33 protein-coding genes are annotated in these 44,428 nt (G+C 52.3%); 16 read left to right on the forward strand and 17 right to left on the reverse strand.

Translation table 11 applies throughout. The features are described 5' to 3' along the window. The first annotated feature begins 151 nt into the window (after positions 1 to 151). The 4 genes from KOR42_RS20485 (at position 152) to KOR42_RS20500 (ending at position 6,392) form a co-directional block, all read left to right on the forward strand. Positions 152 to 1,609 carry a mechanosensitive ion channel family protein gene (locus tag KOR42_RS20485; RefSeq protein WP_146511704.1) on the forward strand — a complete coding sequence of 486 codons (1,458 nt, stop codon included), beginning with the start codon at positions 152 to 154 and terminating at the stop codon, positions 1,607 to 1,609. A 148-nt stretch (positions 1,610 to 1,757) separates the two neighbouring features. Further along, positions 1,758 to 4,193: an arylsulfatase gene (locus KOR42_RS20490; protein ID WP_231741033.1), complete on the forward strand. Its 2,436-nt coding sequence runs from the start codon at positions 1,758 to 1,760 to the stop codon at positions 4,191 to 4,193. A 59-nt stretch (positions 4,194 to 4,252) separates the two neighbouring features. Beyond that, positions 4,253 to 5,605 carry a GDSL-type esterase/lipase family protein gene (locus KOR42_RS20495; protein ID WP_146511705.1) on the forward strand — a complete coding sequence of 451 codons (1,353 nt, stop codon included), beginning with the start codon at positions 4,253 to 4,255 and terminating at the stop codon, positions 5,603 to 5,605. 424 nt (positions 5,606 to 6,029) lie between these two features. Continuing rightward, positions 6,030 to 6,392 (forward strand): SpoIIAA family protein, encoded by a 363-nt coding sequence (locus tag KOR42_RS20500; protein ID WP_146511706.1) that lies wholly within the window; start codon positions 6,030 to 6,032, stop codon positions 6,390 to 6,392. Positions 6,393 to 6,569: 177 nt separating this feature from the next. On the opposite strand, the gene KOR42_RS20505 is transcribed toward KOR42_RS20500, so the two are convergent. Beyond that, positions 6,570 to 8,783: a cation:dicarboxylate symporter family transporter gene (locus KOR42_RS20505; RefSeq protein ID WP_146511707.1), complete on the reverse strand. Its 2,214-nt coding sequence runs from the start codon at positions 8,781 to 8,783 to the stop codon at positions 6,570 to 6,572. Positions 8,784 to 9,164: 381 nt separating this feature from the next. On the opposite strand from KOR42_RS20505, the gene KOR42_RS20510 reads away from it, so the two are divergent. From KOR42_RS20510 to KOR42_RS20525, 4 genes are all read left to right on the forward strand, one after another. Further along, entirely contained in the window at positions 9,165 to 10,652 is a 1,488-nt protein-coding gene (locus KOR42_RS20510; RefSeq protein ID WP_146511708.1) for a sulfatase, read from the forward strand. Positions 10,653 to 11,066: 414 nt separating this feature from the next. Then, on the forward strand, positions 11,067 to 12,569 hold the full coding sequence (locus KOR42_RS20515; RefSeq protein WP_146511709.1) for a P-loop NTPase family protein: 1,503 nt from the start codon (positions 11,067 to 11,069) through the stop codon (positions 12,567 to 12,569). A 34-nt stretch (positions 12,570 to 12,603) separates the two neighbouring features. Then, positions 12,604 to 13,353 (forward strand): ATP-binding cassette domain-containing protein, encoded by a 750-nt coding sequence (locus tag KOR42_RS20520; protein WP_146511710.1) that lies wholly within the window; start codon positions 12,604 to 12,606, stop codon positions 13,351 to 13,353. After that, on the forward strand, positions 13,350 to 14,864 hold the full coding sequence (locus tag KOR42_RS20525; protein WP_146511711.1) for a glycine betaine ABC transporter substrate-binding protein: 1,515 nt from the start codon (positions 13,350 to 13,352) through the stop codon (positions 14,862 to 14,864). Before KOR42_RS20520 ends, KOR42_RS20525 begins: the two co-directional genes overlap by 4 nt. Positions 14,865 to 14,958: 94 nt before the next feature. On the opposite strand, the gene KOR42_RS20530 is transcribed toward KOR42_RS20525, so the two are convergent. Together KOR42_RS20530 and KOR42_RS20535 are read right to left on the reverse strand one after the other, a co-directional pair. Then, complete coding sequence (locus tag KOR42_RS20530) at positions 14,959 to 15,510, reverse strand: hypothetical protein (RefSeq protein ID WP_146511712.1); 552 nt, start codon at positions 15,508 to 15,510, stop codon at positions 14,959 to 14,961. Between the two features lie 259 nt (positions 15,511 to 15,769). Further along, positions 15,770 to 17,209, reverse strand: coding sequence for a sulfatase-like hydrolase/transferase (locus KOR42_RS20535; RefSeq protein WP_146511713.1), 1,440 nt, complete (start codon positions 17,207 to 17,209; stop codon positions 15,770 to 15,772). Positions 17,210 to 17,440: 231 nt separating this feature from the next. On the opposite strand from KOR42_RS20535, the gene KOR42_RS20540 reads away from it, so the two are divergent. The 4 genes from KOR42_RS20540 (at position 17,441) to KOR42_RS20555 (ending at position 24,100) form a co-directional block, all read left to right on the forward strand. Next, complete coding sequence (locus tag KOR42_RS20540; RefSeq protein WP_146511714.1) at positions 17,441 to 17,821, forward strand: DUF2237 family protein; 381 nt, start codon at positions 17,441 to 17,443, stop codon at positions 17,819 to 17,821. 177 nt (positions 17,822 to 17,998) lie between these two features. Further along, positions 17,999 to 21,646 carry a hypothetical protein gene (locus KOR42_RS20545; protein ID WP_146511715.1) on the forward strand — a complete coding sequence of 1,216 codons (3,648 nt, stop codon included), beginning with the start codon at positions 17,999 to 18,001 and terminating at the stop codon, positions 21,644 to 21,646. Between the two features lie 80 nt (positions 21,647 to 21,726). Continuing rightward, positions 21,727 to 22,410: a PspA/IM30 family protein gene (locus tag KOR42_RS20550; protein ID WP_146511716.1), complete on the forward strand. Its 684-nt coding sequence runs from the start codon at positions 21,727 to 21,729 to the stop codon at positions 22,408 to 22,410. 997 nt (positions 22,411 to 23,407) lie between these two features. Further along, on the forward strand, positions 23,408 to 24,100 hold the full coding sequence (locus tag KOR42_RS20555) for a hypothetical protein (RefSeq protein ID WP_146511717.1): 693 nt from the start codon (positions 23,408 to 23,410) through the stop codon (positions 24,098 to 24,100). Between the two features lie 96 nt (positions 24,101 to 24,196). Here the strand turns inward: KOR42_RS20555 and KOR42_RS20560 are convergent, their stop codons facing one another. The 4 genes from KOR42_RS20560 to KOR42_RS20575 form a co-directional block, all read right to left on the reverse strand. Next, positions 24,197 to 26,716, reverse strand: coding sequence for a DNA internalization-related competence protein ComEC/Rec2 (locus KOR42_RS20560; RefSeq protein WP_146511718.1), 2,520 nt, complete (start codon positions 26,714 to 26,716; stop codon positions 24,197 to 24,199). 9 nt (positions 26,717 to 26,725) lie between these two features. Then, positions 26,726 to 26,911 carry a hypothetical protein gene (locus KOR42_RS20565; protein ID WP_146511719.1) on the reverse strand — a complete coding sequence of 62 codons (186 nt, stop codon included), beginning with the start codon at positions 26,909 to 26,911 and terminating at the stop codon, positions 26,726 to 26,728. Beyond that, positions 26,908 to 27,687: an SIR2 family NAD-dependent protein deacylase gene (locus tag KOR42_RS20570; protein ID WP_146511720.1), complete on the reverse strand. Its 780-nt coding sequence runs from the start codon at positions 27,685 to 27,687 to the stop codon at positions 26,908 to 26,910. Before KOR42_RS20570 ends, KOR42_RS20565 begins: the two co-directional genes overlap by 4 nt. Positions 27,688 to 27,760: 73 nt before the next feature. Continuing rightward, positions 27,761 to 28,858: a leucine-rich repeat domain-containing protein gene (locus KOR42_RS20575; protein ID WP_197441396.1), complete on the reverse strand. Its 1,098-nt coding sequence runs from the start codon at positions 28,856 to 28,858 to the stop codon at positions 27,761 to 27,763. A 185-nt stretch (positions 28,859 to 29,043) separates the two neighbouring features. On the opposite strand from KOR42_RS20575, the gene KOR42_RS20580 reads away from it, so the two are divergent. After that, positions 29,044 to 29,469 (forward strand): acyl-CoA thioesterase, encoded by a 426-nt coding sequence (locus tag KOR42_RS20580; RefSeq protein WP_197441397.1) that lies wholly within the window; start codon positions 29,044 to 29,046, stop codon positions 29,467 to 29,469. Here the strand turns inward: KOR42_RS20580 and truD are convergent. Then, a complete protein-coding gene (gene truD / locus KOR42_RS20585; RefSeq protein WP_146511723.1) occupies positions 29,444 to 30,667 on the reverse strand; it encodes a tRNA pseudouridine(13) synthase TruD in 1,224 nt (407 codons plus the stop codon). The genes KOR42_RS20580 and truD overlap by 26 nt on opposite strands. 153 nt (positions 30,668 to 30,820) lie before the next feature. Between truD and KOR42_RS26895 the strand changes: the two genes are divergently transcribed. Further along, positions 30,821 to 30,991 carry a hypothetical protein gene (locus KOR42_RS26895; RefSeq protein WP_197441399.1) on the forward strand — a complete coding sequence of 57 codons (171 nt, stop codon included), beginning with the start codon at positions 30,821 to 30,823 and terminating at the stop codon, positions 30,989 to 30,991. A gap of 335 nt (positions 30,992 to 31,326) precedes the next feature. On the opposite strand, the gene KOR42_RS20590 is transcribed toward KOR42_RS26895, so the two are convergent. Next, on the reverse strand, positions 31,327 to 31,758 hold the full coding sequence (locus KOR42_RS20590; RefSeq protein WP_231741034.1) for a GNAT family acetyltransferase: 432 nt from the start codon (positions 31,756 to 31,758) through the stop codon (positions 31,327 to 31,329). Between the two features lie 320 nt (positions 31,759 to 32,078). Between KOR42_RS20590 and KOR42_RS20595 the strand changes: the two genes are divergently transcribed. Together KOR42_RS20595 and KOR42_RS20600 are read left to right on the forward strand one after the other, a co-directional pair. Continuing rightward, positions 32,079 to 32,837, forward strand: a complete 759-nt coding sequence (locus KOR42_RS20595; protein WP_146511724.1) for a PEP-CTERM sorting domain-containing protein — start codon at positions 32,079 to 32,081, stop codon at positions 32,835 to 32,837. A 325-nt stretch (positions 32,838 to 33,162) separates the two neighbouring features. Further along, the gene (locus KOR42_RS20600; RefSeq protein ID WP_146511725.1) at positions 33,163 to 34,104 is read left to right on the forward strand and encodes a prolyl oligopeptidase family serine peptidase; all 942 of its coding nucleotides are present in this window, start codon (positions 33,163 to 33,165) and stop codon (positions 34,102 to 34,104) included. A 112-nt stretch (positions 34,105 to 34,216) separates the two neighbouring features. On the opposite strand, the gene hisB is transcribed toward KOR42_RS20600, so the two are convergent. From hisB to KOR42_RS27465, 8 genes are all read right to left on the reverse strand, one after another. After that, complete coding sequence (gene hisB, locus KOR42_RS20605; RefSeq protein ID WP_146511726.1) at positions 34,217 to 34,807, reverse strand: imidazoleglycerol-phosphate dehydratase HisB; 591 nt, start codon at positions 34,805 to 34,807, stop codon at positions 34,217 to 34,219. A gap of 58 nt (positions 34,808 to 34,865) precedes the next feature. Further along, positions 34,866 to 35,825: a rhomboid family intramembrane serine protease gene (locus KOR42_RS20610; RefSeq protein ID WP_146511727.1), complete on the reverse strand. Its 960-nt coding sequence runs from the start codon at positions 35,823 to 35,825 to the stop codon at positions 34,866 to 34,868. Between the two features lie 299 nt (positions 35,826 to 36,124). After that, a complete protein-coding gene (locus KOR42_RS20615; RefSeq protein ID WP_146511728.1) occupies positions 36,125 to 37,735 on the reverse strand; it encodes a sulfite reductase subunit alpha in 1,611 nt (536 codons plus the stop codon). 73 nt (positions 37,736 to 37,808) lie between these two features. After that, positions 37,809 to 39,656 (reverse strand): NirA family protein, encoded by a 1,848-nt coding sequence (locus KOR42_RS20620; protein WP_146511729.1) that lies wholly within the window; start codon positions 39,654 to 39,656, stop codon positions 37,809 to 37,811. Positions 39,657 to 39,714: 58 nt separating this feature from the next. Further along, entirely contained in the window at positions 39,715 to 41,895 is a 2,181-nt protein-coding gene (locus KOR42_RS20625; RefSeq protein ID WP_231741036.1) for a molybdopterin oxidoreductase family protein, read from the reverse strand. A 62-nt stretch (positions 41,896 to 41,957) separates the two neighbouring features. After that, positions 41,958 to 43,085: a dimethyl sulfoxide reductase anchor subunit family protein gene (locus tag KOR42_RS27455; RefSeq protein ID WP_231741037.1), complete on the reverse strand. Its 1,128-nt coding sequence runs from the start codon at positions 43,083 to 43,085 to the stop codon at positions 41,958 to 41,960. Continuing rightward, entirely contained in the window at positions 43,037 to 43,702 is a 666-nt protein-coding gene (locus tag KOR42_RS27460) for a 4Fe-4S dicluster domain-containing protein (protein WP_231741038.1), read from the reverse strand. Before KOR42_RS27460 ends, KOR42_RS27455 begins: the two co-directional genes overlap by 49 nt. Positions 43,703 to 44,221: 519 nt before the next feature. Continuing rightward, positions 44,222 to 44,428, reverse strand: a 207-nt coding sequence (locus tag KOR42_RS27465; RefSeq protein WP_231741039.1) for a hypothetical protein, incomplete at its 5' end; no start/stop codon positions are given.

Raw genomic sequence — 44,428 nt, forward strand, 5'->3', positions numbered from 1 at the left:
CAAATCGAGGGAAGCCATGATCTATGTGGCTTCCATTGGTCGCATGCTCCGCCGCTTAGCTCCTTCACCCAACCAAGCTCCGTTCAAATACCGACTTACAGCATGAAGAGGATTCCGGATAGGCTCTTAGACACTTACTTGGAGGAAGAGAATGTTATTAAAACTCGTACAGGGACGATCCGACCGTCAGGAGTTTCCCCGTTTACTTTTCGCCACACTCTTTCTATTCGGAACACTTTTTTTCATTCCCGCTACGATCCAGGCTCAGGAACAGGCAGCCGATGCTGAGCCTCCCGCAGCAGCTGAGAAGACCGATGAAGAAGCCCCGAAGCCGACGACAACCGCAAACCCCGACATCTCGATCGAAAGTCTTGAATTACTGGTCAAGCCGTTAACGAAAGACGAACTAATCGTTGAAGCGGACGGTTGGAGAGATCTCCTCAAAGAGAAAGTCTCCGAGATCGCTCAACTTCGAATCAAAATTATTGAATCGAAAGAAGAAGAGGCTGCCAAAGAGGAAGAAGCTGCTGATGCAGAAATCCCTGCAACAAACGCGGAAGCGAATTCCGACGCAGAAGAGGCCACCGAAACTGAAGGCCCGACAGCTGGGGAAACTCTCGCAGCGTTTCAGGATGAGAAGACTCACCTCGTCGATCGACTGAATATCGTTCTTGACGAGTTGGAGTTGAAAGGAGGGGATGTGGAATCATTCCGTCAGTATGTGCAGGCACAATCGGGAGTGGCAGTCGACGTGACTGACACTGCGACGACGATGGCGATGATTCAATCCTGGCTGGTTTCCGACCAAGGCGGGAAGCGCTGGATGTGGAACATCATCAAGTTTCTGGCGATCCTGATTTCTTTCTACTTTGGAGCATCGATCGTTTCAAGTTTGGTTCGTTCAGCAGTTTCCCGCGTCAAAGGGACGTCGCAATTGCTGGTCAACTTCGCTGGCAAGTTTGTGAAACAACTGTTGATGATCGTCGGTTTGATGATCAGTCTGGCTGCTCTGGAAGTTAACATCGCTCCACTCCTGGCAGCAGTGGGTGCAGCTGGTTTCGTGGTCGGTCTTGCATTGCAGGGCACATTGAGCAACTTCGCGAGCGGTTTGCTCATTCTTGGATACCGCCCATTCGACACAGGCAACGTTATTGAAGCAGCTGGGATCTCAGGAATTGTCGATTCGGTATCTCTGTTCTCGACTCACATTCGAACCTTTGACAACAAGCTCATGATCGTCCCGAACAATGAAATCTGGGGCGGGACAATTACCAATGCAACGGCCAGCCCGACTCGACGAGTCGATATGGTCTTCGGCATTGGCTACGACGACGACATTCATCAGGCGAAGACGATTCTGGAAGAACTCGTCAACGAACACGACCTCGTTCTGAAAGATCCAGCGCCGGTTGTCAAACTGAACGAACTGGCCGACTCGTCCTTGAACTTCATTGTCCGTCCCTGGACGAAAACCGGAGACTACTGGACCGTTTATTGGGACCTGACAACCTCAGTGAAAGAGCGATTCGATCAGGCTGGAATCTCGATTCCTTACCCACAACGAGACGTTCACGTCTACCAGGAAAAAGAGAAGTCGGAAACCGCGTGACGGACCAGCGATCAGACAGCCAGTTCGATTCTCCTTCGAACTGGCTCTCTTAAACTTTTCGCGAATAGACAGGCAAGCGGCCGTTGCGAAGTACGCCCACTCACAACGACAATGTGAGGACCAACTCTCTTCAGATGGAGAAATGAAGATGATGCCCCTCTCACGCGGCGACACGATTTTCCGGACAAGAACCTCCGTCTTAACGCTTGTCAGTGTTGCGTTGCTTCAACCTTCTCTTTTCGCCCAGTCAGATGGCGTCGAAGAAACACGGGCGGCGGAGTCGACGACTCATGATTACCCCGAACGAGTCCTTCCATTTTCGCCAACTCCTATCGAAAGTATCACGCGTCCGCGGCTTCAAGATTCCAAGATGAAATGGCCGGAGGAAGTGAAGCATCTTCCGGATGATGCCCCGAACATCCTGATTATTCTGATTGACGACATTGGATTCGGCGTCGCGGAGACATTCGGCGGGGAAGTTCACACTCCAACTCTGACAAAGCTCGCGAATGAAGGGATTCGCTACAACTCCTTTCACACCACTTCGATCTGTTCTCCCACCCGTGCAGCCCTTCTGACAGGGCGAAATCACACGCGGGTTGGTTCGGGGACGATTGCTGAACGGGCCGTTGCGTTCGACGGATACACAGGCGTGATTCCCAAGACTGCCGCAACAATTGCAGAAGTCTTAAAAGCCTACGGATACAGCACCTCTGCATTTGGAAAATGGCACAACACTCCAGCTGTCGAAACGACCAGCATGGGTCCGAAAGATCGTTGGCCGAACGGTTATGGCTTCGAGCACTTTTACGGTTTTCTGGGAGGAGAAACTTCTCAGTGGGAACCGCGACTTACCGAAAACTACGACCACATCGAACCTCCAGAGGATGATCCGGAATACCATCTGACGACCGACCTCGTCGACCGGGCTCTTTCATGGCTTGATGATCATCAGTCCTTCTCGCCGGACAAACCCTTCTTGATGTATTGGGCTCCCGGTGCGGTTCACGGCCCCCATCATATCTTTCAGGAATGGGCTGATAAGTACGCAGGGAAGTTCGACGACGGATGGGACGCCTATCGCGAGCGAGTTTATCGCCGCCAACTGGAAATGGGGATCATCCCGTCGAACACTCAATTGACCGAGCGTGACGAAACACTTGCCGCATGGGACAGCCTTCCGGAATCCGAAAAACCCTTTCAACTGCGGCTCATGGAACTCTTCGCTGGCTTTGTCGAGCACACCGACTTTGAAGTCGGGCGATTGGTGACTGGACTGGAAGAGCGAGGGCTCCGCGACAACACATTGATCTTCTTCATTGTCGGGGACAACGGCTCGAGCGCTGAAGGGCAGGGCGGATCGATTAGCGAACTCCTCGCTCAGAACAACATCCCCAATACGATCGAGCAACAGTTGTCGGCACTCGAAGAGTTGGGCGGAATCGACGTGCTGGGATCGCCCAAGACGGAGAACATGTACCATGCTGGTTGGGCATGGGCTGGGGGAACTCCGTTCAAAGGGACGAAGCTTCTCGGCGCATATTTCGGAGGAACCCGCAACCCGCTGGTCGTTTCCTGGCCCAAACGAATTTCTCCTTCGAAAGAGATTCGCCAACAGTTCCATCACGTGATCGATATTGCTCCGACGATTTACGAATTGCTCGACATCACTCCTCCCGAAATCGTCAATGGATATGAACAGATTTCTATGGACGGAATCAGCCTCGCCTACACCTTTGACACCCCCGACGCCGTCGGTCGCAAGAAGGTCCAATACTTCGACAACAACGGAAGTCGGGCGATTTACTCCGATGGGTGGATGGCCTGCACATTCGGTCCGTTCATTCCGTGGGATACCGCACAATCCGCCAGGACTCTCCCTGAATGGGACTCCGCCCAAGACGAGTGGGAACTCTACGATCTTCGCAACGACTTTTCTCAGGCAAACAATCTGGCGGAAGAACAACCGTCGCGACTGGCAGCGCTCAAACAGGAGTTCAAGAGAGTTGCTGAGGAGAACCAGGGCTTTCCGATCGGAGCAGGAAACTGGTTGCGATTCCACCCGGAAGACCGAATTAAAACATCCTATTCCACATGGACATTCTCAAACACCACTCGACGCATGCCGGAATTCACCGCACCTGGAATCGGGCGAGTGAGCACAAAGGTGACTGTCGATGCGACGATTCCTTCGTCTGCGAATGGAGTCCTATATGCCGTCGGCGGAGCCGGTGGGGGACTCACTATTTATCTGGACGAGGGACATTTAGTTTATGAGTACAACATGTTATTAATTGATCGGTTCCGATTTCGAAGTGCCGATCCGTTGACTGAAGGCACTCATCAAATTGTAGTCTCGACTCAGATTTCAGAGCCAGGTGGCGAGGGAACGGTCGAACTCTTTGTCGACAACGAATCGATCGGAACGCTGTCACTTGACCAGACTGTGCCAGTCGCTTTTAGTGCAACAGAAACCTTTGACGTCGGAATCGATCTGGGATCACCTGTGTCGACAACCTATGCGGATCGGCGACCTTTTCCATTCGATGGAACAATTGACAAGGTCACTGTAGAACTTAAGTGATCCCATTGTTGGAAACTTTGATCCTGCGAAGACCGTACTCAGAAAGCATGCCCGCTCACATGAACTTTTCTCGAACACTGATTGTGCTGATCGCACTTGTGATCACGTTTGACAATGAACAGCTTCCGGCTTTTCAACGGACTGGAGAAACAGTTTCCGTTGAACTTCCGGAAACCGATGACGGACTTCCCGGTGCTGGGCCGATTCGTCGTTATGACTGGTTTCGCAATCTATGGAAGAATCGGCGCAGCCAGTGGGCGAAAACGCAACAGGAAGATCGAAACGCCGTCGTCTTTCTTGGCGATTCAATCACTCAGGGTTGGGGCGACAAACTGAACAAGAGTTTTGGTGAAATGAAAGTCGCCAATCGCGGGATTTCAGGGGACACAACACGGGGAATGCTGATTCGCCTCGACGAGGATGTCCTTTCTCTCGATCCAGCAGGCGTCGTCATGCTGATGGGGACGAATGATCTGGAAGAAGGCGCTGACCCGAAAACCGTCGATGGCAATATCGAGTTGATCCTCGAATCGCTACACGCCCATCGAAGCGACGTGCCCATCATTCTGTCGCTTGTGTTTCCGAGTTCCGAAACGAAGAAGCGTCCGTCCAGCAAAATTCAGGAATTGAATCAACTGATCCGCAAGGTCGCGCGCAACTTCGAACAAGTCACCGTTCTCGACACCTGGACATTGTTCGCGAATTCTGACGGAGACGCGAAAGTGGAAGAGTTTCCAGACCTGCTCCACCCAAACGGATTGGGCTACGAAAAGTGGCGACTGGCACTGATTCCGCTGCTTGAAACGAACGGACTTCTCGAAGTTCCCGAAGATGATTTCGAACTGGAACCTGGATTCAAACTTCTCTTCAACGGAAATGACTTGTCAGGTTGGGGGTTCCTGCCGACTCCGCCTGCGAATCCCAATCGAAAACGGAATCCAAATGCGCCACATCGTCCGGAAGTTGCAGAAGCTGTCAGCTTTGATGGTCTCACCGAGAGTTCCGACGGACGGTATCTCGCGAAAGATGGCCGATTGATCGTGACAACACCGATTGAAGGACGCCGAATTCAACAGCTCTGGACTCACCAATCCTTCCCGAACGACTTCACTCTCAAGCTTGAGTTTCGTGCGACTCCAAACGCGGATAGCGGAGTCTTCGTGAGGCAACCACAATTGCAATGTCGTGACTATTCATTGGCAGGACCCTACAAGTCACTCCAGAAATACCGCCAGCAGGACTGGAATGAACTCGTCGTCGAGGTCAAAGGCAACGTTGCCCGCTGTACTTGCAACGGAGAAGTTCTTGAAGAAGCGTTTGAGCTTCCAGCTACGGGACCAATCGGGCTCGAAGGAGATCGTGGACAGATTGAGTACCGACGAATCCGAATCAAGCATGCTGACGCAAACTGAGTCAGGTCCCCAACCTCTTCAATTCCTCTGAGTGACACCAAAAGAAGATGTCGCTCAGTGGAACTTAAGGGGGCGATTCACTTTCTTGAGAAAGCATTTTTGCCATTTCTGATGTTGGTCACTTGATGCTCAACAATGATCTGGCGATGATTCACCTAGACGGAAATCCACCGACGTTTTGCTCTCCGTGACGTGAGTCGCCTGTTCATTCTCAGCGGTCACACTATTCAGAACTCGCTGAGTTAATCTGTGCGGTTGCAATGGAATGCTGGCCCACTCTCGAAACGACGAGTCAGAGCGCCAGAGGCAGCGTCTCACAACTGAATTAGGTCTTTCAGGTCGACTGAGAGACTGCTGGTTGATGCGATACACGATCTGTGACAACAAAACAGGTAACTATTCTCTTTGGCGTACGGAGCGACACATGATTGAGATGATCGAAGAAGGCAGCGGCAAAGTCCTCGCATTCAAGCTTTCAGGAAAGCTTCACGACGAGGACTACAAGACATTCGTTCCCGCAGTGGACGAAGCAATCGCAGAAAATGGCAAGACGCGAATCCTGGTTCAGTTTCACGATTTCAAAGGTTGGGACACCCACGCACTCTGGGATGACATCAAGTTCGCAACGACCCACTGCACCAAGATTGAGCGAATTGCGCTCGTTGGAGAAAAGTCCTGGGAAAAGTGGATGGCGGGCGTCTGCAAACCATTCACAATGGCAAAGATTCAATACTTTGACGTGAGCAACAAGGATGAAGCCGTAAGCTGGATCGAAGAAGGTCTTTGAGAGCGGCTCGTTCCTGAACCGCTTGAGGCCATTCCTTCAGCGCTGATTGACTTCGCACTGATTGACTCTGTCTGGAATCAGCCGCCTTCGAATCGATATGAGCATGCTGGATCAGCTTGATGGTCCAGCATGTTTTTTTATGTCTCAGCACAGCCTCTTCGACTGACGACCTCTGAGTCAATCGACCCAATGCAGCACATCTCGAAGAATGCACCACCGGGGAGTTCGGTCTTTGGCACCGCCTCCTTCAATCCAGTATCGCTCGAGGCGGTCGAGTGTCCCGTCTAACCTTTCGATATCGAGCCATCGATTCAGAGAGTTTATCCAATCGATGTCGTCCCGCTGAACAGCAAAGCCAACCGGTCGCTGAATCGCCGGTCGAGGTATGACTGTTGTGTATTCCGGATACAGGACAGTCCACGCTGCTCCTTGTTCTGCTGCAATCATCAGACCGTCGACATCTTCGAGTCGCCCATGAAAAAAGTCCTGATAAGAATCGACAGCGACGATCTCTGCATTCGGAATGAAGTGCTTTGCTGGTGCCAAAAGATCCGGTGAAACCACTCCGAGCCGAAGTTCTTTGTAGCTACCCGCGTCTTCCCACGAGATCCACTCGTCACGGCGATGATCCTTCAGAACGACGGAAATCGTCGCGGTTTGATACGGCTCTGTGAATCCAACTCTCAACAGCCGCGCCGGTTTCATGATCAATCCACCGATCGCAACATCCACTTCATGGGAATCGAGTTGTTCTTCGATCGTCGATTCAGTGAAGGGAACAAATTCAATTCGCAGATTCAATTGCTTCGCGAGTTGATGCAACAGTTCAACATCGTACCCGACCAATTTTCCCTGTGAGTTGAAAAACGAGAAGGGGAGATGATCTTGCACATACCCGACTCGTAAGAGCTTCTCTTCACGAATTCGCTTGAGTGCCGTTTTTTCGTTCGACTGACGTTTGGGAATGTCGTACCGATCGTGAAAGACTTCGAAGTCAGCAGCGGAATCGGAGAGCGACAGTGACAAGAATCGCGAGTCGAGTTGGTCAGAGAATTTGATTGAAGCGAGATAATGAGACATCATCCCACACGACAGCAGGAGCGCCAGCGAGACCGCAGCCCCCGAAATCACCAGGCGTCTCCATCGGATCTGAAGTTCGTTCTGTACGACCGCATTGACGATCAGGGTGAGCGCCATCAGGTGCATCACTCCCACAGCGTCTGCCATTCTCGTTGTCAGAAAACCGGGGAGGATGAACAGCGTCATCAGATCCTGCGGCAGCCGATAGATGTCAAGCAGAAAGGGTATGGTGATGAGTGGGCTTGCAAAGTTTGAAATTGTTCCCGTCGACGCCATCGAAACACTTTGAGCCCATGAGAGATCTCTTCCGGCATACCATGCTGCAAACGAGATAAACAGGAACGACAACACTTTTCCGATGTGCGGAAAAGGATACGCGAGTGGGACGACAACACTCGGCGTGACCTTTTCGTCGAATGACTGTGTCTCTGACTGGCTTTGCAGTAATTCTTCACAGCTTTCTGCAATCAAAGGTAAAACCACGAAGAGCTTCCCTGTCGCCAATGCTGTCAGCAGCGGTTCTTGAGCAGCTCGCAAAAGTTCACGGTAGCTGATCTTCGTTAAACCGGTGACGAGTAGAGGCAGCAAAAGTAAGGCAGCCACTGCGCACGCGATCGAGACCATCAACAGATAAGCCTGCAGCCGCGAAATCTCCTCGACTCGCAAAGTGCCAGCCGCTGCAGCTGTGAGCGTAAAGAGACCAACCGGCGCCAGACGAATCAGGAACGAATTAATTTTCGAAAGTGCTTCCGAACAGGAATCCAGAAGATTCAACACCGGCTCTCGATTCGGAACAGCCATCATCGCTGCCCCGAAGAAAAGACAAAAGACAACGACAGCTGGCACAAACTCATTCGCAAGTGAATGAAAGACGTTTCCGGGAATCAACTGGTTGAGAAGATTGAAGTTGCCAGTCACATCAACCAGGTCACTCGAATGAAAAAAGGCCCCACCTTTCAACGGGGGAAGAAACGCCGAAACCGTGACGACAAGCAGGATCCCCGCCCCCCAGAACAGCAGCAGAATCATCGCTGCCACCCATCCGATGCGCTTTGCCTGAGCGATATTCAAACGCCCCAATTTTGAGATCAGCGCCGTGATCAAATAGGGGAGAACCGTCATTTGCAGGAGGTTCACATAAGAATTTCCGACCACTTGCAGCGGCGCGCAGAGTTCCCCGAAAAACAATCCACACAAGATTCCCAGGACCAGTCCAATTCCGATCCACAAACCCAATCTCTTAGGAGGTGACGACACCTTTCTCGCGCTCGCAGGCTTTTCGAATTCCGACTCCTTCAACGTTTCAGACATGTGTCTCCACTAATCGAGTTGCGACCGTATTCCACAGCAAAGAGTTTCCTCTCGCCGATTTGGATGATTTCAGTGAAACGACCGACAAAATACAACACTCGCCCAGCCTCGAGATCACTCTCCACCAAGAAATTGTTCAGCTGCGTTGGACTGATGCGTCAAAGCCATTCGCCAGTTAAGAATCGCTGTACGAGATGAAACGTCGTCCCCATCGATGCTCTTCGACTTGTCAGCCCAATTGTTAGCCCACGCGAATTCGCATTCGACTTTCATCTGAATTCTTCACTGCTCGCGCTGGACCGGATTGACAGACTGCCTGCCACTTTTCACCGTATGTGGACGCACTGTTCACCCAAAAAAATGTCTTCTCTGGAGTTTGCGATGACATCTCGCGCTGTTGTCTTTTTCGCCGCGTTTGCTTGTTTCACGCAATCGTGTGACGCACAGCAGCCCGAGCGGTCTCCCAATGTGCTTCTGATTGTCAGTGACGATCTGCAAGCCTGTCTCGGTTGTTACCACAATCGAACATGCCAAACTCCGAATCTCGATCGCCTGGCGAATGAAGGCATTCTCTTCGAGCGAGCCTATTGTCAGTACCCGGTCTGCGGCCCTTCGCGCGCGTCAATGATGAGTGGGCTTTACCCAAACCTGACGCGGATGCTCGGCAATCGAACGACGTTAGGAGCCTTCCGAGAAACGAACACCGAACTGGCTCATCATCCCAGCATTGGCGAGTTTCTGAAAACCAATGGGTACGTTTCTTTGCGTGTCTCAAAGATCTATCACATGGGAGTCCCGGGCGGGATTGAAGCAGGCGATCGCGGTGGTGACGACCCACTTTCCTGGGATCGAGCTTTTGACATCATGGCCCCGGAAACGGCGAGTCTCGGAGAACTCGAGTTGTTGAGCCCGATTCGAAAGCACTACGGCTCGAACTTCGCCCGGATCATCATCCCCGATGAAGCGGCCACCACTCAAACCGATTATCTGGCGGCCTCACAAGCGATTGCCATCCTCGAAAATCGAGCCCGTGGACGAACGGATTCCCGGTTCCTTCGGCCAGAGCAACCGTTTTTTCTCGCAGTTGGATTTGTGCGTCCGCATGTGCCACTCGTTGCTCCGAAACGAATCTTTGACAAGTATCCGGAAGACTCAGTGGAGTTGCCGAAGGTTCCGGAGAACGATCTTGATGACGTCCCTTCTGCTGCTGCCGGAATGGAAAACTTTGGTCGTTACGGAATGAGCGAAGAGCAGCAGAGGGCAGCCATCGCCAGCTACTACGCAAGCGTCACGTTTATGGATGAGCAGGTCGGACGACTCCTCGAGACTCTCGATCGACTCAAACTACGAGACGACACAGTTGTGATCTTCGCATCCGACCATGGGTATAACCTCGGGGAGCACAACTGTTGGCAAAAGCTCAGCCTTTTCGAAGACAGCACACGTGTGCCGCTTCTGATCTCTTCGCCAGACCACAAGGAATCGGCCGGTCAGGCGAACGGTGAAATTGTTGAATTGATTGATCTTTATCCCACAATCGCTGAACTGTGCGGGCTTAAGGAGAAGGCTCCGGAAATCCTTCAAGGGCAAAGCCTCGTCCCGATTCTTGAATCACCGGCTGAGGTGATGGACGCTGATGCCCATGCCTACACTGTCACCTATCGACGTGGAGAGTCGCTGCGCACCGGTCCATGGAGATTCAACCGCTGGGGAGATTCGGGAGAGGAACTCTACGATCATCAGACCGATCCCGGAGAATTCACAAATCTCGCGAATCACCCGGACCACACAGCTGCCGTCGATTCCTTGAGAACACAATTAGTTCACGTTCGTGAATCGAGCAGCAAATCGACCGGCTCGAGTGACTAGCCTCGAAACCGGCAGCCCCTATCACGTGGTTTCACAGAGGCTTACAACATTCTCAGCGGGAGTACAGAATCTCCATCCCGAGGCATTTGCGCCGATTCTTCGCTGTCACACACATCAACAGTCACTGATTCCGGAGTCCTGGTCGAAGGTGAGCTGTCGAGAAACCCGAGGGAAAGTTTTCGCAGCAGTTGCGGACCGTTCCCGTATGTATTAAACGACTGAGACGAGGATACCGACAGACAGTATTCATTCCTCTCAACTGAGATTCCGTGGTCTCGGGATTTCAACAACAGTTCGTGATTGGTCACGTGATGCCGTGTTCCGATCAGATAGCGACTTTGTGGCTGCGCTGGGCTGCAAGTCGCAATTTTCCTGGCAAACCCGCCGACACCCATGGAAAGGTGTGAGACTCCGATGAAAGTCCATCAGTTTCTGGATCATTATGGGATCACTGAAAATCCTTATGCCCAAGAAGACGCTTCATCTGACAGAGTCTTCATCGAGCACTGCCTGACCGGCACCTACCATTCAGGTTGGGACAAAATCTACGGCGACCCGCGAGCCCCATCGACGTCTGTTGTCTTCGGAGAGCAGGGGAGTGGAAAAACGGCTTTGCGGCTTCAGATTGCCGGTCGTCTTCGTGAGTTCAACGAGACTCATCCAGATGAGCGGGCATTCACGATCCACTACGACAACTTTAATCCATTCCTCGACAGCTTCCGTGAGCGCTTACACGGTCGGCGACGGAAAGCCGACAAAGCTCTCCAGAACTGGAAACTATGGGATCACATGGATGCCATTCTCACTCTCGCCACAACACGATTGGCGGATATCATCCGAAACGGGGGGGCTGATGCCAAAGACCCTTCTCAATCGGTCGACCCGGCCAAAATCGACGACCTGAAGCCGAATCAACGTCGCGACATTCTCTTGCTCGCAGCGTTTTACGACCAGAACCGGGACGAGTCCGCTGTCCGTCGCTGGAACCAGTTGCGTCGAAAGTTGAAGGTCACGACCTGGAAGTCTTATTGGGAAATCGGACTCGGAGCTTTTGTCACACTCGCCATTATTGGAGGAGTGTTTCAAGTCTCAGAAACACCGTGGACCCAGTTGTTCTCCGGCTGGACGCTGGCGATTATCGTCGCGGCCTGGCTGCCAGCAATCTGGAACTTCCTCCGAAACTTCTGGACCGCCACTCGCGCTGCCAGTCAGGTGCGAATCTCCGATCAGAGTCGAACCGATTTGCGACGAATCCTTGCCCGCTTCGATCGTTCTCAGATCAGCGGCCAGCCTCTCCCAACGCGTGCTCGGGGAGACGACCGATATGAACTGCTGCACAAGTTGCAGTCCGTCCTCACTGATCTCGGCTTCCAAAGCATCGTTGTCCTCGTTGACCGAGTCGATGAACCACACCTAGTTAATGGATCACCTGAACGGATGCGTGATCTGATCTGGCCGCTCTTCGATAACAAATTTCTCAAACATCCCGGCATCGCCTTCAAGCTCCTTCTGCCATCAGCACTCTCCGGATTCCTCAACAGGCAAGAGAAAGAATTCTACGAGCGGTCCCGACTCGACAAACAGAACTTGATTCCGTCCCTGAACTGGACCGGACAGGGATTGTATGACGTCGCGAATGATCGGCTTCGAGCCTGTGCGAAACTGGCCGAAAACCGCCCCAGCATCAGCGACCTCTTCGATGATTCGATCAGCGAACAAGAGTTGATCACGGTCTTTGACCGCCTTCGCGCACCGCGTCATCTGTTTAAGTATCTCTACCGGTTGTTCATCGATCACTGTTCAAAACACACAGAAGATTCTCCAGAATGGAAAATTCAGCGTGAGACAATGCAGTCGTCTCTCGCCGTATTCATGAAAGATCTCGACGCTTACGACCAAAAACTCGGAACGGGGTAATCACCAGTCCCCCCGATGAAACAGGATTTCTCGAATGCTCCGCCTGACCAATGTCTCAAAAACTTATGACGAGAAGTTGGTCCTTGCTCCCACTTCCATTGAGTTCCCTCAAGGGAAAACATCGGTCTTGTTGGGAACCAGTGGCTGTGGCAAGTCGACGCTGTTGAGGCTGATGATCAGTCTTGTGGAGCCTGACGCTGGAGAAATTCTGTTCAACGGCAAACCACTCACGCGGAACAACATCGCCGAGATTCGTCACCGAATTGGATATATGATCCAGGACGGAGGACTCTTTCCGCATTTTACGGTGGAAGGAAACGTTGCGCTTCTGGCCAAACACCTGGGTTGGAACGCTCAGAAAATCCGTGATCGCATGCAGGAGCTGTTAGAGCTCGTGCATCTCGATGCCGAAACGCTCACACGTTACCCTCGGCAAATCTCCGGAGGTCAGCGACAGCGCGTGGCTCTGATGAGGGCACTTTTTCTCGATCCCGATGTTCTGCTCCTCGACGAACCGATGGGAGCACTTGATCCCGTGATTCGTTCGAATCTTCAAGAGGAATTACGAGGAATCTTTCGAACGCTCCAGAAGACGGTTGTTCTGGTCACTCACGACATCGGAGAAGCAGCCTATCTGGGCGACAGCATTAGCGTTCTCAACTCGGGACGTGTTCTGCAAACGGGAACTTTCGAGGACCTGCTCAACAATCCGACAGACTCCTTCGTCACAGACTTCATCAGAGCACAACGCACGCAAATTGATTCTGTGGAGGAACTCATATGAGTCTGAAAAACGCCATCTGGCTGGCCATCGGATGCCTCATCGTGCTGGTGGCAACCTCTCTGATGTCGACGTCCGGAATCAAAGTGGCTGCCAAAGGATTCACAGAGTCCGTCACACTTGCCGAAATCGCCAGCACCCTGGCGATCGAGAGCGGACAATCTGCGGAACCGGTGACTGAACTGGGAGGGACTCAAGTCCTCTGGTCAGCACTGGTCTCCGGAGAAATCGATGTCTATCCCGAATACACCGGCACACTTCGACAAGAGATTTTCCGCGGACAGTCTCTACCCGATGACGAGTCCCTCAAGGAGAAAGTCGAGGAAAGCGGTGTGTCGATGACCGCTCCGCTCGGCTTCAACAACACCTATGCAATCGCAATGAAGCGATCGCGGGCCGAAGAATTTGGAATCGAGACAATTTCCGATCTCAGCAAGTTTCCTCAATTCAAATATGCCTTCAGCAATGAGTTCATGGATCGTGGAGATGGCTGGCCCAGCCTGAAACGAACCTACGATCTCAATCCCGAAGACATTCGAGGGATTCAGCATACGCTCGCCTATCGTGCTCTCGAAGCTGGCGAAATTGACGTCGCCGATGCTTACGCAACCGACCCGCACATTCTCGAAATGGACTTGAAACTGCTGAAGGACGATCGGAATTACTTTCCCAAGTACGACGCCGTCTATCTGTATCGAACTCAACTCAAAGAGACGAATCCCGAATTCGTCAAACTGCTCACGTCGATGGAAGGCAAACTTTCGGACAGCACGATGCTTCGATTAAATGAAGCTGTCGAAATCGACGAACAGAATGAGCCGGATGTTGCCAGCCAATTCGTGAATAAAACCTTTGGTTTCAATGTCGAGAGTTCCTCGCAGTCACTGGCCAGGCGAATCTGGAAGACGTCGCTGGAACACTTGTTTCTTGTCGTCATCTCTCTTTCTGCCGCAATCCTCATTGGAATTCCTGCGGGCATCATTGCCGCGAAGACAAAGCTCCCCGGGCAGATTATTCTCGGCACCGCTGAAATCATTCAAACCATTCCCGGACTGGCGTTGCTTGTCTTCATGGGAGTCCTCTTCATTCGCGTCGGACTTCCATCGATCGGTGCGTTTCCGGTGATGGTCGCTCTGTTTCTGTACAGCCTTCTCCCGATCATCCGTAATACGATGACCGGGCTGACTGAGATTCCAAAGTCATTGATCGAATCCGCAACGGCTCTTGGACTCAGCCCGGCAGCACGCTTGAGGTTGATCGAATTGCCATTGAGTGCCCCCATGATTCTTGCGGGAATCAAGACCACTGCCGTCATCAATGTTGGTTATGCCGCGCTTGGCGGTCTCATTGGAGCAGGCGGATACGGTCAGCCCATCATGACAGGACTGAGACTGAACAGCGAAGCCCATATGCTCGAAGGGGCGATCCCTGCGGCCATCATGGCGATTGCCGTGAAATACGTCTTCGAAGCAGCGGAGAAGTTTCTCGTTTCTCCGGGGCTCAGAGTGCGATAGGGCACGTTGCACTTGTCTGCGTCGTTCCCTTCAAGTTTCTGCGCAATTGCCTTTTCGTTTCGCGCAGATTTCGTTTTCGAGCATGAGTCTCCGATCAGGACAGTTTCAGATCGAAATCGGTCTCAGCCAGCGGGTCGTCTTCGATGTTCTGTGGTGCGTTTTGCACCTGACTCATCAGATCATCGATGTTGACGGTGGCGCCATCAAAGTCTTCAACGGTCCCCACTTCTGCAATCATCTCCGGCCTCACTGAAGTTGTCGGTTTTTCAACGACTCGCAACTGGTACGACTCAATTTGAATTTCATCGCCAACTTCCAACTCCCAACCCACTTCGGGCAGAGTTCGTCCGTTGACTCGAACATCTTCGCCGAGACCGAACATCGTCCAGCTCAGCTCATTGTTGAATCGCACACAAACCTGTGGCGCGAATGTTGAAAGCTTCGTCAACTGCAGAGGACAGCACTTCCATCCGCCGATGAAGACACCGGGTCCGAGTAACCTTTTGCTGATTCCAATCAGACGAAGTGCCGACGTAATACTGATCGTTTCTCGAAAGCGCCCGGATCGATGGATCGTCTGAATGTCTCCTTCGATCAACTCAAAAAACAAGTTTTTGGCCCTGCGACGCTTGCGTTGAATCGCCATCAGGAATTGCTCCATCCTGGAAAGTACAAACCTGGTCCGTCGTCGAACCAGCAGGAAAGCGACGTATGATGCGGAATCTGGGAGGGTTTGCAATTCCGGAAAAGCGAAGACGATGAAATTCGCGTCCTTCTTTCATTTTCCTTTACGAGAGATTTTTGGATTTTTCGCGAACAGACTCCAGTTTGATGAACAATGCGTCCGTTCAGCGACTCGCTGCTGGTTGGCGAAAAGGCTCGAATTCAATGCTTGAAGATTCGAACTAAAAATCTCGGAAAGGACCGCGTGGTTCTGCTGCGTCCATTTCTTTGAGCCAGTTTGCGAATGCACTTCGCATCCGATCTGCCTGATCCGGCAGCTGTTCAATGAGATTGTTTTGCTCAGCCAGATCATCGTCGAGGTTGAAGAGAAACTGGTCATCGCCGTGTCGAACCCACTTCCAGGAACCGACGCGGGCTCCTTCTTTATTCTGTCGTTTCCAGAACATTTCTTTCCGTTGCGACTCCATTTCTCCGGTCAGGACCGGCCACATGTCGAATCCATCGAGCACTGTTTCTGGATCGAGTGGAACATCAATTTTCGATGCGATTGTCGGGAGCAGTTCCAGACTCGTTAGAAACTCGTCGCAGATTGAGCCAGCAGGAATTCCCGGTCCTCGAACCGCCGCACAGACCCGAACGCCCCCTTCAAACATTTGTGACTTTCTACCACGCAGCGGAGAGTTGCTGCTGCCGCCACCGCCTCCATTGTCCGAGAAGAAGATGACGATCGTATTGTCAGCGATTTGATACTCATCGAGGAGCTTCAGAACGCTCCCGATGGCATCATCCATTGCGGTCACTGCACCGAGGTATTCGAGGCGGCGTTTTTCCGGAGTTGCCACCATGGCTGGTTTTCCATACTTCGTTCCTTTTCGCAACGAATCTTTCAAATGCGGGTACAGCTTCTTGTACTCCTCCGGAGCCTGAGCAGCGCTGCGAATCGCAGGATCGAGATTTGACGCTCCGTGCGGGGCATTGAAGGGGAGATACAGAAAGAACGGTCGATCGTGATTCTCATTGATAAAGCGGACTGCCTCACGTTCGAACAGGTCCGTACAATACGTTCCCTTGTCTTCTTCAGTCAGTTGATTTCCGGAATACATACTCGGAACGCTGTACCGCTCGTGAGTGAAGTAATCAATACCGGTATTCACCAGCCCGTAAAATTCGTTGAATCCTCGTTGCATCGGAAGAAAGCGACGGCTCATCCCCAAGTCCCACTTTCCAAAAATCGCCGTTCGATAACCGGCTTTCTGAAAGTATTCAGGTAGAAGCTTCTCTCGCAAATCCATGCCGCCGATTCGCTCCCAGGTCACGGCATATTCGTCAGGAGTGTATTTGTATCCGTAATCCGGGGCTTCATTTCGGATCATGTCATACATGCCGTTTCGTTGAGGATAGCGGCCCGTCAGAAATGCTCCTCGCGACGGAGTACACGCAGGCCAGGCAACATAAAAGCTGGTCAGCAAAACTCCTTCATTCACAATCCGGTCGAGATTCGGGCTGATGACTTCATCATTCAGAACTCCCAGGTCAGCGTAGCCCTGATCGTCACTCACAATCAAAACGACATTGGGAGTCGAAGCGAATGCCAATGCGGATGCGGATGACATTCCAAACGCGACGAAACAACAGGCCAGCGAGCAAAGAGATTTGTTCATGAGACTTCCTGATGGATGGATCAGTGGTTGAACATGTTCGCCGAAATGATGGAGACTCACGGACCGAAGTTCAAACATGTCTCAGACTTTTCAATCCGATCGGGAACGATACGCAGATCCATCGCGTCGAAAAAGTCGAAAAGAAATTGCCGAACTACCCTGTTGAGATCAGGTGACCAGCGCTTAGACTCAATTTAGACACCCTCATTTCATCAAGTGAAAACTACGATCATGCAACGCGGAAAGAATGTTCTTGGCGGCGAACTGCAACCCTGTTCGACGGACCCGATGACCGGCTGGTTTCGAGACGGCTGTTGTTCGACGGGCCCCGGCGATCTCGGAATGCATGTCATCTGCTGTCGAGTTACCAAAGACTTTCTGGAGTTCTCGAAAGAGACCGGAAACGACCTCACGACACCGGTTCCAGAGTTCAAGTTTCCCGGATTGAAACCGGGCGATCAGTGGTGCGTGTGCGCTGGCCGATGGAAAGACGCATACGACAATGGTCGGGCGTGTGGTGTCGTACTCGCTGCGACTCACATGTCGGCACTCGAATTTGCTTCACTCGAAGAACTCGAAGAGTACGCCGTCGATGAAGTCGACACCGAATAGGTTGTGATTCAACACGTGCCCAACCGACATCGGCGAATAAGGTCGGATCAAAAAAAATCATCGGAGAAGAACATTTAGAACAAAAACCGCGTGAGCGGTCGGCTTCTGTTCCGCCTGTTGAGCTATTGAAGCATTCTCGTTGCTTCAGGTTCAACATGCTGAATTCGGAGCCACTTGATGAAATCGACACCAGAGCAACACACTCCTACGGTCGTTCGCTTTCTTGATTCCTTTCTTCAGGAGGGAAATATCAAGTGGCTGCTCGGAGTGGGAACGCTGATCCTCTTCAGTTCGTCAGCGATGCTGGTCACTTCTCACTGGGATTCCTATCCGCCACTCTGGAAGTATGCTGTCCTGCTGGCGTACACGGTCGGCATTCACCTGTGTGGTCAATTGGCCTATCACCGTCTGAGTCTGCGAAAGACCGGAACGGGACTCATGGCCCTGACGACACTGCTGATTCCGCTGAACTTTGTCGCGTATCGCTGGGTACAACCGGATCAAATGCTCACCATTCATGGTGTGCTCGCGCAATCCGGTCTTCTCTTTTTACTCGCAGGAAACTGTCTTTTCTCGCTCTTCGCAGCCCAAAGAATCTTTACGCATTTTCTGCGAAAGCCGCAGTACTCGTTTCTCACGAGTTATCTGATTCTCTCCGCCAGTGGTGCGGTGATTCCTCTTCTTCCCTCAACGATTGCGCCATTCACGGCTCTCTTTCTCTGGGTTGTCTTTGCTGTCGGGACAATCAAAGTCAATCGGCACGCCTTCTGGTTGACTGAGGAGTTTCGTACTCCGAGGATTTTCGGGTTCTTTCCGATCATTCTTCTTGGTGTTCAATTTCTGTTGCTGTTCGCAACGATGCTGGCACCGCAGATCCCCGTTGAATGGATCGGATTAGGACTCGTCTTGACCGCGATTCCCATTCTTCAAGCTGCCGATTCGTTGGCACGAGTCGTTCAGGCACGCTCAGAAACTCCTCTTCCGACTCAACCCACCAGTGTTGTGCTGGCGCTATTGGGCGGAATTGCGATGGTCTTCGCGGGAGTTGCAATCTCTGCCTATGGATTCCCGTCGACCGTCGCAATCGTTCCGACCTCCTTGCTAGCAGCGATCGTAATGGGCTTCGCTGCTCATCGAACTCAAAGGAAAGAATTCGTCTGGTTGATGATTCTTGCAATCCTGACCACGTACCAAACATCGCCCGTCTTCATGAAACAGCTCGTGCGGTCGATGCTGGATGCCGGATCTTCTGCAATCGGTGAGGATCGAATGCCAATCGCGTTCTATGGATTGACATACCTCCCGCTACTCATCGCAACTTCTGGAGTCTCCGTTTGGCTCAAGCGACGTGGGGAGACGTTTTTCGCTCAACAACTTCAGACGTTCTCATTCGGTCTTCCGCTGATTCTTTTGCCTCTCGCATTAACGCATTCGAAAATGCTGTTTCCTGTCGGCCTGTCATTCACAGTGTTGTTTGCATGCCATACGCTTCTCTTTCGCCTTCCATTTCTCAGGTTTACAACTCTCCTCTCCGCGTTCGTCGCAACTCTCGGAGCGACTTACTTCTTTCAGCAGGTCTTTGATTTTCACGGATCCGTGGGATTGTCTTTGACGACCTGGATTGCCGCCGGAGGACTCTTCTGGTTTCCAGGAGTTTATTTCGACCGCGCGGTCTCGAGAATCGAACTGATGGATGACTCGGACGCTCGACGACATTCCCCGGAGATCTTCCGTTGGAGCAGCTTAGGCATTGTTGCGATCTGTGCGATCATCTTCATTGCACTGGCTCCGAGCGGATCGGTTCCGATCATGACCGGGGTGATTTGCTTTGGTTTGCTCTTCGGCCATGCCTTCGCCTTTCAATCGACTTGGATCAGCGCTCTCACACTGACACTTTTGATGAGTCTTCCCATCACATTCGCCGGGCACAACAACTGGTCGATGGAGTCGTTGTTGAGCCTCGCCGGGAGTCTGCTCGTCTTGCTGTGTGCGGGTGAAGCGCTCATGAAGAGGTTTCCGGAATGGACACTCTCGAAAGTGTTTGCACCGGCAGCAAATATCGTGGCCTGCATCGCCGTTTTCTTGTTGCAGCTGATCTTAGTCCCGTACATGCTGGCCCATCTACAAACTCCGTTCGCATTTGCGATCTGGCTTCCTGTCGTCATCGCATTCTTGACTGGAGCCTATTTGGCCTGGAAGAACGATGCAGGTGTTCTCGTGGTGGCGACTCACACTTTCGGTCTCGTCGCGACGGGAGTTCTCACTCCGAAATTGATCGCCAACTTCACCCACATCACCGGTTTCGACAGAGTCCTTTGGATTCCCGTCACATGGGCCACGCTCTCAACACTTGGAACGGTCTCGCTTCGACTCACTCTTGTCGACCGTAAGAGCGCCGACGGTGAGACCTCAAACGCCTTGCGTGCAATCGAGTGGTGTTTCGCAGCCACGCTTGGCGGAATCGCTCTCGTGACCATCCCGGTCCTTGTCGGCCCGAGCAGAATCGCTGGTCTGATCAGCGTTGCAGGCGTTCTTCTTCTGACACTCAATCGACGACGCAGCCATCTCACCGAAATTCTTCTGTTGATTGGAAACGCGCAGCTTCTCGTGGCTGTCCTGCAATTGGTTCTGCCCGACTCGCGCTTCCTCTTTGAAATTCCATCAGAGAAACTTGTCGTCGCGGCACTTCCCATTTCGCTGGCTGCTGCACTCTCCGCATGGGGATGGTCGAGTGCCATTTCGCCCCGGAGCCGATTCTCAGAACAGACTTCCGAGTTCTTTCAAGCTCTGAGCCTCGGAGCGATTCTCTTCTCAGTTTGGAGCGGCTTCAAGCACAATGCTCTCGTTCTGCTCGGAACTTGCAGTTTCATCATCGTCGCTGGCCTTCAGGCTCAAATCGCTCGAAAGATGAGCCAACGTACTCATCCAACTGTCGAGGGCACCAATATCAGTGCGATAATGGCAACCCGGGCGACCTATCGAGCCTGGATTGCCATTGGACTCGTTCTCGCAGCCATCGCCCATTTGCGATGGACCGGATTCCTGCTGGTCGGTGTGATTCTGAGTAGTTTCGCTCCGATGATCTTGGCACTATTGACCTTGGGACTCGCCCATCAAGCGAAGCGTTCGGTGTCGTGGACCATCTTTGCTGACCCACTTCGGAAGACCGCGACAGCACTTCCAGCGGCGACGATTCCCATGGTCTTTCATCAGCATCTTGCTTACCCAAGTCCTGAGTGGTTGGGGATTCAGAGCCTCGCGTTGTTGTTGACGTCAGGATTCTATTTCTGGAGGGGAATTGAACGCGATCGCCCATGGTTTGTTGTCGCATCAGCTGCGATCTTCAACGTGTCACTTGCGATCTTCTGGAAGGAACTTCGCTGGACCGATCCGCAACTCTTTCTCATCCCGGCTGGATTGTCAGTCCTGGTTCTCGTTGAAACCTTGCGATCACAAATTCCAAAGGGACTCCTGAACCCACTGCGATACGTTGGCGCCCTGACGGTCCTTGTTTCTCCCACATTCCAAATCGTGGGTGGAAACTGGCTTCACATCATCACTTTGATGGTGTTGTCGCTTCTGATCCTCATCGTGTCGATGGGACTCCGAATCAAAGCTCTGATGTATACCGGAACGGCGTTTCTGGTCGCCGACTTGCTCGCCCTTGTCATCCGAGGGACGTTCGACCACCCAAGCCTCCTCTGGCTGACGGGAATTGCTATTGGGTTAGCCGTCATTGGCCTCGCAGCTTATTGCGAACGTCACCGCGAAGCGATGCTGCAGAAGTTCCGCTTCATCGCTGCCGAGTTGGAGACCTGGAACTGACTTTTGTGCGAAGCATTCCAATCCGGCTGCTTCGCAATCTTCTTGTTGCTCGTATTTCCTTTCACGACTGGAGAATGACAATGTCATGGTTTCAACAATTTACTTTCGTAATGCGTTCCAATCTCACCGCGATTCGAGACAAGGTCGAAGCCCCTGAACGAATGCTTCACCAACTGATCTGTGATATGGAGGAAGAACTGAACTCGGTGAAGCAATCTGTGGCTGCCGCGATCGCCGACGAAATTCAACTCGGTAAGGAGGTCGAGTCCATTCGGAGCGAGATTGGAGAATGGGAAGGGCGGGCCGAGTCCGCTCTTCAGAAAGGCAAAGAAACGCTCGCCAAACAAGCACTTGATCAAAAGATGCGTCTTGAAGAACGCCTTCAATCGATTGAACAGGTCTACGAATCTCAATGTTCACAGACGGCGAAGCTGCAAACGTCGTATCGGGATCTCGAAGACAAAATTCGACAGGCTCGACACAAACGAACGTTGCTCATCGCACGGCTGGCTCAGGCTCAATCTCGGCAGAAGATCAATCAAGCGATTGACTCAGCGGAATCTCAATCCGCGTTCGCGCAGTTTCATCGCCTTGAAGAAAAGGTGAATCGAGAAGAGAGCCTGGGTCAGGCCTACGATCGTCTCGACGGCAAAGATCCCGAAGCTGACGAACTGACTGCCCAGTTCGACGCTGAAGAACGAAAAGAGAAGCTGGAGGCAGAGTTTGAAGAATTGAAACGTCGGCTGCAAACTCCTGCATCCTGAGATTGACAGCGTCGCTTCATCTCTCACTCAATGAAAACGATTCGGGGCGAATGTTGGGGATTCGGTGATTCGATCTCCCTCAGAATGCCCTGAATTTTCAATTGCGTTCGTGTTCGTACAGGAATCAGGCAAGACAATGAGACAACTTCGACTTCTCTTTCGCGACCTCTTCCGGTTGGTTCGTGCCTGGTGGACGATTGATCGGATTCGCCCATAACAGGCAATTTCCAGAACAGTCACAAACCTGCTGATGTGTTGCTCTCCCTTTCAGTCATCTTTACGAAACGCCATTGCAACCAACGCACCGACAAGTAGTACACCTCCAATTAACAAAGGGAGTCCCAAAATCGATGCCATGACTTGTGTTCCGAGTTAATGCTGATCTGTCGAGCGACTTCAACTCCCGTTGACAACGACTCGCACGAGCAGAGCCGCCATTCGCGGAAAGGATTAAATTTCGGGGAGTTGAGAGCAACATAGAAAAGGGCGCTTGGGCATGTTGCTCTTATCCCAAAACGAACGATCTTGTGACAACCATTCTGAATGCCGCATCCGATCATACGGTTTCCTTTTCCGTTTCACACGCAATCAATTTCGGGATCGCGAATTTTCATTGAATTCAGTGACAACAACGGATGTCTGACGTTCGGTCCAACGATCGATCTGGGATCAGTCATTGAAGAGAGCCTCACGGGCGCGTTTTCCGCTCGTAAAATACACATCGACAAAATCCGGGAGATTGCGCAAAATGCCCGCTCGTCAGGAGAAGCGGGTCCCTGTTCGCCTTGAGATTCAGAATTCAAGGCATGCACGAGTTCCCAAACGATAGACGAATTGAAACGGGACCAGTGTCCTCAGTTGTCCGAGTCGCGAAGACCAAAATTCGTAAATCAATGAACGTAAAAATCGCTGAATCCTCACGTTCGACGATTCAATTCATTTAGAAAATACTGCCTTCAGGGCTGATCAAATTCGTCAATTCAGGGAAGGGGTGACGATGTTTTGTTCACAATGCGGCGTGGAAGCTGACGGGAAATTCTGTTTTGCGTGCGGGCATCGTCTTCATCAGATCGATGGGGATATTCATGAATCAAACGCTGCCCCACCCGAGAATGAACTGATTGCCCCTCCGAGTTACGCGGTCAATTGGGAAGATGACATCTGCTACGAGCAGGTGTTGCAAGCGGACGCCGTCCGTTCCGCAATTGCCGAGCATGGATCGAAAGCGATTGAGGGTTTCTCCGGCGAAGACTGCCTCGCGATTTACGATAAGATTGTTCCGTCGCCGATCCCGCTGGCGAAACTTGCGACAGTAATTCAGCCCCTTTACGCCTCCTTTGGAGTGCGCACCGGCAAAACAAGAGAAGGGACCGTGAACGCTCCTCCCGGAGTCGTTCTCGCACGGGCTCTCTGTTCGCTGGCGAAACATGCTCAACCGTTCCAGCGAGTTGAACAGGCAGAAGATCGTTGCACGTTGATCGCTGAGTTCCCATCGTCGATTTGGGCTCTCAAAGGAGAAATTCGAGTCACCGTCACGAAACAGGTCAACGAGACACACGTCAGCGCTCTGACAGACATCCCCGGACAAGCATTTGACTGGGGAAAAAGCACCAAAGCACTCGAAAGACTGTTCGCCGACTTACACTCCGAAATGGGCATTCCGCGGACCAGACAACACCGGGCTGCATAGAAGTCCTGGAGAGAACAAACACAACTCGTCCTGACTTCTCAAGTGAATCTGCGACAACCTCGGTCGGTGATACTCGCCACGATATCTTCGGTTTCGTCACTGCGGATTTGGCTCTTCCAGAAACCGGTCCACTGAAATTCTTCCCGAACGATTGATTCGAAGCGTTAACGCTCCCGATTCCACTGTCGTCGCGACGGAAACATCATCTGGCACAAATGACCGCAGTCGCGGACCGACCGATCGATCTGAAGTGCTAACGACGAGCAATTCCGAGGAAATCCATTCGAGTAGATCCAACGGATTGGAACTCTTCGCACCGTGATGTGGAGACATCAAGATATCGCACCGATTCCGCGGAGAAGACAACAGCCGCTTCAGACCATCTTCTTCAACATCTCCGGTCAGCAGCAGTGAACGCTCGCCATACGTCAACTTCATGACAAGACTTTGAGCGTTGTCAGATTTCGATTGAAAGTCTCCTGTCGGATGAAGGATTTCAATCCTGATGGATGGATCGTGATCGTCAGTTTTCAGCACGTCGTTCGCCTGAAGTAATTCGATCTCGACGTTCCGTTTGGCAGCGGCTTCACAGAGTTCGAACGTTCCGCGTTGTGTGAAGTCCAAAAAAGACTGGCCGATCAGAAGTTTTCTGACAGGGAATTGATCGAGAACGCCAAAGAGGCCGCTGAAATGATCGTGGTCCGCATGAGAGACAAGAACCGCATCGATGCGATGTTGGTTTCGGCTCCATAAATAATCCTTCACAGCACTCTCAGCTCGCGAACCGTTGCCTGTGTTCCCAGCGTCGTAGAGAAGGACTTCTCCGGAGGGAAGTTCGATCACCATCGCTAACCCATGACCGACATCCAGAACGGTGACTCTCAGTTCATCACTCTTTGGAGGAAGGAGTGCCAACCAGGCCATCCCCAGACACCAAACAGACAGCGAGACACAGGTGCCTTTTTGAATCGTTGGCCACCGACTCGCTGCAACACTGACCGGCAACAGCACGTAGAAACCGGTGAGCCACCAGCTTGGAAATCCTGAGAAACAAAAGTGCCCGCCGGGAAGATCGGAGGCTGACTGAATGATCCACAGAAACGCCCGGAGTGCTGCATCGAAAACTGCTCCCGTCAAGTGGCCCAGAACAGGCAGAAACCAACCGGTCAGGAGGAAAACATAACCCGCTCCCAAAACAATTCCGGCAAACGGGATGAGCAAGAGATTCAGCAGCAGGCCAATGGGAGCCACGATATGAAACGAAGAGAGAATCAAAGGAAACGTCACGAACCAGATCGTGGCCGTGATCACAGTTCCCTGCACAAGCCACCGGATGGCGGGCCTGATCCGTTCGAGCCAGCGCCAGTTTTCTGAGAGAAGGGCATCACTCTTTGTCGCAGCGACTCGAAGTCGCTTCAAGAGATCGATACTCCAGATGATCGCCAGAACGGCAAGGAACGAAAGTTGGGCTCCTAAGTCAAATAAATCTTCTGGCGATATTAAAAGCAGGACCAACGCGCAACACGCCAGTGCATTTAATAAGTCCACATGTCGGCGGCGAGTTGCGCCAAAGATCACCAGACAAATCAACAGGGTCGCTCTGAGAACCGGCGGGCGGTGATTCGTCAGCCCTGCATAGAGAATTGTGACGACGAGAATCGCAACTGCCGTTTTTCTTTCCGATAGACTGAAGAACCGGGAAACGAGAGTCACAAACCCGGCAAGAATCCCAACATGGAGACCGGAGATTGCCAGCAGATGCATGGCGCCACTCTCCTGAAAAATCTCGCGATCCTGCTTTGTCAGTTGCGTTCGATCTCCCAGCAACATTGACAGCGCCAAAGACTGCGACTTTGGACTTAAGTTTTCGACGAACAGCCGACGGCACTCCTCACGGACCGCTTCGCGAACTCTGAGTAGCTTCCACCAGAGGTTTGAGGGTCTCGACGTCACTTCCAAAGCAGCCGGATGGGAAACACTGAGGAGAACACTGATCCCCTCGCGACGAAGCAGCTTCGCAAAGTCATACCCGTCGGGATTGCTCAGCGGTTGCGGACGTCGCAATGATCCGACCACTTCGACGAAATCTCCAACCTGTGCTGTGGTGAGGTGCCCACTGACGCGAACTCGAACGGTCCCTGAAACAGAAGCCCATTCCTCAGAGACCTGAAGCTCATCAACTCTTAAATCACAGATCGAAGAATCGAGTTCGAGCCACGAGGGAATTCGAGGCCCATACTCAGCTTCGTCAATGACAACACTGGTTGTAAGTTGGCCGCGAACCCGAACGGGAACGCCCTCGACGCTCGCATACTCTCGAACCGTTGCCTCCTGTTGCAACTCGACAACCTGGTGATGTCGGATTGCTCCTGTGATGACGCAGCTAAGCAAAACCGCCCACGTGCCCAAACGTTCTCTCTGAATGTACAACGCACTTGCCGCGACGAGCAGACAGAAACATCCAGTACCCCAGAGTGCGAGAAATGAAATGTCGTATGGCGACTCAAATGCCGCGTCGAGTGCAATTCCCAGTCCGATCGCCAAAGCTCCGATCAGAGCAGGGCGGTGGACGTGATGAACCTTCCGGGGATTGGAATCTCGCAATGACTCAATCACTCGCTCGACCTATCCACGTTCGATAGCTGTCATCGGTTTTCTGCCTTCGCCTGAAAACTCTTCTTCTCCTGAGAGTGACATTCGCTCGCTTGAACTCACAAGAATCCGTCCAATACTTCTCTCCCTCAAGGGAAGAACGACATCATTGGCGTCGGTTGTGACGTCATCAAATTGCCATCCGACACAGTCGTTCATTCCGTTTGATTCCAGTCGTGCAACACCTGATCGATGTTCGTCAAACTGGTTCCCAGGCTGTCCCGAATCACCACATCTGCTTGAGAGTCAAGGGGCGTTGGATCGCGATTGATGATCACCAACCGTGCGCCGAGTTGCTTTGCGCGTTCAGGGATTTCCGCAGCAGGATAGACGACAAGTGACAAGCCGAGGGCGAGAATCAGATCAGCCCGCATCGCCGAGTCCATCGCTGATTCCAACGTCTCCATGGGGAGTGCTTGACCAAACGAGACAGTGGCATGCTTCAGAAATCCGTTGCATCGAGGACATCGAGGAGCCCGATCGGTCTTGAGAAACTCCTCGACCCATGAGTCCGCGCGCCATCGCTCCTCACAGCTCAGACAACAGACCTCGCGTGCTGTGCCATGCAATTCCCAAATTTTGCGACTGCCAGCTTCAGCGTGTAAACCATCGATGTTCTGAGTGATCACGCCGTCAAGCATGCCCATCGATTCCCATCTCGCGAGAATCTGATGTGCGCAGTTGGGCTGCGCCCGTGCGAACTCAACATGAGTCTGCGACTTCTGCCGCCAGTATTCATGACGCTCGGATTCGGATCTCAGAAAGTCATCGAAGTAGACTGTCCGGTTCTTTGACCACACTCCCCCAGGAGATCGAAAATCGGGAATTCCACTCTCTGTCGAAATTCCCGCTCCGGTGAACGCGACGACTGATTTCGCCGACCGCATCCAATGAGCAACCTGTTCGATCGCACTCAAGCAATCCTGATCTCTCATTCGCGGCTCCATCGGAGATTCACCCGGATTCTTAATCGAACTCTTGCATTGGCGGCCACGTTCCGAAAGGAGTTCATTGAGTCGTCGTTCCTTCCGACTCAGATACAGTCACTCCCACGATTTCCGTATTCGGCAAATGCTCGTTCGCAGCCAATTCCAACGCTGCTCGACTGCAATCTGTGCCTGTGAGATCCAGCAATTTCAACTGTTTCATGGTTCGAATGGTGACGAGCGCATCGTTGGTCACACTCTGACATCCAGCGAGCTTGAGCGATTCGAGAGCCTTGAGTTTCTTGAGTGGAACAATCCCGGCATCGCCAATGTTGTTTGACGAAAGGTCCAACTCTCGAAGTTTCTGACAGCCTGAAATCGGTTCGAGCGCTCCGTCATGAACCCCGGAATTGGAAATCTTCAAGACTTCAAGATTGGTCAGGCGATCCGCTGTGCGAAAGCCATAGAACCCGAGTTGAGAGTCGGCAGCCGTTAATTCTTTCAAAGATTGAAAGCTTCCCTGTTCGACGAAAATCGCAAAGTCTTTCCCCCGTAAAACCTTGTTTCCATCCAGGTGAAGGACTTCGAGTTGAGGGATTTTTGCGAGCGAAGTGAAAACCTGATCAGAGATCCCGGTCTGACGCAAACTCAGAACTTTTAAACTCTTCATCTGCTTCAGAACATCACCGACGTCGTCTCCGACCTGAGTCGAATCCAGAATCAGCTCTTCCAACTGGTCGAGTCCAGCGAGCGCGTTCAACCCCGCACCGGAAATCGGAACCTTTGTCAAATTCAAGGAACGGAGATTGGAGAGCTTCGAAATGGGCTGAAGGTCAACATCTCCGAGCAAACCGCTTGTCAGGTCCAATGCTACGATCGTTTCCTGCCCTTCGGAGAGTTCACTGACCTCGGCAAGCTGCTGGGCAGTACGTTCCGGCGGAGGGAGTTCCTGAAAGGCTGCAACGATTTCTTCCGGAGATTTTTCTGCCGAGTCCGAAGACGGGTCCGCACTCGATTCTGAAGAAGACTGTTCCTCGCCGTCGGAAGTTTCCGCTGCGTGATCGGTTCCATCGCCTGAAGTTTCTCCTTCAGACGGAGGTCGTTGGCATCCAGAGATGAACAGAATGCTGACGCACAGAATCATGCCAATTCGATGGTGCGTTCGAGATCGTAATTTCACGGAAGGATTTCCCTCATGCTGAGAATAGATGCTCATCATATCGACCGCACGCCAAAGTGAAACACCGCCTGTCGAGAACTGTTCTTCAACAAGAGGGTACCACGAATTACCCTCTGAAGAGTTGCCAGTTCACCATTTGCGATCGAATGACACTCGCTCCGAAGAACAGATTCAGGAATTCAGGAATGCCACGCTACTTCGAGTTTTTGCACACAGTTCGCGAAGAAGATATCGACCCTCAGAATCATGCGAACAATGTGGTCTATCTCGAATGGTTGCAATCCGCAGCCATCGCTCACTCTGCCGAACAGGGTTGGTCAACGCAGCGTTATCGAGACAACGGATGGGCATGGGTCGTTCGCTCCCATTTCATTGAGTATCGCCGCCCGGCATTTCTGGGAGATTCGTTAACCATCCACACCTGGGTCGCGGATATGAAGAAATTCAGCTCTCTTCGCAAATACGAAGTTGTGTTCAGTGAGAGCGGGAAGCTTGTGGCACGAGCTGAGACGAACTGGGCTTTTGTCACGACCGAAGCTGGACGACTCATCGCGATTCCCGACGATGTTGCCGAAAGTTTCGAAGTCAGTCCGGATCGACCGAAGGCATGATCTGTTTGATCAACATGGTCGCGTAACTCCCTTTTGGAAGGGTGAACTTGAGTTCCAGCTTGTCTCGATTCTCGAAAAGGTCATCGTCGGAAAAACTCCAAGTGAGGTCATTGACCGGAACCGTCAACGCGCGCAACCCTCGTGAGAAGAAACGGTCTCGGGGCGTTTGAACCTTGATCGCTTCCAATTGCCATCCCAGCTTCTCCACTCCAGTTTGAACCATCTCAAGCACGTTCGGATCGTTGATTGTCTGTTTGAGCAAGCGAGCCGAAGGCAGCGGAATCTCGAGTTCCGAGAGGTCACCCATCATTTGTTTCTCGACCAGATCAGGACAGGCAAGCGCGCCTGTGACAATTTGGATCTCTCTTCGCGATTCATCCGGAAGCCTCTCGCGAATCAGACCATCGACAATGGCATTCCACAGATAGCTTTGAAATGCACTGAGACAGAGCCCTCGAAGATCCGCGTTCACACGTTCCCAGGCCCCCTTGAAGTCGCCGGGGCGATCATCCAGAAACGTCACGATACTTCGACGATGAGAACGTTCCAGCTCCTGCTTACACTGCGACCATTGATTCCAATGAGTTCGCAAGATTTCTCGCTGCTGACGTTCGTCTCGACCATCTTCTGCTCGCGGCTCTGCGAACATCAGCCACAATGCCCGTTCGTACTCGCGACGAATCCAGTGTTCAGCGATGAACGAATGACCGGGAATGAATGATCCGAATCTCTGGTCATCGAAATAGTTCGTAAGTCCGGTTGCTTGAACAACTGGCAGAGACTTCTCTGCTTGCAAACGTTCATTCTCAGTGACAGAACGCATCACCAATGAGAAGACATTGCCTTCGATATCATGAGCCGTCACAGCACGTTGAGCCTGACCCTGATACGAAATTGCAAAACTTTCAAAATCGAAATCACGCTGCGGCCCATGTTCGATCGTGATCACCTGAGATGTCTCAGCGTGTCGATCCTTGAGGCCCGCGTGATGAATACGTCGGCGATTGATCTTCAGGTCGCGCGCGAGTTTCTGCAGAACGTCAAGCGTCGTCCAACCGGACTTCTTCAGCCGATAGACTGCGAAACTCCCACTCCTTCCTACAGAGAGTGAATTGCGTTCGTCGACACAGAAGTCAGAAGGATGACAGCGAAGTTTCATGTGACAAGTCGGCTCGGTAAATCGGAAACAGTGTACCATTGGTGGCACACAATTTTTTTGAAAGGTTGACGGATTTTCAGTTGGCGAATCTCTGCGACCTGCGTTATAGTCCGACCTTCAAAGCAATTCAAAAGCATCGTTCGTCAGTCATCAATTCTGACAACTCAGCTTTCCCGCTCGTGGAGATTCCTAGTGCAAGAGCATCTTATCGAATTGTCGGTCGGTGAAACGTTTCAAGTAGGCGAGTACACAGTCACACTTCTCGATGTTGAAGGAGACGAACTCGCTTTGGAAATCATGGAGGACGGACAGGACGAAGGTGTACTCAGCTCAGGTGAAGTCCAGAATCGGGAACTGGTCTGATCAATTTCGAGTCGTTCAGACGAACACGATTGAAGACACGCACGGGTGGATGTTCTGTTGTCATCCACCCTCAATTCCTGTCGAGTCGATCACAGGTCTCCCTCAGTCTTCATTCGCTGAGAAAGAAGCTCCACACTCTACTCTTGTGGACTGGTTGCCATCAATGCGTATGAGGAATCAAGCCATTTCCTTGGTGAAATCGGAAGCTTTCTCCTCGCCTAAAGTCCAGGCAAGCGAAGCGTAAGGCCAGCCACGACAGAGTGATCGCCATGAGAAATGGATTGCGAAATCGATGCCAGCGCCCACTCCCATTCTCAGCTGAGTCTGTCAATTTCTCAGCTTTCACCTTCATCGATTCGTTTTCCCATGCTCACTCGCTGCTCGGTCTCGTAGCCAAGTGAATGATAAAATTCGACAATTTCTGCGTTGTCAGAGCGCACTTGCAAGTTGACTTTCGGACAACCAAGTTGCGCGAGTGCACCTTCAGTATGCTGGATCAGCAATCGTCCGATTCCCTGCCGTTGGCGAGTTGGCAAAACCGCCAGCGAGTAAATCCACCCGCGATGACCATCGTAGCCACCCATTGCCGTTCCAACGACCTCTCCTGAATCTTCAGCGACAAAAAAGAGACCGTCATCGTGTGCGCATTTTCGATCGATTGATGCGTCCGGATCATTGTGTCCCGTTGAGTTCGGAAAGACTACATTCCAAAGCAACACAACAGCATTTCGGTCTGAGCTTTGGTACTTTCGAACCTCAATGGACAAGTTTAGACTCCTCGATCTGCTCAAGTGCTTGTAGGCGAACTTTTAGGTGGAAATGTTGGCGAGTGACACCCCTTTGCAGGTGATCCGTCAAACAGCGGAGAACTCACGCTACTTTGCGATGGCTTCTTTTTCAATTCGCCTGCTGCGGCAACAGCTGTCTCACTCAATCACCTGCGAAGCTCATTCACGAAAACGTGGAGAGGCGTCATTCTTGAAGAAAAAAATTGCTTTGCCGGTTTCGATCCCGCAGACTCAAGCGTAGGCATTCTTGAAAGGTGCTGATCGGAGACGAACACAAGGTCTGCAAGCGAGGCGAAACGATGGACGACGCTCAATTCACTCTGCGCACTCTTCTCATCTCATTCCTCCCTCTTTTCATGAATGCTCAAGCAACAGCGAATTTCATCGATGCTGTCCCAGCCCGCCCCGGAACCCAGAGCTACAGTTGGTCAGAGCCAACGACAATCATGATTTTCATTCCGTCAGGTCTGACAGGGGCAGACCGAATGAACTTCGAAATGGGAATCAACTCCGTTGCGTCGATGCTCCCCAAAATCACAGTCCAGTTCAAGAATGGGGAACCTCCTGCGGGGACCACAAATTACGTCGACGTCGACATCAAACCAATGGAAACGGATCCCGGCGGATTCGGCGGCGGGTTTGTCCCGGACCCATTTCCTTCCGGCATGGACCATGTGAACATCACTGAGGGTTTCATTGAAATCTCCGGAGGTTCACTGGGACATTCAGCAGTGGCGCCGACGTTCATGAAAAATCTGGGCGCTCACGAATTTGGCCACGTTCTGGGTCTCGATGATGATCCACGCTCCAGCGGAATGCGGATGAATGTGATGGACCCGGATTTCAATCTCATTGACGATGGCATGGGAACCGTCATTCGCGCCGACCCTTTCGTCGGACTCTCAAAACGCGACAAAATGATGCTCAGCAGTCACTACATGATTTCCGTTCCAGAGCCCTCCACGTGGATTCTGGCAAGCCTTGGCTTCGTGTCGTTGCTGCTTGTAAACCGAAAACAGATCTCCTGCAGACGAGCACTCTCAACCGATCAGATGTAGCGGACAACCTCGTCCCCAAATCTTTTGAACGAATCCGTTCTCAATAAAACTCGATCCCCGACTGCCCGGGTCAGATGAGTGAGATCGAGGAACGTCTTGAAACGAAGATGCCCGAAGCAGCACCTTCTTCGCTTCGACTTCAAGCAGGATAATCAGGAACAACGGGTGGTCCATTTGCGACGCTTCACACAGGCCGGTATTCTCGAAGTGTGTCCCGGGCCGTGAAGCGCATCAGCGGGGACGGAATCCGATTACGGTCCGCGTGAAACGAGAGACCTCCTTGTCGATCCAGTATCTCAATCCATCTCAAACGGAAAACCTTTCGATGTCCCGAATTTCTTTCCTGCAGCGTGTTGGAATTCCATCAGCGACTCGGATGATGGCGTTCCTCATCTTGTGCACTCAAGTTTTGTCCGCAGAACCTCCTGTCGCAAGCAGCGAAGAACGACCGCTGGTCGTTGCCGACGTGGTCTATGGACACAAAGACGGGCTCGCCATGACGTTCGATATTTTCCGCCCCGATACCGAATCAACTGGTAGACCTGCCAATGGAGCGGCGATTGCGTTTATGGTGAGCGGAGGTTGGTATTCAAAATGGACTCCCCCGCAGCAGGCTCAAGCATTCTTTCAACCCTATCTGAATGAAGGCTATACGGTCTTCGCCGTCCGTCATGGAAGCAGCCCGGTTTACGGAATTCCCGATGCCGTTTCGGATGTTCAACGCGCAATCCGATTCATCCGTTTGAACTCTTACGACTTCGGAATCGCCCCCGATCGAATTGGAGTGATGGGAATGAGCGCCGGTGGACACCTTTCACTCATGCTGGCAACAACAGGGGATGACGGAGACCCGGCCGCTGTCGATCCAGTGTTGCGCACAGGAAATCGCGTCGCAGCCGTTGCCGCACTCGTTCCTCCATCCGACCTCCGCGTTGCCGTCTGGGAGGCGGAAGAGTCACTCCCCGCGTATCGCAACTTCCCCGCTCTGAACCTGAGCGTCGAAGAGGCTGCCAAGTATTCTCCGCTTCTCTTTGTCACCTCCGATGATGCTCCAGCCCTGATCATCTCCGGAACGCTCGACGACCTCGTTCCGCCTCGACACGGTGAATGGATCGCTGCCGAATACGAAAAGAACAAACTCGACCATCAGCTACTTTTGCTGGAAGCCAATCACGGTTTGAATGGCAAACAAGCAGAAGCCTTCCAGGCTGTCATCGGGTGGTTCAACGAACATCTTCTCGAATCCGACTCGTCATCAGACAACTAACACGCACAGCTTGGAGCGAAGATTCAAGAAACTCGCCCAAGCCAACGGAGCAAACGGAGCAAACGTCGAACGATTGGAATCCAAGCGAACGCAGAGAGACCACAACAACGGATTACAGCACGCCTTTGGAAGACGGGACACCGGTTTGTCGAGGATCGATTGAAACAGCTGTCCGCAGTGCGCGGGCTGTCGCTTTGAAGAAGCCTTCGGCGATGTGGTGGCTGTTCTTGCCGTGATGAAGGACAAGATGCAAATTCATCAAAGCATTCGCAGCGACCGCTTGCCAAAACACTTCAACGAGTTGTGAATCGAACGTCCCGATCTTCTCCGTCGGAATCTCATAACTGTCCACGAACCAGTATCGGCCACTCAAATCGAGAGCAGAAGTGACCAGAGTCTCCTCCATCGGAAGCGTCATCGACCCGTAGCGTGTGATTCCCTTTTTGTCGCCGACGGCCTGCCGAATCGCCTGTCCTAAACAGATTCCCGTATCTTCAACGGTATGGTGATCATCGACATCCGTATCTCCCACAGCTTTGACTGTGAGATCGAACAATCCATGCTTGGTAAAGAGTTCAAGCATATGGTTGAAAAAGCCGACTCCCGTATCGATAGACGCCTTGCCTGACCCGTCGAGATCAAGTGTCAGTTCGATCTGCGTTTCGCCTGTGGTCCGTTGAATCGTTGCTGCGCGCTGGGACATGCCGTTTTCCGAATGTGTGTTTCTCAACTGAAGGATCAGACAAGTATCGCGATCCCAGTCATTCCGTCGACCACATTTGGCCAAAACCTTGAGAATTCCTCGCGATCAGAAAATTGACTGACCGAACGAATCGTTGGAATCGAAAATCAGCTTCCGCGGGATCAGTCGGACAGCGATAAAGCGTCGGCGCGATCAGATCATCGTCGGAGAGTTCAGATTGGCAGTAGACCCAAGCATTCTCCGGGACCTCTTCAGAATCATCTGCGTAGTTGTATTGAATCGGCTGGGAACTTAATTCTTCTTTCGCAGCCCGCTCTTTCGCGGTTGCAATTCTCAACTCTCCGGCTCGCTCGATAAGTTGGGCATCGTTCTCATCGAGCATCCAGCACAGAATCATTCCGATGAAGAATCCGCTCAGGTGACACATCCATCCCACACCCGGTTCGGAGGGATCGCTGGTGAAGTGACCCCAATATTGCATCCCCAGCCAAAACGCCCCGAACAGCCACGCGGGCATCGTGAACACAAACCCACGAATAATGAAGAAGAAAAGCATCTTGAATTTCGTCGCCATCCCGAACTTGAACAGGTAGGCGCCAAATAGTCCAGAGATCGCTCCACTCGCTCCAATGCACGGAATCTCCGAAGAGAAATCCATCGATGCCTGAGCAACTCCGGAGAGCAATCCCGAACCGATATAAAGAGGGGCGAAACGAAACCATCCCAAAGAAGCTTCGAGCGACCACATCAGCGTCCACAGGAAAATCATGTTCCCGAGGAAATGCATGAATCCGCCATGAACGAACATCGACGTAAACAAACCAACGACTTTCCCCTGAGAGAGATCCGTCGGCACGCACCCCCAGTCGTTAAAGAATTGAACCGTCGTCCGCATTGTGTGATCGTCGAATCCCAACCGAGCGGTATAAATCCACACGTAGGCGTTGAGAACAATGAGAGCGAATCCGGTGATGGGAAGGTGCTCTTTGTCGACATTGTCGCTGAGGGGGATCAACATGAGATCGGGGGGAATCGTCTAGGTTGAGAAAATGCGTCTGACAGGCTCGACAGCCCACTTCCCAACCCTATTTCATACCTGACGACGACGTCGCCGACTCAACTCAGCAGACCGCACTGAAGCGGAGAGACGATTCCGGTTACAGCGAACATTCCGGATGTAGACACATCGAAATGTCACATCACGCGCTCACATCGCAACTTCTCATCGACCGCATTCGAATCAAATTTGTGAAATGACCGATAAGAAAGTTGCCGAACAAGCCGCTGCAGAACGATTCCTCCCGCCGGAACGGGGAATTAATAGACATCTCGACAGTATCGCTTTTCCTTCGCGAGTCGAGAGAGAAACGCCGTCGCGTCCGCTTCGCTGAGCCCGCCGTGCTCGCATGCAATTTCCTTCAGTGTTCGATCGACATCCACAGCCATTCTTTTCGCATCGCCGCACACGAAGAAGTGCGCCCCCGAATTCAGCCACTTCCACAGTTCGGCTCCACGCTCACGCATGCGGTCTTGAACATACACTTTTTCTTGCTGATCCCGACTGAAAGCAACGTCGAGTTGGCCTAACAGTCCGCTTTCGCGCAGGCTCTCCAATTCGTCGCGATAAAGAAAGTCGCAAGACGCTTTCTGGTCTCCGAAGAACAACCAGTTTTCGCCGGAAGCTTTCCGAGCTTGTCGCTCTTGCAGGAATGCCCGGAACGGAGCAATGCCAGTTCCTGGCCCGACCATAATCATCTTCGCGTGAGGATCTTCAGGGACAGTAAATCCATGCGACCGATGAACGAACACCCGGACTGTACTTCCGATCGCCATTCGATCAGAGAACATTGTCGACGCGACTCCTTTTCGAATCCGGTTCCGAAACTCCCAACCGACGCGCCCGACGGTCAAATGAACTTGATTCGGATGAGCCTTCAAAGAACTGCTGATCGAGTACAACCGCGGCTTCATGGGTGAGAGAGAATAGACCAATTCCTCCGCAGTAAGTTTCGCCGAACTGAATTGCCGCAAGAGATCGAGAACATCCCATCCGCTGATGTCTTCGTCATCATCGATGTAATGTTCAAGGAGTTTGGCTTCGCTCAAATTCCCACCCTTTGAAATCATCGCGGTGAGCAACTCCTCGGTGATCTCTGTCAGGCAATAGTGGTCTGTCAGTGCTTCCACAAGCGAGACAGACTTGCCATCGACTGACACGGATTCATCCCCGGTGGCTCGCAACTCGTTGATGATCTCGGTGACAAGTTCTGAACAGTTGGTGGGGTACACCCCGAGCGAATCACCGACTTCATAGGTGATGCCACTCCCGCTGAGATCGATCTCAACATGCGACGTCCGCTTCGCAGACTCCGTTCCGTTCAGATTTCGAATCGCAGCGATTTTCGCCGGAAAAGGATTCGTCCGAGAGTATCCCTGTTCCGCCGCCTTTCCATTCCCATTGGTTGCGGTTCCATTTCCATTCGTTGCAGAACTCTTTCCGTTCGCGGCCCCGACGGAACCGACATTGAGCGAAACAAGTTCTTTTAGTTTCTTCGCAGTCGCAGAACCTCCAGGTGAACAGAGTTTCAAGCTTTTCTCTTCTCCGTTCACGATCGCTTCAGCGTATCGTTGACAGTCGTACCCACACGACCCGCAATCGAGTTGGGCCATCGCTGCCATGAGTTGACGCTCAACCGGACGGTCCTTCGCCATCTCGAGTCGCTCTTCCATCTCAATGGCGGGATCATGCCACGGATGGTCCTCTTCCTCAACTTCTTCTTCCTCGACATGCGGAATTGCATCCATCACAGACAGTCCGCCGCCCTGATCTTGAATTCCGAGCCATCCCGACAGAAATCCGTCGAGCCAGGCTCGCTGTTCATCTGAAAACGGAGCACTTTCCGGAAGTAGGGAGACAGGTGCCATCATGGTTCTCCATTTTGGAAGTTACAAACTGTAATTCTATAACTTGTTATAAAAACCTGAATATTGACAGTGAGTTTTAAGTCGCGCCTACAACAGGTTCGACAACCGAACGAAGCGCATCCAATTCGTGGCGATTCGCGAACTGGGCAAACGTTTCGCCTGACTCACGTTCGTCGAGGTAGTACTCAAGCAAGCGTTCAATCAGTGGCGAAATGTCCGAGAACGCGACTCCCGAATACAATTGACGTCCAATTGCCTGGGAGGATGCATAGCCTCCGCCCACAACGATTTCGTAACCTTCCACCATCTCTTCGCCGTCTTCGACTTTCGTTCCTCGCATTCCGATGTCGCCGATGTAATGCTGAGCACAACTATTCGGGCATCCTGTAAAATGGATATTAATCGGAACATCTAAATCAATCCGTTCTTCGAGATAGTTCGCCAGATACATTGCCTGCCCCTTTGTATCTGCCGCTGCGTACTTGCACCCTTTATTCCCTGTACACGCGACAAGACCACTACGGATCGAAGAAGCACTCCAATCGAGTCCAAGGTCAACAATCTCCTGTTTGACAGCTTCAATGTCCGCTTCGTCGATGTCCGGAAGAATAAGGTTCTTCCAGACCGTTAATCGAATTCGACCGGAACCGTATTTCTCCGCGATTCGTGCCAGTCCTCGCGTCTGCTCGCTGGTCGATCGCCCCACTGGGAAAATGACCCCAACGTAATATTGATTGTCTTGTCGCTGCGGATGAACTCCCACATGCGCCCATCGATCCGGTGGAAGCGGAGCGACAAACTGATCGGACGCCACACGGGGCAGGGGACGTCCCATTTCTTCTTCGACAGCTGTTAGGAATTTGTCGAATCCCCAATCGTCGAGAACATATTTCAGACGGGCTTTCTCCCGATCCGTTCGATCTCCGGCTCTGAGAAAAACTCGAAGAACCGCATCCGCGACAGGGATACAGTTTTCGTGCCGCAAAAGCACTCCGGTCGAGCGTGCGAAGTCTTCGTGTCCGGTAATTCCACCGAGCGCCAATCGAAAATAGACTCCCTCGGGGAATTCTTCAGACGCCAATTCTTCCGTCACCGAGACAGCTTGAAATGCGAGATCGTTCGTCTCGTCCAGCGTTGGAATCTCTCCACCGCCATCAAAACTGATATTGAACTTCCGAGGAAGACGATAGAGATCGCGTGTGTTGAGGATGTGATGATGCATCGCTTTCGCGAGTGGGAGTGTTTCGCACAACTCACGAGGGTCGATTCCACTCGTCGCAGAACAAGTGATGTTTCTTACGTTGTCCGCTCCGGCCCCTTTGTTCACGAGACCGAGATCGACGAGTCCTTCAAGCAACTCACATCCCCGACTCGCAGGAATCTCACGGATCTGCAAATTTCCCCGAGTTGTCAGATCGACGTATCCGCCGCCACACCGATCGGAGAGATCAGCGACTCCGCGCAGCTGCCAGCTTGAGAGATCTCCGCCAGCGATGCGAAGCCGGCACATGAACGAATTCTGATTGGGAGCGACATAAAACAATCCGTGAAACTTGTAGAGGAAAACATCATCCCCTTTGGGAAACTTGTCTTCCGCCGCAGCTTGTCTCATCTCCGCCCACATCGAGAAGGGGTCCTTCTCACGCTTGGCCTTCTCTTCTTTCGAGAGTTTCTTGCCCGCACTTAAGAACTGATTTTGTGCGACCGTCTGCACATCTTCCGGATTGTTAGAACCATCGGTGATCTTCGCCCCTTGAGGCCCGAGTTCCAAAGCGAGTCCCGGCGGCCCGCCACCTTGAACACCAGCAATTCCGCTGTTTGAGATAATCGGAAGCCCTTGCACCTTACGGGCTACGTCGGATCCCATCGCGAATCCCTGAAGAAAGTTCTTCTGAGAGTCAGTAAATTCTTTTTCTGACGCCATAACTTACACCGACTTTATAATGACAAATCCGTTAAACAAATCGTAAGGTGCCACGCGTTTAATTTTGGCGAGCTGAAGCGGTCGAGCTTGAGTCTTTCGAGATTCGAACAGCACATGACTTATATGATGGCTGTTTAGAATACGGATCGAAAACCGCATCCGTTAGTTGATTCGTGCCTTCATAGTGCATGGGAATAAAAAGTTGCCCGGCGGAGACAGAACGCGTGAGCAGCGTCATTGCTCTCATTCGCCCTCGCTGTGATTCAATGATGACCCACTCGTTGGGGCGAATCCCAAGTTGGCGTGCGTCACTTGGATTCAGTTCCACAAACGGATCGATGGGATAAAGCTTCTTAAGAACCGCTGAGCGTGAGGAGCGAGTTTGTGTATGCCATTGAGAAGCAGAACCGCGACCTGTCAAAAGCACGAACGGGTACTTCTCAGAGACAGGTTCCGAAAGTGACTTCGGAGGTTCGAAAAGAAACTTCGCTCGGCCGCTCGGAGTAGAAAACTTGCCGTCAGAGAACAGGCGACGCTCTTGATCAAATTCAGTCACTCCCTCGCTGAGTGGCCACTGTATTCCACCGTTGGCTTCGATCATTTCATAATCAGCAGTCCCGGTGATGTCACAGGGCATATCGCGAGTGCATTCTTTAAGAAGCTGGAAGACCTTCTCAGGCGAGTCCCAGTTGGCGAACATTTCTCCGCAGCCATAGGATTCTGCGATCAGTCGAAAAATGCTGAAGTCTGAAAGTGCCTGTACCGGTGCACGTCGGACTTTCTTGATGACTCCGAATCGTCGTTCGGAATTGACGAATGTCCCTTCTTTCTCGCCCCATCCGGCAGCAGGCAGAACGAGATCCGCCATCTGTGCCGTTTCGGTATCGTGATACATGTCCTGAACGACCAGAAAATCAAGTCGGTCGAGAATGTCCCGCGCGAGATTCTGGTTAATCCAGGAATGGGCTGTGTTTGTACAAATGACCCACAAACCGCGAATCTTCTTCTTCAGAATACCTTCCATGATTTCGTTGTACGCCCAACTCCCTTCGGACGGGATTCGTTCGGCGTCAATGTTCAGGATGGAAGCAACTTTCTTCCGGTGCTCAGCGTTTGCGAAGTCGTGGCCTCCGAGCAGATTCGTCGTGTTGCTGAACAACCGCGATCCCATCGCATTGCATTGGCCGGTGATTGAATTGGCACCCGTTCCAGGCCGTCCGAGGTTTCCTGTCATCAGTGCAACATTGATGATCGCCTGAGCTGTGCGGACCCCCTGATAGCTCTGATTGACAACCATCGTCCACCAGAAACTGCATCGCTTGCGCTCATGAATCGTCTCGGCAAACCGTTCGATCTGTTCGGGCTTTAAGCCTGTTTCCCCAGCAACACGAGAGACCGTATAGTCGTCGACAAAGGTTGCGAATTCGTTGAATCCATCGGTCGAGTCCGAAACGAATTTCTGATCAATCCATCCGTTTCGAATCAGAATTCGGGCGACTCCATAGAACAGTGACTGATCAGACTTCGGAGCGATCGCGAGATGCTGCGTCGCGTACATGGCCGTTTCTGTCGAACGCGGATCGACGACGATGATCTCCGGAGAACAACCATTCCGCATCACCCGTTCCCACATAATCGGGTGAGCGATGCACGGATTGGAGCCAACAAACGTCAGGCAGTCGGACTCTTCAAAGTCTGCGTAGGTATACGGAGGAGCATCGAAACCGAAAGCTTGCTTGTAAGCCACGACGGCGGTCGCCATACATTGCCGGGTGTTTCCGTCGCCGTGTTTGATCCCCATTCCAAATTTTGTCAGCGCCCCGAGAAACGCCATCTCTTCACAGGGGATTTGCCCGGTACTGAGAAACGCGACGGATTCCGTCCCGTAATCTTTTTGAATCGATTGAAATCGCCCCGTGAATTCTCGCAAGGCGACTTCCCAGTCAACGGCAACAAATTCACCGGACGCATTTTTGAGAAGAGGAGTCGTTGCCCGATTGGGAGCATCGAGGACGGTCAGGGCTTCCCAACCTTTCGGACACGCCATCCCGAGATTCACCGGATACTCAGTCGTCGGCGTCAAGTTGATGCCGACATTATCTTGAAGATGCACCCGCAAACCACAGCCGGTCGAACAGTAACCGCAGACCGTTTGAGTTGTCCCGTTGGGAGCAAGACTGGCGGGGACCTGTCCGAGTCCATGAATTCCCGGTTCACGCAAGAGCTCTCGCGTTAGCACTCCGTCTTTTTAATGGAGGAGTGAGAATCCGGGGAGCTTGCGAAGCTGATCGATGAGAGTTGTCATCCTCGAACTCCTCCTGGCATACGTGGAGCGGAAACGGCCGCGAAGAACAGGTAGCGTTCGAGAAACTCTCCCGTGAGGCAGAGTGCCCAAATTCCAAATGCGACAGCGAGCAGTCCACCGTTGACGCTCGACATTTCAGCAAACTGATTGAGAAGCAACGTTGGCAAAAGAACTCCGCCAATCGCTCCGACAGCGAAACGAGTGACCGTCAACCAGCGGAGGGGTCCTGCACAGAGCATCGCGGATCGTTTCATCGGTGTGTATCGGAAATCAAGCAGGTATCGAAACAACATCGCGTCGTAAACAAGCTTCACAGTGGCTCCCAGAATTAGAGCACGTGATAATGGAATCAGCAGGTGATCCGCGAGAGAAGAGAACGCGATGCTCGGCTGCATTAGCGGCATTGCAAACGCGGTCAACATCGTCGTCGCCACACCCAGCACAACGCTGGTCAGCAAGAATCGAATCAGTGTCCGATCAAAGTTCCAGAACTCACGCTTGGTGAAGACATAGATCATGACCGAACAGAGAACTCCCACGAATCCGGTCGCAGCCACGAGGACGCCAAGAGGGGGCAGGGCAGCTGAGATCCAAACATCCGGTACAGGAAGTTTCAATGGAGGCTTCAGAGTCAACCATGTGAAGAGGGAATAGGTCACCGCCAATCCCGCAAAGAGACCGAACGCCACGATTTCCCGACTGAGCCATGAGTGTCGAAATCCAAGGATTCCGCGAAATGCATATTGTGGCCGCCCGAGGTGCAACGTGCTCGCAGCCAGAGCGAGCACACCGAAAACCAAAGCGTTCGTTGCCTGCAACGGTCGAAACAGATCGAGCAGGTTTGAACCGGTCGTCGCGTCAATCGCACACCCGACCGTAAATGCTCCGACCGAGAGTTGGGTCAGAACAAGCATGATAATTAAAGGCAGATGCGGATGCTGTGCGCTAATCGAAAAGTAGTCCGCCGGCAACGTGTTCCGCGGGAAGACCCGAGAAGTCTTGTAGTTCGTTGTTGGCAATGTGAGATAAGGTTCCGGCGCCGCAGGCAGAAATGAATCCGCTTCCGCGTTCTCTTTCACCGTCTCGAATTGACGACTTTGATCGAGATCGCTTCGTGCGGACAAGCTTGCACACAGGCCGGTGCTTCTCCAACATCAAGCCGACTCGAGCACATGTCGCACTTCCGAACGATTCCCTTTTTGCTGTGATATTTGGGAACGTTGTATGGGCAGGCGAGCGTGCAGTACTGACATCCGAAACATTGATCGTCCAGATGTCGAACGATTCCCGTTTGGGGATCTTTCTCGTATGCATTCACCGGACAAGCTGTCAGACAGCCCGGCTCAACACAGTGATGACAGGCGGTCGTCACATGTTGCATCACAGGATTCGATTCAGTCCCGCCGATCAACAACCCGACGTCGCGCCAGGTCTCGGACTCATCGAGTCCGTTGAGCGAATGGCAAGCGGTGACGCAAGCTTTGCACCCCGAACATCGATCGAGTTCGACTTCGAAGGCATATTGCTCTCCCTCTCCCGGAACCGAAACCGGCATGAGTTTCGAGTAGTAGCGAGACTGAGAAGGAGCAGATTCCTGATCATGATTGATCGAAAATTCTTCGACCGCTGTCAACGTCTTCTGTTCATCCAGAAGTCGCGTCAGCAGTCCCCCTGACGATGACGACACCGGATCGTCACCTTCAAAATCTTCGAGTGTCAGAGGACGTGTTGTCGTCACCATTTCTGGAGCAATTCATTCAGTTCCATGAGGAGTCGCATCCAGGGATTCCAAGTCCGATTTGCGTATTCCCTCCGTTTCGGAACTGCGAATTAGCAAGTCACATACCGCTCAGCCGGGGAGAGCGCCCTCCATGGATGGGATCACGAATCGACAACTCCGGCGTCGCAAGGAAATTGTCGTCAAAGAACGTGTTTCAGCGTCGATCCCGAACGCCCGTCGTGTCATTCACTCGAATTGGCGAACTTCAAGAGGCATGCCCGCCCCACAAACCCATCCAAACCTGCCGATCGGTTTTCTGGACATTTTCGTCCGAATTCAGCAATTCTGCTGCACAACTGGGCATAACGGTCGCACCACTTGTAGGAGTGTTCCGATTATTCCGGTTTCTGCGAGAAATCATTCTTGATCGATTCATTCTATTTCGAACTTCTGCAGCAATCGCATCAACTACGCCGATTCGAACCCTCGACAATGCCCTGTGAAGGTGAGCGTCAACATTGCAGCTTTTGCATGGCGCGTTCAACGGATTGGCTCATCTTCAGCGGAAATAGAGACGGAGTGAATCAATGCTACGCCGAGTGGTTTGTTCTCTTGCCATTTGTAGACATCGGTTAGAAAACGTAGCGCTCGACGGGCGAAAAACGGAGCGCTGTTGTTGATAAGGAACCCGGTGGAGGGATGTGAGCGTCTCGGCCGGGAGTGTCGGTACAGGTTATTTCGTCTTTG

This window comes from Thalassoglobus neptunius, from assembly GCF_007859735.1.
GTDB classification, from domain to species: domain Bacteria; phylum Planctomycetota; class Planctomycetia; order Planctomycetales; family Planctomycetaceae; genus Thalassoglobus; species Thalassoglobus neptunius.

Coding starts and splice junctions, on each gene's coding strand:
- KOR42_RS20485 (WP_146511704.1), top strand. CDS start 152: ATGTTATTAAAACTCGTACAGGGACGATCCGACCGTCAGGAGTTTCCC.
- KOR42_RS20490 (WP_231741033.1), top strand. CDS start 1,758: ATGATGCCCCTCTCACGCGGCGACACGATTTTCCGGACAAGAACCTCC.
- KOR42_RS20495 (WP_146511705.1), top strand. CDS start 4,253: ATGAACTTTTCTCGAACACTGATTGTGCTGATCGCACTTGTGATCACG.
- KOR42_RS20500 (WP_146511706.1), top strand. CDS start 6,030: ATGATTGAGATGATCGAAGAAGGCAGCGGCAAAGTCCTCGCATTCAAG.
- KOR42_RS20505 (WP_146511707.1), bottom strand. CDS start 8,783: ATGTCTGAAACGTTGAAGGAGTCGGAATTCGAAAAGCCTGCGAGCGCG.
- KOR42_RS20510 (WP_146511708.1), top strand. CDS start 9,165: ATGACATCTCGCGCTGTTGTCTTTTTCGCCGCGTTTGCTTGTTTCACG.
- KOR42_RS20515 (WP_146511709.1), top strand. CDS start 11,067: ATGAAAGTCCATCAGTTTCTGGATCATTATGGGATCACTGAAAATCCT.
- KOR42_RS20520 (WP_146511710.1), top strand. CDS start 12,604: ATGCTCCGCCTGACCAATGTCTCAAAAACTTATGACGAGAAGTTGGTC.
- KOR42_RS20525 (WP_146511711.1), top strand. CDS start 13,350: ATGAGTCTGAAAAACGCCATCTGGCTGGCCATCGGATGCCTCATCGTG.
- KOR42_RS20530 (WP_146511712.1), bottom strand. CDS start 15,510: ATGGCGATTCAACGCAAGCGTCGCAGGGCCAAAAACTTGTTTTTTGAG.
- KOR42_RS20535 (WP_146511713.1), bottom strand. CDS start 17,209: ATGAACAAATCTCTTTGCTCGCTGGCCTGTTGTTTCGTCGCGTTTGGA.
- KOR42_RS20540 (WP_146511714.1), top strand. CDS start 17,441: ATGCAACGCGGAAAGAATGTTCTTGGCGGCGAACTGCAACCCTGTTCG.
- KOR42_RS20545 (WP_146511715.1), top strand. CDS start 17,999: ATGAAATCGACACCAGAGCAACACACTCCTACGGTCGTTCGCTTTCTT.
- KOR42_RS20550 (WP_146511716.1), top strand. CDS start 21,727: ATGTCATGGTTTCAACAATTTACTTTCGTAATGCGTTCCAATCTCACC.
- KOR42_RS20555 (WP_146511717.1), top strand. CDS start 23,408: ATGTTTTGTTCACAATGCGGCGTGGAAGCTGACGGGAAATTCTGTTTT.
- KOR42_RS20565 (WP_146511719.1), bottom strand. CDS start 26,911: ATGAACGACTGTGTCGGATGGCAATTTGATGACGTCACAACCGACGCC.
- KOR42_RS20570 (WP_146511720.1), bottom strand. CDS start 27,687: ATGAGAGATCAGGATTGCTTGAGTGCGATCGAACAGGTTGCTCATTGG.
- KOR42_RS20580 (WP_197441397.1), top strand. CDS start 29,044: ATGCCACGCTACTTCGAGTTTTTGCACACAGTTCGCGAAGAAGATATC.
- truD (WP_146511723.1), bottom strand. CDS start 30,667: ATGGTACACTGTTTCCGATTTACCGAGCCGACTTGTCACATGAAACTT.
- KOR42_RS20595 (WP_146511724.1), top strand. CDS start 32,079: ATGGACGACGCTCAATTCACTCTGCGCACTCTTCTCATCTCATTCCTC.
- KOR42_RS20600 (WP_146511725.1), top strand. CDS start 33,163: ATGTCCCGAATTTCTTTCCTGCAGCGTGTTGGAATTCCATCAGCGACT.
- hisB (WP_146511726.1), bottom strand. CDS start 34,807: ATGTCCCAGCGCGCAGCAACGATTCAACGGACCACAGGCGAAACGCAG.
- KOR42_RS20610 (WP_146511727.1), bottom strand. CDS start 35,825: ATGTTGATCCCCCTCAGCGACAATGTCGACAAAGAGCACCTTCCCATC.
- KOR42_RS20615 (WP_146511728.1), bottom strand. CDS start 37,735: ATGATGGCACCTGTCTCCCTACTTCCGGAAAGTGCTCCGTTTTCAGAT.
- KOR42_RS20620 (WP_146511729.1), bottom strand. CDS start 39,656: ATGGCGTCAGAAAAAGAATTTACTGACTCTCAGAAGAACTTTCTTCAG.
- KOR42_RS27460 (WP_231741038.1), bottom strand. CDS start 43,702: ATGGTGACGACAACACGTCCTCTGACACTCGAAGATTTTGAAGGTGAC.